Origin of the sequence: Vibrio sp. M260121 (assembly GCF_036533715.1) — a bacterium.
Taxonomy (GTDB): domain Bacteria; phylum Pseudomonadota; class Gammaproteobacteria; order Enterobacterales; family Vibrionaceae; genus Vibrio.
Window position 1 is genome coordinate 1 of the sequence record NZ_JATABF010000043.1, and the last position, 49332, is coordinate 49332.

At 46.8% G+C, this 49332-nt stretch carries 46 protein-coding genes and 3 tRNA genes; 11 read left to right on the top strand and 38 right to left on the bottom strand.

The annotated features are described in order from the left end of the window. The 9 genes from QTO06_RS19800 to fkpA form a co-directional block, all read right to left on the bottom strand. Positions 1 to 150, bottom strand: a 150-nt coding sequence (locus QTO06_RS19800; protein WP_331409495.1) for a GTP-binding protein, incomplete at its 3' end; no start/stop codon positions are given. Between the two features lie 155 nt (positions 151 to 305). After that, positions 306 to 2405 carry an elongation factor G gene (gene fusA / locus QTO06_RS19805; RefSeq protein WP_045370230.1) on the bottom strand — a complete coding sequence of 700 codons (2100 nt, stop codon included), beginning with the start codon at positions 2403 to 2405 and terminating at the stop codon, positions 306 to 308. A 138-nt stretch (positions 2406 to 2543) separates the two neighbouring features. After that, on the bottom strand, positions 2544 to 3014 hold the full coding sequence (gene rpsG / locus QTO06_RS19810) for a 30S ribosomal protein S7 (RefSeq protein ID WP_005438390.1): 471 nt from the start codon (positions 3012 to 3014) through the stop codon (positions 2544 to 2546). A gap of 100 nt (positions 3015 to 3114) precedes the next feature. Then, positions 3115 to 3489 carry a 30S ribosomal protein S12 gene (gene rpsL, locus QTO06_RS19815; RefSeq protein ID WP_004399892.1) on the bottom strand — a complete coding sequence of 125 codons (375 nt, stop codon included), beginning with the start codon at positions 3487 to 3489 and terminating at the stop codon, positions 3115 to 3117. 178 nt (positions 3490 to 3667) lie between these two features. Then, positions 3668 to 3943, bottom strand: coding sequence for a sulfurtransferase complex subunit TusB (tusB, locus tag QTO06_RS19820; protein ID WP_012126451.1), 276 nt, complete (start codon positions 3941 to 3943; stop codon positions 3668 to 3670). 7 nt (positions 3944 to 3950) lie between these two features. After that, positions 3951 to 4307, bottom strand: a complete 357-nt coding sequence (tusC, locus tag QTO06_RS19825; RefSeq protein WP_045370232.1) for a sulfurtransferase complex subunit TusC — start codon at positions 4305 to 4307, stop codon at positions 3951 to 3953. Continuing rightward, a complete protein-coding gene (gene tusD / locus QTO06_RS19830; protein WP_038892615.1) occupies positions 4304 to 4699 on the bottom strand; it encodes a sulfurtransferase complex subunit TusD in 396 nt (131 codons plus the stop codon). Before tusD ends, tusC begins: the two co-directional genes overlap by 4 nt. A gap of 2 nt (positions 4700 to 4701) precedes the next feature. Further along, on the bottom strand, positions 4702 to 5418 hold the full coding sequence (locus QTO06_RS19835; protein WP_005438378.1) for a helix-turn-helix transcriptional regulator: 717 nt from the start codon (positions 5416 to 5418) through the stop codon (positions 4702 to 4704). A 144-nt stretch (positions 5419 to 5562) separates the two neighbouring features. After that, positions 5563 to 6345: an FKBP-type peptidyl-prolyl cis-trans isomerase gene (gene fkpA, locus QTO06_RS19840; RefSeq protein WP_045370234.1), complete on the bottom strand. Its 783-nt coding sequence runs from the start codon at positions 6343 to 6345 to the stop codon at positions 5563 to 5565. A gap of 128 nt (positions 6346 to 6473) precedes the next feature. On the opposite strand from fkpA, the gene QTO06_RS19845 reads away from it, so the two are divergent. After that, positions 6474 to 7460: a WD40 repeat domain-containing protein gene (locus QTO06_RS19845; RefSeq protein ID WP_050903521.1), complete on the top strand. Its 987-nt coding sequence runs from the start codon at positions 6474 to 6476 to the stop codon at positions 7458 to 7460. Continuing rightward, a complete protein-coding gene (locus QTO06_RS19850) occupies positions 7457 to 7684 on the top strand; it encodes a SlyX family protein (RefSeq protein ID WP_005451463.1) in 228 nt (75 codons plus the stop codon). The genes QTO06_RS19845 and QTO06_RS19850 overlap by 4 nt, the downstream gene beginning before the upstream one ends. 94 nt (positions 7685 to 7778) lie before the next feature. Here the strand turns inward: QTO06_RS19850 and QTO06_RS19855 are convergent, their stop codons facing one another. The 5 genes from QTO06_RS19855 to kefG all read right to left on the bottom strand — a co-directional run bounded on the left by QTO06_RS19855 (position 7779) and on the right by kefG (position 12118). Then, positions 7779 to 8720: an isoaspartyl peptidase/L-asparaginase family protein gene (locus QTO06_RS19855; protein WP_009699230.1), complete on the bottom strand. Its 942-nt coding sequence runs from the start codon at positions 8718 to 8720 to the stop codon at positions 7779 to 7781. Between the two features lie 130 nt (positions 8721 to 8850). Further along, entirely contained in the window at positions 8851 to 9426 is a 576-nt protein-coding gene (gene slyD / locus QTO06_RS19860; RefSeq protein WP_005432768.1) for a peptidylprolyl isomerase, read from the bottom strand. Positions 9427 to 9514: 88 nt separating this feature from the next. After that, positions 9515 to 9715, bottom strand: coding sequence for a YheV family putative zinc ribbon protein (locus QTO06_RS19865; protein WP_005432753.1), 201 nt, complete (start codon positions 9713 to 9715; stop codon positions 9515 to 9517). Between the two features lie 35 nt (positions 9716 to 9750). Beyond that, positions 9751 to 11547: a glutathione-regulated potassium-efflux system protein KefB gene (gene kefB, locus QTO06_RS19870; RefSeq protein ID WP_005532194.1), complete on the bottom strand. Its 1797-nt coding sequence runs from the start codon at positions 11545 to 11547 to the stop codon at positions 9751 to 9753. Further along, positions 11531 to 12118: a glutathione-regulated potassium-efflux system ancillary protein KefG gene (gene kefG / locus QTO06_RS19875; protein WP_005432767.1), complete on the bottom strand. Its 588-nt coding sequence runs from the start codon at positions 12116 to 12118 to the stop codon at positions 11531 to 11533. The genes kefB and kefG overlap by 17 nt, the downstream gene beginning before the upstream one ends. Positions 12119 to 12295: 177 nt before the next feature. Between kefG and QTO06_RS19880 the strand changes: the two genes are divergently transcribed. The 6 genes from QTO06_RS19880 to crp all read left to right on the top strand — a co-directional run bounded on the left by QTO06_RS19880 (position 12296) and on the right by crp (position 17943). After that, on the top strand, positions 12296 to 14215 hold the full coding sequence (locus tag QTO06_RS19880; protein WP_009697546.1) for an ABC transporter ATP-binding protein: 1920 nt from the start codon (positions 12296 to 12298) through the stop codon (positions 14213 to 14215). Next, positions 14212 to 14691: a TIGR02444 family protein gene (locus QTO06_RS19885; RefSeq protein WP_017819679.1), complete on the top strand. Its 480-nt coding sequence runs from the start codon at positions 14212 to 14214 to the stop codon at positions 14689 to 14691. The genes QTO06_RS19880 and QTO06_RS19885 overlap by 4 nt, the downstream gene beginning before the upstream one ends. Positions 14692 to 14791: 100 nt before the next feature. Further along, positions 14792 to 15799: a hydrolase gene (locus QTO06_RS19890; protein ID WP_331409476.1), complete on the top strand. Its 1008-nt coding sequence runs from the start codon at positions 14792 to 14794 to the stop codon at positions 15797 to 15799. A gap of 65 nt (positions 15800 to 15864) precedes the next feature. After that, a complete protein-coding gene (locus QTO06_RS19895; RefSeq protein WP_005432763.1) occupies positions 15865 to 16077 on the top strand; it encodes a YheU family protein in 213 nt (70 codons plus the stop codon). Between the two features lie 124 nt (positions 16078 to 16201). Next, complete coding sequence (locus tag QTO06_RS19900) at positions 16202 to 17071, top strand: phosphoribulokinase (RefSeq protein ID WP_005438358.1); 870 nt, start codon at positions 16202 to 16204, stop codon at positions 17069 to 17071. A gap of 239 nt (positions 17072 to 17310) precedes the next feature. Beyond that, positions 17311 to 17943, top strand: coding sequence for a cAMP-activated global transcriptional regulator CRP (gene crp, locus QTO06_RS19905; RefSeq protein ID WP_005381432.1), 633 nt, complete (start codon positions 17311 to 17313; stop codon positions 17941 to 17943). Positions 17944 to 18445: 502 nt separating this feature from the next. Here crp and QTO06_RS19910 read toward each other — a convergent pair. From QTO06_RS19910 to nsrR, 11 genes are all read right to left on the bottom strand, one after another. Next, complete coding sequence (locus QTO06_RS19910) at positions 18446 to 19237, bottom strand: DUF1338 domain-containing protein (protein ID WP_331409477.1); 792 nt, start codon at positions 19235 to 19237, stop codon at positions 18446 to 18448. Positions 19238 to 19501: 264 nt separating this feature from the next. After that, the gene (gene astD / locus QTO06_RS19915) at positions 19502 to 20959 is read right to left on the bottom strand and encodes a succinylglutamate-semialdehyde dehydrogenase (RefSeq protein ID WP_331409478.1); all 1458 of its coding nucleotides are present in this window, start codon (positions 20957 to 20959) and stop codon (positions 19502 to 19504) included. 28 nt (positions 20960 to 20987) lie between these two features. Further along, positions 20988 to 22007, bottom strand: coding sequence for an arginine N-succinyltransferase (gene astA, locus QTO06_RS19920; protein WP_331409479.1), 1020 nt, complete (start codon positions 22005 to 22007; stop codon positions 20988 to 20990). Between the two features lie 108 nt (positions 22008 to 22115). Then, complete coding sequence (locus QTO06_RS19925; RefSeq protein WP_331409480.1) at positions 22116 to 23327, bottom strand: aspartate aminotransferase family protein; 1212 nt, start codon at positions 23325 to 23327, stop codon at positions 22116 to 22118. A gap of 361 nt (positions 23328 to 23688) precedes the next feature. Then, complete coding sequence (locus QTO06_RS19930) at positions 23689 to 24276, bottom strand: aminodeoxychorismate/anthranilate synthase component II (RefSeq protein WP_331409497.1); 588 nt, start codon at positions 24274 to 24276, stop codon at positions 23689 to 23691. Between the two features lie 189 nt (positions 24277 to 24465). Then, on the bottom strand, positions 24466 to 27414 hold the full coding sequence (locus tag QTO06_RS19935; protein ID WP_331409481.1) for an ExeM/NucH family extracellular endonuclease: 2949 nt from the start codon (positions 27412 to 27414) through the stop codon (positions 24466 to 24468). A 463-nt stretch (positions 27415 to 27877) separates the two neighbouring features. Beyond that, on the bottom strand, positions 27878 to 28915 hold the full coding sequence (gene trpS, locus QTO06_RS19940) for a tryptophan--tRNA ligase (RefSeq protein WP_010443985.1): 1038 nt from the start codon (positions 28913 to 28915) through the stop codon (positions 27878 to 27880). 115 nt (positions 28916 to 29030) lie between these two features. Next, a complete protein-coding gene (locus QTO06_RS19945) occupies positions 29031 to 29717 on the bottom strand; it encodes a phosphoglycolate phosphatase (RefSeq protein WP_331409482.1) in 687 nt (228 codons plus the stop codon). Between the two features lie 139 nt (positions 29718 to 29856). Beyond that, on the bottom strand, positions 29857 to 30600 hold the full coding sequence (rlmB, locus tag QTO06_RS19950; protein ID WP_331409483.1) for a 23S rRNA (guanosine(2251)-2'-O)-methyltransferase RlmB: 744 nt from the start codon (positions 30598 to 30600) through the stop codon (positions 29857 to 29859). Between the two features lie 72 nt (positions 30601 to 30672). Next, on the bottom strand, positions 30673 to 33159 hold the full coding sequence (gene rnr / locus QTO06_RS19955; RefSeq protein WP_331409484.1) for a ribonuclease R: 2487 nt from the start codon (positions 33157 to 33159) through the stop codon (positions 30673 to 30675). Between the two features lie 117 nt (positions 33160 to 33276). After that, positions 33277 to 33702, bottom strand: a complete 426-nt coding sequence (gene nsrR / locus QTO06_RS19960; protein WP_005451426.1) for a nitric oxide-sensing transcriptional repressor NsrR — start codon at positions 33700 to 33702, stop codon at positions 33277 to 33279. A 111-nt stretch (positions 33703 to 33813) separates the two neighbouring features. Between nsrR and hmpA the strand changes: the two genes are divergently transcribed. Next, positions 33814 to 34998, top strand: a complete 1185-nt coding sequence (hmpA, locus tag QTO06_RS19965) for an NO-inducible flavohemoprotein (RefSeq protein ID WP_331409485.1) — start codon at positions 33814 to 33816, stop codon at positions 34996 to 34998. A 106-nt stretch (positions 34999 to 35104) separates the two neighbouring features. On the opposite strand, the gene motX is transcribed toward hmpA, so the two are convergent. Together motX and QTO06_RS19975 are read right to left on the bottom strand one after the other, a co-directional pair. After that, on the bottom strand, positions 35105 to 35740 hold the full coding sequence (gene motX, locus QTO06_RS19970; RefSeq protein WP_331409486.1) for a flagellar protein MotX: 636 nt from the start codon (positions 35738 to 35740) through the stop codon (positions 35105 to 35107). A 230-nt stretch (positions 35741 to 35970) separates the two neighbouring features. Further along, positions 35971 to 37287 carry an adenylosuccinate synthase gene (locus QTO06_RS19975; protein WP_005451418.1) on the bottom strand — a complete coding sequence of 439 codons (1317 nt, stop codon included), beginning with the start codon at positions 37285 to 37287 and terminating at the stop codon, positions 35971 to 35973. A 173-nt stretch (positions 37288 to 37460) separates the two neighbouring features. Here QTO06_RS19975 and QTO06_RS19980 point away from each other — a divergent pair, with 173 nt between their 5' ends. Then, positions 37461 to 37646, top strand: a complete 186-nt coding sequence (locus QTO06_RS19980; protein ID WP_005432777.1) for a DUF2065 domain-containing protein — start codon at positions 37461 to 37463, stop codon at positions 37644 to 37646. Between the two features lie 112 nt (positions 37647 to 37758). Here the strand turns inward: QTO06_RS19980 and hflC are convergent, their stop codons facing one another. The 8 genes from hflC to tsaE all read right to left on the bottom strand — a co-directional run bounded on the left by hflC (position 37759) and on the right by tsaE (position 46930). After that, positions 37759 to 38739 carry a protease modulator HflC gene (hflC, locus tag QTO06_RS19985; RefSeq protein ID WP_005438334.1) on the bottom strand — a complete coding sequence of 327 codons (981 nt, stop codon included), beginning with the start codon at positions 38737 to 38739 and terminating at the stop codon, positions 37759 to 37761. 2 nt (positions 38740 to 38741) lie between these two features. Beyond that, positions 38742 to 39944, bottom strand: coding sequence for an FtsH protease activity modulator HflK (gene hflK, locus QTO06_RS19990; protein WP_005451415.1), 1203 nt, complete (start codon positions 39942 to 39944; stop codon positions 38742 to 38744). Positions 39945 to 39989: 45 nt separating this feature from the next. After that, the gene (gene hflX, locus QTO06_RS19995) at positions 39990 to 41279 is read right to left on the bottom strand and encodes a ribosome rescue GTPase HflX (RefSeq protein WP_331409488.1); all 1290 of its coding nucleotides are present in this window, start codon (positions 41277 to 41279) and stop codon (positions 39990 to 39992) included. 38 nt (positions 41280 to 41317) lie between these two features. Continuing rightward, positions 41318 to 41581: an RNA chaperone Hfq gene (gene hfq / locus QTO06_RS20000; RefSeq protein ID WP_005438329.1), complete on the bottom strand. Its 264-nt coding sequence runs from the start codon at positions 41579 to 41581 to the stop codon at positions 41318 to 41320. Positions 41582 to 41775: 194 nt separating this feature from the next. Continuing rightward, a complete protein-coding gene (miaA, locus tag QTO06_RS20005; protein WP_038892651.1) occupies positions 41776 to 42708 on the bottom strand; it encodes a tRNA (adenosine(37)-N6)-dimethylallyltransferase MiaA in 933 nt (310 codons plus the stop codon). Further along, complete coding sequence (gene mutL, locus QTO06_RS20010) at positions 42705 to 44723, bottom strand: DNA mismatch repair endonuclease MutL (RefSeq protein WP_331409490.1); 2019 nt, start codon at positions 44721 to 44723, stop codon at positions 42705 to 42707. The genes miaA and mutL overlap by 4 nt, the downstream gene beginning before the upstream one ends. 18 nt (positions 44724 to 44741) lie before the next feature. Continuing rightward, entirely contained in the window at positions 44742 to 46472 is a 1731-nt protein-coding gene (locus QTO06_RS20015; RefSeq protein WP_331409492.1) for a LysM peptidoglycan-binding domain-containing protein, read from the bottom strand. Continuing rightward, positions 46466 to 46930: a tRNA (adenosine(37)-N6)-threonylcarbamoyltransferase complex ATPase subunit type 1 TsaE gene (tsaE, locus tag QTO06_RS20020; protein WP_005438321.1), complete on the bottom strand. Its 465-nt coding sequence runs from the start codon at positions 46928 to 46930 to the stop codon at positions 46466 to 46468. The genes QTO06_RS20015 and tsaE overlap by 7 nt, the downstream gene beginning before the upstream one ends. 284 nt (positions 46931 to 47214) lie before the next feature. On the opposite strand from tsaE, the gene queG reads away from it, so the two are divergent. Beyond that, positions 47215 to 48342, top strand: a complete 1128-nt coding sequence (gene queG / locus QTO06_RS20025; protein WP_331409494.1) for a tRNA epoxyqueuosine(34) reductase QueG — start codon at positions 47215 to 47217, stop codon at positions 48340 to 48342. Positions 48343 to 48871: 529 nt separating this feature from the next. Here queG and QTO06_RS20030 read toward each other — a convergent pair. The 3 genes from QTO06_RS20030 to QTO06_RS20040 form a co-directional block, all read right to left on the bottom strand. Then, a tRNA-Met gene (locus QTO06_RS20030) sits at positions 48872 to 48948 on the bottom strand. Positions 48949 to 49103: 155 nt separating this feature from the next. Further along, positions 49104 to 49179 (bottom strand) — tRNA-Gly (locus QTO06_RS20035). A gap of 50 nt (positions 49180 to 49229) precedes the next feature. Further along, positions 49230 to 49305 (bottom strand) — tRNA-Gly (locus QTO06_RS20040). Positions 49306 to 49332: the final 27 nt, after the last annotated feature.

Sequence of the window (49332 nt, forward strand, 5' to 3'; positions counted from 1 at the left end):
GATAGATGCGAAGTCACGAGCAGCACCGCCGTATACTTTAGCAAGTGTTGTACAGATAGCTGCAGTTAGAGTAGTTTTACCGTGGTCAACGTGGCCGATAGTACCAACGTTTACGTGCGGTTTTACACGTTCAAATTTTTCTTTAGACACAATCGTGTTCCTTCCTAGTTATGATTCGCCGTGATCATTATTGATCTCGACGCGCCAGAAATTGTTATTTTATGCGCCAACGCCTGTTAGCGCAATATTTGGACGCATTGATCTTTAAAAAAAGCTGGACTTTTTTTCAGCTCAAAGCGTTTTAATTAGTAACCACGGTCTGCAATGATTTTATCTGCGAAGTTTTTCGGTACTTCAGCGTACTCGTTAAACTCCATAGAGTAAGACGCACGGCCTTGAGTTGCAGAACGTAGGTCAGTTGCGTAACCAAACATCTCAGATAGTGGAACTTGAGCACGAATGATCTTAAGACCAGCCACACCTTCATCCATACCTTCGATCATACCGCGGCGGCGGTTTAGGTCACCAACAACGTCACCCATCCAATCTTCCGGCGTAGTTACTTCAACATTCATCATTGGTTCTAGAATCACAGGTTGTGCTTCTAGTGCACCTTTCTTGAATGCCATCGAGCCAGCGATCTTGAACGCCATCTCGCTTGAGTCAACATCGTGGTAAGAACCGTCAAATAGTGTTGCTTTAATATCTAGAACAGGGTAACCCGCTAGAACACCACTATTCATTTGTTCTTCGATACCTTTCGATACCGAGCTGATGTATTCCTTAGGAACCACACCACCCACAATCTCGTCTACGAATACGAAACCTTCACCAGGCTCTGAAGGTTCAAGTGTGATCCATACGTGACCGTATTGACCGCGACCGCCAGATTGACGAACGAACTTGCCTTCAACTTCCGCTTTGCCACGAATGGTTTCACGGTAAGCAACCTGAGGTTTACCAACGTTACAGTCAACGCTGAATTCACGCTTCATACGGTCAACGATGATATCTAGGTGAAGCTCACCCATACCAGAGATCAGAGTCTGACCTGTTTCGTCATCCGTTTCCACGCGGAATGATGGGTCTTCCGCTGCCAGTTTACCTAGCGCGATACCCATTTTCTCTTGGTCTGCTTTAGAACGAGGTTCTACAGCGATCTGAATTACAGGCTCAGGGAACTCCATGCGCTCTAGAATCACTTTGTGGTTCTGGTCACATAGCGTGTCACCTGTTGTAACGTCTTTCAGACCGATAGCAGCTGCGATATCACCAGCGCGAACTTCTTTTACTTCTTCACGCTTGTTCGCATGCATCTGAACGATACGACCGAAACGCTCTTTCTTGTCTTTTACTGAGTTGTAAACAGCATCACCTGAGTTTACAACACCTGAGTAAACGCGCATGAAAGTTAGCGTGCCCACGAATGGGTCAGTCGCGATCTTGAATGCTAGTGCTGAGAACGGTTCGTTATCGTCTGCGTGACGTTCAACTTCGTTCTCTTTTTCGTCGATACCTTTAATTGCAGGAACATCAACTGGCGATGGCAAGAACTCGATCACTGCGTCTAGTACTGCTTGAACACCTTTGTTTTTGAACGCACTACCACAAGTAGCCAGTACGATTTCGTTGTTTAGTGTACGAGTACGTAGAGCTTGTTTGATTTCAGCTTCAGACAGTTCACCTTCTTCAAGGTACTTGTCCATTAGCTCTTCAGTTGCTTCTGCTGCCGCTTCAACTAGGTTGTTGCGCCACTCTTCAGCAAGCTCTTGCATGTCAGCTGGAATTTCGTCGTATGTAAACGACATGCCTTGGTCAGCTTCATTCCAGTTGATCATCTTCATCTTGATAAGGTCGATAACACCCTTGAAGTCATCTTCCGCACCAACGTTCAGCTGGATTGGAACAGGATTCGCACCAAGACGGTTTTTGATTTGGTCCACAACGCGTAGGAAGTCAGCGCCTGCACGGTCCATCTTGTTTACAAATACCATACGTGGAACGTGGTACTTGTCAGCTTGACGCCATACAGTTTCAGACTGAGGTTCAACACCAGATGAACCACAGAACACAACAACTGCACCATCAAGTACGCGTAGAGAACGCTCTACTTCGATAGTAAAGTCAACGTGTCCAGGAGTGTCGATGATGTTAACGCGGTGCTCTTGGAATTGTGCTTCCATACCACGCCAGAAGGTAGTAGTCGCCGCAGACGTGATTGTGATACCACGTTCTTGCTCCTGCTCCATCCAGTCCATGGTTGCTGCGCCATCGTGAACTTCACCGATTTTATGAGATAGACCAGTGTAGAACAGAATACGTTCAGTAGTGGTTGTTTTACCTGCATCTACGTGAGCACAGATACCGATGTTACGGTAGCGCTCAATAGGAGTTTTGCGAGCCACGATTGAATCCTCTTAACTTAGAGATAGGGACTATTGCTATAACTAAAAAATGCTATCCCCTAGATATAGCAATAGTTCCTAGCATAGGCATAGGAACTAAAGAAGTGCTGCAAGGAACCTTGCAGCACTGAAAAGGTATTACCAACGGTAATGAGCGAACGCTTTGTTTGCGTCAGCCATGCGGTGAACGTCTTCACGTTTCTTAACCGCAGTACCTTTGTTCTCAGACGCGTCTAGCATTTCAGCAGCTAGGCGTTGAGCCATAGATTTTTCACCACGCTTACGCGCAGCTTCAACCAACCAACGCATAGCAAGTGCGTTACGGCGAACCGGACGTACTTCTACAGGTACTTGGTAAGTTGAACCACCTACACGGCGAGATTTAACTTCTACCGCTGGGCGAACATTTTCAAGAGCTTCTTCAAAAATAGCTAAGTGGTCTTTACCAGACTTTTCAGCCATAGAATCTAGTGCAGTGTAAACGATTTTTTCTGCAGTAGATTTTTTACCGTCAACCATTAGGATGTTAACGAATTTTGCCAGCAGTTCAGATTTGAACTTTGGATCTGGAAGGATCTTACGCTGACCAATGACGCGACGACGTGGCATGGATTTTCTCCGTTGTCTTCTTCAGGTTTTATCCAAAACTTTTCAGTTTTTTCAAAAAATTAAAAATAATTTAGTGTTTGGCCTTACTTAACGGAATCCATTAAGACTTAGGACGCTTCACACCGTACTTAGAACGACCTTGTTTACGGTCGTTAACGCCAGCACAGTCAAGTGCACCGCGAACAGTGTGGTAACGTACACCCGGAAGGTCTTTTACACGACCGCCACGGATTAGTACAACACTGTGCTCTTGAAGGTTGTGACCTTCACCGCCGATGTACGATGTAACTTCGAAGCCGTTTGTCAGACGTACACGACAAACTTTACGAAGTGCTGAGTTAGGTTTTTTAGGTGTAGTAGTGTAAACACGAGTACATACACCACGTTTTTGTGGGCACGCTTCTAGTGCAGGCACGTTGCTTTTAACAACTTGCTTTGCACGTGGCTTACGTACCAACTGGTTAATAGTTGCCATTAACTAGCTCCTGATTTACTTGAAAGTAAGCTTTGTGAAAAATCTATCCCTAACAGCGGTTGGCAGTTAGGGACGCAAAATTCTATGCAGCAGTGAGAGGTGTGTCAAGAAATATACGGATCTTTTTTGTTCAATTAGGACAATTAATCCGTAAAGCTCAATCGACAGGAAAGAAGGGTTAATCCCAAGTCAGAGATTTGGCTTGTTTTGCTGTTAGTTCAACAAAGCCAGTATAGCCAACCACTTCAATAGATGGGCTGATACGATTGCTCATGCCACGGGCTTCAATATCGCTTTGCAACGCATACACTGATGGACCTTTTACCTTGCTGAACGCCTTATGCTGAGGGTTCGCAGCGTACACGGCATCTTCAATCAACAAGACATCATCTTGCTCACTGTACAGTGCCATTGCATCGTCTAATGCAGCTACGGATTTGATGATATGTAACATGGTTTCCTCAGAATGACAGCAGTTTGCCCGCTTGTTGCAGTTTAGCTTTCAGTTGCTCACTATTTAGAGCCTCTGCATCAATGACTAAATCGGCTTGAGCCAAGCCACGCTCGGCAAGCGAATCGGCACAAACAAATACTTGCTCAATGTCGTACAAGTCGAACAGCTTGAGCATTGGTGCGTAGTCTTTGCTTAAGATGCCATTAGGCTCTTGCCCAAGCAGCAATTGGTAAACACCATCACCAACAAATAGGACAGTGATGTCTTCACAGTACGCAGATGCCGCTAGCAGCGCATCCACACCTTCACGTCCTGCATTGCTACCATGCGGAGCACTACGAAATAGGTAAGTTAGCTGACTCAAAACTGCACCACTCTATCTTGGGTTAACATGGCTTCGGCTAAGCTCCCCAAACCGGCTTGCTCAAACCCTGTAGCTAGGTTGTTCTGCTCAAGACCATGTTGATTCGCTTCATCTTCGCTGACGATGCCGCGACGTAAAGCTGCTGCAACGCAGGTTTCCAAACGAACATCGTGTTGCTGTGCGAGTGATTGCCATGCTTTGGTTAGGTCAAACTCGTCGTTGGCAGGCACGCTCAAAGCCGTACCATTAGTGACGCCATCTTGGTAAAAGAACACACTCACCAGAGTATGCCCTTGTTCAATGACCGCTTGTGCGAATTGATATGCGCTGCGTGCTGATTGGCTGCCGTAAACCGGACCATTCACGACCAGCGTGTAAGTTAATCCACTCACGCTTATTCGTCCTCAGTTTTACGCTGACGAATGTATAGGTAAACGGTGTGCTTAGAGATGTTCAGACGATCTGCTACGCGGTTGATAGCGTCTTTGATATCGAAGATACCTTTGTCGTACAGCTCCATGACGATCTGACGGTTTTTGGTGTTATTCGATACCGATTTGTCAGCGTTGATCTCTTCAATCGTGCGCTCAACCGTTTGGTCTACGAGTTCTTCAACATCACTTGCAAAGTTAACGGATGACGCCGCTTCTTTCGCTTCTTGCGTTGGCATGAACGATTGCAGCACTTGAGAGAAAGGCGCATCAAGGTTAACGTTGATACAAAGCAAACCAATCACGCGGTTTTCGCCGTTACGAATAGCAACGGTGATCGACTTCATTAATACGCCGCCTTTGGCGCGGGTGAAGTACGAACGTGAGAAGTTACGCTCAGAACCTTCGATGTCTTTCAGCATCTTAAGTGCTAAGTCAGTGATAGGAGAGCCTACCTGACGACCGGTGTTCTCACCATTAGCGATTTTGATTGCAGAGGTATTGAGGTCTTCCAGTGAGTGAAGAACGATCTCACAGAACGGACCAATAAGACTGGCAATGCCATCAACGACCGCTTCGTAAGATCTCAAGATGATTTTATCGTGCTCGGTAAATGGCATCACGTTGACAGATTCCATTTCGAGCAACATTTCCGCATTTATTGTTTCTGTAGTTGTCATAAGCCTTCGAGCGAAAAATCAACAAATTGGTGTAAGTTTATCAGAAAATTTGAAAGGCAACCTAGCAAACTCACCAACTAGTGACCTAGAACAAAAAAGGCCCGTAAAACGGACCTTTTTTCATTGAGTTATCGCTAAGGATAATTATTGAGCAGCGTTGTCGCTCTCAATTTTCAGTAGCTCAACTTCGAATACTAGCGTTGAGTTAGCAGGGATGCTTGGTGTGTCTTGGTCACCGTATGCTAGCTCTGGCGGGATAACGAATTTGAACTTAGAACCTACAGGCATTAGCTGAACACCTTCAGTCCAACCTGGGATTACGCGGTTTAGTGGGAACGTTGCTGGTTCACCACGATCGTAAGAACTGTCGAACTGAGTACCATCGATCAGAGTACCTTTGTAGTGTACTTGAACTGTGTCAGTATCTTTTGGCTTCTCACCTTCAGCTGGAGTCTCTACTTGGTATAGAAGACCAGATTCTGTCTTCACTACGCCTTCTTGCTTCTCGAATTCAGCACGGAAATCATCGCCAGCTTTCTTCGCTTCAGCTGCTTTCTCAGCCGCTTGCTTTTGCATAGTTTCTGCAACACGCTTGTCTAGAGATTCTAGAGCTGCACGAGTTTCTTCTTCGTTAAGCGCTGCGTTGCCTTTGAATACGTCTTCAATACCTTTAAGAACCAGGTCTTTGTTTAGGTCGATGCCAATCTCGCTTGGTTTTTCAATGCTAGTGCTTAGGTAGTTAGCAAATGAAACACCGATCGCGTAAGCCGCTTTGTCATCGTCGTTTTTAAAGTGAACTGCTTTACCAGTTTCTGCTTGAACTTGCTCTGCTTGAGGTGCTGCTTCTGGTTTTGTTTCTTCTTTTTGACAACCTACCGCTAGCATTACTGTTGCAGCAAGTAGCGACACTTTTAAAACTGATTTCATTAAATTCTCCCAATAATGGCTTAGCCACTGGTTGTTGTGCACAAATCTTCTATGAGACTAGTGAAGACAATCGTTATACCAATATACTAGCTATATGTCTTAAGACACAAACCGGATTATTAGATGTGATGCAAAGAATTTCTCATTTATTCCTATATTTAATTGTCATCACCACGTTAAATGGATGCTTTTTTACCGATCGCGATGTTCAACGTTGGTCACTCGAACCACAAGGTTCCACCAGCTTTGCGCTCAGCCGAGATGGTCGATTTGCGCTGCTGTACTCCAAAGAGCACCAATTGGTTCTTTGGGATTTAGAGCAAAACAAACAGCTCGCAAAGCTGGGTGAACTCGATCAAGCCGCCAATGTGGTCTCCCATATTCGCATTTCGGACAATGGTCGTTATGCAGTAACAGCGAGCCAAATGAACTTCGCTGTATGGGATCTCGGATGGACTCAAGCCGAAGGACTTTGGTCTATCGATGACGCGCTGATTCGAGACGTTGATATCACCAGTAACGGTGAACAGGTATTACTTGGACTGTCCAACGGTAAAGCGATTCACGTCAACTTAGTCACTGGTCGTCGGCTAGAGTTCCTTGCGCACCAAGAAAAAGTCAATTCTGTCGCTATCTCGCCCAACGGTCGCTTCGCTCTCACAGGTGGCAACGACTACAAAGCGTATCTGTGGGATACCGAAACAGGGCTGGTATTGCGTACCTTTGAGCACGACCAACGCGTAGTCAGAGTCGCTTTACAGAGAGATGGCAAACTGGCCATGACCTCAGACGGTGGCAACCAAGCCATCATCTGGAATTTAGAGACGGGTGAAGAAGTCACGCAACTGAGCAGTTGGTCTCGTCAGTTAATCTTTTCGACGGCGCGCTTCTCCGATGATGGCAGCTTGTTAGTAACTGGCACACCTTCAGGTCGTGTGATGGTGTGGGATACCCAGACCGGCAAACGCGTCGATGGATTTGAAGTTGAGCCGAAAAAAGATACTCGCCCTCCCCGTGCGGTCGTGTATGATGCTGCCTTTGATTCCAAGCAACGTGTAATTACTGCCACTTCTGCGGGCATTGCCCAAGCTTGGCAGCTAGAGAACGGATCATGACAGATAAAATCATTCAGCAATTGGAAGCACGCATCAATGACTTAGAATGTCAGCTTGCGTTCCAAGAACAGACTATTGAAGATCTGAACGGCGCCTTGTCGCAGCAACAACTGCAAATTACCAAGATGCTCGATCAGATGAAATATGTGGTAGGTAAAGTGAAAAATATGGACTCGTCGAATTTAGCCGATCCGTCAGAAGAAACCCCACCACCGCATTATTAAAATGCAGGCTCAAATAGCATAAAGCCCAGAACGTGTTCTGGGCTTTGTTGTATTCGCTACTTAAAAATGTTGCTTAGGAATGAGCGGGACGAAATTATTCGTCTGCGTAGATTTTAACGGTCAGCTCGCCTCGCGTATTGATGCCAGCTCGGTACATGCCAGAACTGTTCATCGCAAAGTGCAGCTCACCTTTAGCATCAATTGCAATCAAACCACCTTCGCCGCCCATTGCTTTTAAATCACCCTGAATAATGTGTTCGCACGCCGTATGAACGTCTTCTTGCAAATAACGCATGCGTGCTGCAACGTCTTCCGCAACACGTTTACGAATAAAGAACTCACCGACACCCGTAGTGGAAACCGCGACGACACCATTCTCTGCCACCGTACCACAACCAATCAGAGCGGAGTCTCCCACTCGACCGTATTTCTTGTTGGTCACGCCACCAGTACTGGTGGCAGCGGCTAAGTTGCCTTGTTGGTCCAATGCCACTGCACCAACCGTACCGTGCTTACGATCATCTGGGTAACGAGATTCCGACAGAGCAAACAGTCCTTTCTCACGCATAGACAGCAACTGCTCATAGCGGCGATCGGTAAAGAAGTAATCCTGCTCGGTGTACTCATGACCTTGTTCAAAAGCAAACTTCTCTGCGCCCTCGCCCACCAACAATACATGGTTGCTGTTTCGCATCACGTCACGAGCGAGTTCAATGGGGTTTCTGATATGACGCACCCCAGCGACTGCCCCTGCGGCTTGATGTCGACCATCCATCACAGAGGCATCCATTTCGACCATCTCGTTATGGGTCAGTACCGAGCCTTTACCCGCATTAAAATTAGGAGAGTCTTCCAGCACTTTCACTGCCGCCACGACCGCATCTATGGCTTCACCACCTGTTGCTAGGATTTGATGCCCCGCTTTTACCGCAGCTTCTAAATCCGCCAAGATGGATTGTTGCAGTTCGTCACTCATCTGTTCACGCAAGATAGTGCCTGCACCGCCATGAATGGCAATCGAGAAAGGTTTCGTCATCGCTTTGTCCAACTGTTATTCCTTGTATGATTGGCACTACACCCCAGATAGACAAAAAGCGCAAGTTGAAACCTCAACTTGCGCTTTTTAAAGCTTTGCTAGATAGCGTTATCTAGTGAAGAGCGTGCGATTAGTGAGAACCGCAACCGCCGCCGCCACAACATTCGTGGTCGTCAGCTTTTTCTTCGCCACCACAGCAGCCGCCTTCGTGATCGTGGTCGTGACCGCCACAACAGCCACCACCTTGGTGGATGTGACCGTGTTCGATCTCTTCAGCTGTCGCTTCACGAGTAGCCATAACTTCTACTTCGAAAGTTAGTGTTTGACCAGCTAGCATGTGGTTGCCGTCTACAACAACTTCGTCGCCGTCTACTTCAGTTACTTCTACAGGGATTGGACCTTGGTCAGTATCTGCTAGAAAACGCATGCCAACTTCGATTTGGTCAACGCCTTGGAATACGTCTGCAGGAACACGTTGCACTAGTGCATCGTTGTGGTCGCCGTACGCATCTTCAGGAGCTACTGTTACTGAGAACTTGTCGCCAGCCACTTTACCTTCTAGTTCTTTCTCAAGACCAGTGATTAGGTTGTTGTGACCGTGAAGGTAATCAAGAGGTGCTTCAGAAGTTGATTGATCAACAACAACACCGTCTTCCAACATTACTTTGTATGCAAGGCTTGCAACAACGTTCTTTTCAATTTTCATACTAACTCCAGGGAGATTAATTGACCTAACCAGAATGGGGTTAAGTACCGAGATGATAGTATTATGGGGATCAATTAACGAAGTTCAATTACTCAGGCTTAAAAATCCCGATCATTTCTTGTTCTGAGTGTTTATTTTTTTCTACAGATTGCGGTTTACGCTGCTCGGTATAATCGCAGTCGACACACTCAACCAGCTCAATGTTGTTATCAATCCACCAGCGTAGAGTATCTTGCTGACTGCATTGCGGGCAGCTTGCACCCGCGATAAAACGTTTCTTGGCTTTCACTTTTGTTCCTTTTCCCGCTTGATGCTGCGCGGGTACTACTTCCAATGATTTGGCGACTGTTGGTCGCTTTCCATTTCACGACCGAAGATTTCTTCTAGTTCTTTACGTGCTTCTTTCGAGCGTTGAGCAAGTTCTTTGTCCTCATTGTGCTGAGGTAACAAGTCTTTGAGCATAGCATTATCTAGCTTGCGAAAATGTGCTTCTGCCCGCTTTGCTTGATACGGGTGCATGCCTAATTCTACGAGCGCTTGGCGACCTAGATCTAAAGCACCCAAAAAGGTTTCACGCGAGTAATTCTGCACGCCGTGGTTCATTAACTGGTAGGCTTCTACGCGGCTGCGAGCACGGGCAAGGATCTTCAACTTCGGAAAGTGCGCACGGCAAATGTCGACAATCGCCATCACCTCATCTGGTGAGTCGGTACAGATCACTAAAGCTTCTGCTTTATCTGCCCCCGCGGCACGTAACAAATCAATCTGAGTCGCATCACCATAAAACACCTTATAACCGTATTTACGCAGCAAGTGGATTTGGCTCGCGTCACTTTCTAGTACTGTTACTTTGATCTTATTGGCGTACATCAAGCGGCCGACAATCTGACCAAAACGACCAAAGCCCGCGATGATCACTCGTGGTCGACGATCCACCACATTGGTCGTCACGCTCTCTTCTTCTTGGTTAAGTGTGTGCGCAAACCACTTCTTCTGCCCCATGAGCAACAGCGGCGTGGTCACCATCGACAAGCTCACCACCACCAACAAGAAAGCAACTTGTTCTTTGGTTAAGATACCTTCTTGGCTTGCCGCAGTGAAAATCACAAACGCAAACTCACCACCTTGGCTCAAAATCGCCGCCATACGACTGCGCGACTTAGCACGAACTCGAGCAGTGCGAGCCAAGACATACAGCACCAAACCTTTGACTACAACAAGGGCAATCACGGCACTAATAATCGCAAACGGTTGAAGTGCTAATAAGCCCAAGTTCACTGCCATACCCACAGCAATAAAGAACAAGCCAAGCAGCAGACCTTTAAACGGTTCAATCGCGATTTCTAGCTCATGACGGTATTCACTTTCTGCCAGCAGCACACCCGCTAAGAAAGTACCGAGCGCCATCGAAAGCCCCAGCTTTTGCATCGCAACAGAAATGCCAAGTACGACTAGGAGGGCGGCAACGGTGAAGAGTTCTCGCACTCCACTCATCACCACAAAACGGAACAGAGGACGTAAGAGGAAATGACCGCCAACTAATAGCGCAGCCACACTGCCTAACACCCAAATAGCATCTAACCAATCACCGCCGCTTTGACCACCAGCGAGTAATGGCAACATGGCGAGCATCGGGATGACGGCAATATCTTGGAATAACAACACTGCAAAACCCGATTGTCCGGTTTCCGTGCCGGCTTGCCCCTGCTCTTCGATCACTTTTAGTGCAATCGCGGTGGACGAGAGTGCCAAGCCCATACCGATCACTAAGCTCACTTGCATGCTCAAACCAAATAGGCTGACGATGCTACCTATCACCGCAGTGGTGACAATAACTTGGGCGCCACCTAGACCGAGGATGGGTCCGCGCATCTGCCATAACTTTTTGGGGTTCAGTTCCAAACCAATTAAGAACAGCAGCAACACCACCCCGAGTTCGGCGAAGTGCAGAATCGCATCCACATCACTGATCAACCCCAGCCCCCAAGGGCCAATTAAAACACCTGCTATCAGGTAGCCAAGTACCGACCCCAGACCCAGCCGCTGGGCAATCGGCACCGCAATAACGGCAGCAGAAAGGAATACCACACTACTTTGAAGAAACTCACTGGTTATCGCCATGTCGACCTCCTTGCTCATCCCACTCTCTCAGGGGGTTGTTCAGCCATTGACGATATTGTTCAGCATGCTGATAACGTTCGATGTCCGATACATTGCGCGACCAGTACAGCACTAAAGGCTCAATCCAATGCATCTGACATAAAGCGGCAGTCAGTTCAAACGGTTGTAGAATTTGCTCAAGTGGGTATTTGTTGTACCCCATCGGGCTGAACGCATCCTCTTTACCACCAGTAGTGATTACACTGCGCCAGTACTTACCCGCTAATGCGCTACCATCACCAAATGCAAAGCCTTTGCCCAACACGCGATCCATCCACTCTTTCAACAGTGCGGGACAGGAATACATATAGAGAGGATGATGAAAAACGATCACATCGTGCGTCATCAGCAGATCGTGTTCGTAGTTCACATCAATAAAGAAATCAGGGTACGCGCCATAAAGATCGTGCACGGTGACATGACCCAGTGATTCGATTTTTTTAATCATCACTTGGTTGGCAATGGAGTTTTGCGGTTCTGGGTGAGCATAAATAACCAGAACCCTCGGAGGAATGGGCGTAGCAACAGCCAAATGGTCGTCCTTGTGTTGATTTCTCAGGGAAAATTATCGTTATCAGTTTGTTATACTTTTTTGTATAGCATAATGCAATTAAAGCGCAGAGATCGACTTTTCCCGCCAATACCCCTACTATTCACCGCGAGATCAACGACCAAGAAACGCGCACTGCGCAAAGTGAATTAAAACTCTATGATTACCTTCTCTGATATTCAGTTACTGCGTGGCGGTAAACCTCTTTTAGACCAAGCATCTGCAACCATTCACCCGGGTGACAAAGTGGGTCTGGTTGGTAAAAACGGCTGTGGTAAATCAACTCTGTTTGCCCTACTAAAAGATGAACTGTCGATTGATGCAGGCTCATTTAGCCAACCTCAACATTGGGAATTGGCTTGGGTTGCACAGGAAACGCCAGCACTCGACCGTAGCGCACTGGAATACGTCATTGATGGTGATCGTGAGTTCCGCGATCTTGAAGCTCAACTGGCTGTCGCCGAAGAGAAAGACAACGGTACCCTAGTTGCGGAGATCCATGGCAAGATTGAAACCATTGGCGGTTACAGCATTCGCGCACGTGCTGCCGAGCTGCTTGATGGTCTGGGCTTTAGCCAGGAGCAAATGAGCTGGAACCTGACTCAGTTCTCGGGTGGTTGGCGTATGCGCCTTAACTTGGCTCAAGCGTTGTTGTGTCGTTCTGATCTACTGTTACTCGACGAACCAACCAACCACTTGGATTTGGACGCAGTAATGTGGCTAGAGCGCTGGCTACAAAACTACCCTGGCACACTGATTCTGATCTCGCACGACCGTGATTTCTTGGATCCGATCGTTGGTCGCATCATTCACATAGAGAACCAGCAGCTGAACGAATACACGGGTAACTACTCGTCATTCGAAAACCAACGCGCACAAAAAATGGTGCTGCAACAAGCGATGTTCGAGAAGCAACAGAAACAGATGTCGCACATGCAAAGCTACATCGACCGCTTCCGTTACAAAGCATCCAAAGCGCGCCAAGCACAAAGCCGCATTAAAGCGCTGGAGCGTATGGAGAAGGTGCTGCCAGCTCAGTTCGATAACCCATTTAGTTTCCAGTTCCGCGATCCTGCAGCGCTGCCAAATCCAATCATGATGATGGATGAAGTATCGGCGGGTTACGGTGATAACCTGATCCTAGAAAAGATCCGCCTTAACCTTGTTCCGGGCAGCCGCATTGGCCTACTTGGTCGTAACGGCGCGGGTAAATCAACCTTGATCAAATTGCTGTCTGGTGAGCTAAAAGCGCAAGGCGGCGATCTAACTTACTCGCAAGGCGTGAAGATCGGTTACTTCGCTCAGCACCAACTAGAAACACTGCACCCAGAAGAAACACCGCTTCAGCACATGATGCAAATCGCGCCGGATCAAACCGAGCAGCAACTACGTGATTACCTAGGTAGCTTTGGTTTCCAAGGTGATAAAGCGCTTGAGAAAGTTGCACCGTTTTCTGGTGGTGAGAAAGCACGTTTGGTATTGGCATTAATTGTGTGGCAGAAACCGAACCTATTGCTACTCGATGAACCGACCAACCACTTGGACTTGGACATGCGCCAAGCACTGACCATGGCACTGCAAACATTCGAAGGTGCGATGGTGATTGTTTCGCACGATCGCTACCTATTGCGTGCAACCACAGATGATTTGTACCTTGTGCACGATCGCCAAGTCGCACCATTCGACGGTGACTTGAACGATTACTACAAGTGGTTGACCGAGCAACAAAAAGCCGAGCGTAAAGAAGCACAAGCGGCTCAGCCAGTTAAAGATAACGCCAACAGTGCAGCGGCGAAAAAAGAGCAAAAGCGACGCGAAGCAGAATTTCGTAAGCAGACCGCACCAATTCGCAAAACGCTGACACAGTTAGAAAACAAAATGGATAAGTTAGGTGAAGCTCTAGCGAAAGCAGAAGAGCAATTAGCGGATAACTCGCTGTATGAAGCCGAAAACAAGGCTAAACTTAACGAAGTGTTGGCGCTTCAAGCTTCTAGCAAAGCAGATCTTGAAGAAGTAGAAATGGAATGGATGTCTGCCCAAGAAACACTCGAGCAGATGGAACTAGAGTTTAATCAATGACAAACGAGCACGCAGAATACACTCTTACCCTAGAACACCTTTGGCAGTTCAGTCTGCAATTTTATGGTGTGCGAGAAGTGAAGGAAGCGTGCTTATCATTGCAAAACAACTACCACGGCAACGTGAACCTATTACTGCTGCTCAGATGGCTCGATGAGCAGCAGGTGATTTTCCAAGAGCAAGACTGGCATTTAGTTCAAGGCTGTCTTGGTCGAAGTGAAACTCTGCTCCACTCTTACCGTGAACTTCGTCGCCACCTCAAATCACAAGTTAATGACGCGCTTTATCGCGAAGCATTGCAGTTCGAATTGCAGCTCGAAAAACAGCAACAGTCCGACCTCGTCGACTGCGTCAACTCACTCAAATTAGTCAAGAATGATGGCGAACCACTGACGCTGAGATACTGTCGCCAGTTAGGTGGAGAGCATCTGCAACAGGCATTCTCCATTCCAGTTCCAAACATTCAATATCCATAAATCAGTCATAAACCAGTAAAATATCTATACTAAAGCTATAAAGGATTATATTAATAAGTTCTTCAGCGAACATTGAAGGACCATATAAGAGCAGTTAGGTATGACACAATTTTTCGCAGCCGCCGGGATTAAGAACCCGCATCTTCAGACGCTATTGCCACGCTTTATCCGCAAGAAAGCGTTGTTTACGCCTATTTGGCAAACACTCGATACACCGGATGGTGACTTCTTAGATTTGGCGTGGTCACAACAGCCAGATTCTGAAGCCGCTCACAACAAACCAATCTTCGTCCTCTTTCATGGCTTAGAAGGATGCTTCTATAGTCCGTATGCGAACGGTTTGATGAACGCCTTCTCTGAATCGGGTTGGCTGTCAGTGATGATGCACTTTCGTGGTTGCAGCGGTAAGCCAAACAAGAAAGCCCGCGCCTATCATTCTGGCGAAGTAACGGATGCTCGTTTCTTTCTTCAGCAACTCAATCAGCAATTCCCTAACAACCCTAAAGTTGCGGTCGGCATTTCCCTTGGCGGTAACATGCTGGCGAACTACTTGGCTGAGTATAAAGACGACCCAATATTAAGTGCCGCAACCATTGTCTCTGCACCACTGAACTTGGCAGCATGTGCCAATCGTATTGAGCAGGGCTTCTCGAAAGTTTACCGACGTTACTTGCTCTCTTCACTCAAACGCAATGCACTGCAAAAGCACGACTTAATCCAAGGTGAACTCGCCTTGTCGTATAACTCGATCAAACGCGTGACTCGTTTGTATGAATTTGATGACTTGATCACTGCTCCTCTGCATGGTTTTAAAGACGCGCAAGATTATTACGATCAATGTTCAGGCTTAAGTAAGTTGCAACAGATCACCTTGCCAACCTTGATCATCCACGCCAAAGACGATCCGTTTATGACCGAAGAGGTTATCCCAAAATTCGTATTGCCAGACAATATCGATTACCGACTTTATGAACATGGTGGACACGTTGGCTTCCTGACGGGCACAGCATTAAAACCTAAATTCTGGTTAGAAGAAGCCCTGCCGGCTTATTACGAAAGTATCGCCGCTGACTACCTTTCTGCTGTATCCGTACCGCGAACACAGTAAACTACTAGGCGTGCCAGACAGAACGCTTCTGCACGTACTAAACATCATAAAAGTTTGAGGTATTTATGATCATTCCATGGCAAGACATTGCGCCAGAGACACTAGAAAACCTGATCCGCGAATTCGTGCTACGTGAAGGCACCGACTACGGCTCAGTGGAAGTTTCATTGCAGAGTAAAATCGATCAGGTCAAATCCCAATTAGAGAAAGGCGAAGCGGTCATCGTATTTTCTGAGCTTCATGAAACGGTTGATATCCAACTAAAAGCAAAGTTTTAGACCCTTCACATTTTACCGTATCCCACTCGATGACAAGGGCTTGTTACATGCTATAGTGGGTTATCGACCGTGCAGCATACGTGTGCTGCACTTTACAGGTAAGTAATTTTCGACAAGGTTTGTCATGTCAGCGAAACACCCAATCATTGCGGTTACTGGTTCGTCCGGTGCCGGCACAACCACCACTTCTGAAGCCTTCCGTAAGATGTTCAATATGATGAACGTCAAACCAGCGTGGGTTGAAGGTGACAGCTTCCACCGCTTTACACGTCCAGAGATGGATGTCGAAATCCGCAAAGCGCGTGAGCAAGGCAAGCACATCAGCTACTTTGGTCCACAAGCCAATGACTTTCCGGGGCTAGAAGAGTTCTTCCGTAAGTTCGGTGAAGATGGTACTGGCAGCGTGCGCCGCTATCTGCACACTTTTGATGAAGCCGTTCCATACAACCAAATGCCGGGCACCTTTACGCCTTGGCAAGATCTGCCAGAAAACAGCGATGTGCTGTTCTACGAAGGTTTACACGGTGGCGTGGTAGATGGTGATGTCAATGTGGCGCGTCACGTCGATTTTCTGATTGGCATGGTGCCGATTGTGAACTTGGAATGGATCCAAAAGTTTGTTCGTGACACGCGCGATCGTGGTCATTCAAGAGAAGCGGTGATGGATTCGATCGTGCGCTCGATGGACGATTACCTAAACTACATTACCCCGCAATTTTCTCGCACACATATCAACTTTCAGCGCGTACCGACCGTCGACACTTCTAACCCACTTAACGCCAAAGGCATCCCAAGTTTGGATGAGAGTTTTGTGGTGATCCGCCTACGCGGTATCAAGAATGTCGACTTCCCGTATTTGCTGGCGATGATTGATGGCTCATTCATGTCTCGCCATAACACCATTGTGGTTCCTGGCGGCAAGATGAGCTTTGCAATGGAGCTCATAGTAAGGCCGATTCTGCAACAGCTCATCGAAACAGGGAAAATTGGCTAAAAACCTCCCTACCGGAGTGTTTACTTTTCATACCGTGATCATGTGCACAGTTTTGCTTACAAAATCTCAATCATGGCACGATTAAAATCAAGAAATCGTTTTCGAAAAAGGATACTATTTCTAACCGAAACACAAGAGAGCTTGCAGCATATAAAAAGTGCTCTTATTCTAGTAGGCCAATTCAGGCTTAGCTAAAATATGGATAGCGCAAGCGTACCCTGCAGAGGAAGTGAGATATTATGGTTCTAGGTAAACCTCAAACCGACCCAACATTAGAGTGGTTTCTTTCACACTGTCATATTCATAAGTACCCATCAAAAAGCACGCTAATTCACGCGGGCGAAAAAGCAGAGACTTTGTACTACATCGTTAAAGGTTCTGTTGCGGTTCTTATCAAAGACGAAGAAGGTAAGGAAATGATCCTTTCTTACCTAAACCAGGGCGACTTCATTGGTGAACTTGGTCTATTCGAAGAAGACCAAGAGCGTACAGCTTGGGTTCGCGCTAAATCTCCTTGTGAAGTGGCAGAGATTTCTTTCAAGAAATTCCGTCAACTTATCCAAGTTAACCCAGACATCCTAATGCGTCTTTCGGCGCAAATGGCTCGTCGTCTACAAGTTACTAGCCAAAAAGTGGGTGACCTAGCGTTCCTAGACGTAACTGGTCGTATCGCTCAGACTCTTCTGAACCTTGCTAAACAACCAGATGCGATGACGCACCCAGACGGCATGCAAATCAAGATCACTCGTCAAGAAATCGGTCAAATTGTTGGCTGTTCTCGTGAGACAGTAGGCCGTATCTTGAAGATGCTAGAAGAGCAGAACCTAATTTCTGCGCACGGTAAAACTATCGTTGTTTACGGGACTCGTTAATCTCGATTAACGTTTAAAAAATTTAAAAGCCACCAAATGCAAGTTTGGTGGCTTTTTTGTTTTTAAGAGACAAGAACGGAAAACAAAGAATCGAGAACTGGGAACGCTGCGCTTCGGGATCGGACTTCGTCCTTTGAAATGAAAAGACAAAGAACCGAGAATCGGGAACACTGCGTTCCGAGAGCGGACTTCGTCCTTCGGGATTAAGCCCTCTCAGATTTCGAGTTTTCAACTCTCCCAAAACGAAGCTTTTCCGACTCCACAGGTCATAGCCCGTTCTGATATCCCAACAAACTCCAACCATAGAAGCAGAAACATTCAGCTTTTCAGAGTGTAAACTCTCTCGAAGCGAAGCATTCCTGCATCCATAGGCTGCAGCCCGTTCTCATGTCCCAACAAACTCCAACCTTCAAAGCTGAAACCTTCAACATTCCAGAGTGCAAACTCTCTCGAAGCGAAGCGTTTCCGCATCTAGAGGGCGTAGCCCGTTCTCGCCTCTTCTTTACCCGTTGGTGCTTTCGAAAATCTTATCTGCTGATGCCGCTACAAATCCTGGGTACAACTCACCGTTATCCATTGGGTAGCGCTTAGCAAACTCGTAGAAGCCTCCAGGAATCACCTCAACGCCTTCAGTAAAGGTCACTGGCACTTTGTCTGCCATGGTCGATGATTGCTCTAGTAACACCTCTGGCGTGCCTTTTACTTCACCGCCATTCTCGTTGATGGTGAACCCTACTGTACGTAGGTGGTCGTTCACTTGCTTTACTTCTTGATGCTGGTTGAGTTGATTCACACTCACTGTGAAGTGGTTCGCTCCGTAACCGTGCGCAGCAAGCCAAGAAGCGTATTCACTCTCTTTCGCCAAAGTTTGGAAGTCAGCGTAGCTGAGGTTCCACAAACGTCCGCCGTATAAGAAATCACTGCCGGTCAGTTTAGAAGCATCAACCTGCTCTACCAGCTTATGAACAATGGCTTGAAGCTCTGGTGAACACTCATCCACTTTCAATTCACTGATGAAGACTTTTGGTTGTTTCGGATCTGGGTGCTCAAAATGTTTTGCCACCAGCTTTTTGCTTTCAAATACGTAGTCACCACAGGCTTTGTAACCCACCGCTAGGAATGGCTTCGCTAACGTTTTAATGCCTAGGGGAGCGACATTAAACGTACGTAGCGCAATATGGTCATTAATCAGAGGCTCATCTTCTTGAAGAAGTTGATGGACTTTAGCAGCGGAAGGGCAAAGACGTTGAATGTAGTCTTGCCATAGCGATTCAAATAACACATCGGGCGTCATAACGACTCCTTGTTATGAAATGTAGAGTTAGGGGTAAGAGGAAGTTGACCGCTCGTTCACAGCCCTAAAGCTGTCCAGAATCACGAACGAGCGGCCATCAACCTGTGACGGTATGTGTGGCATAAGTGCCAGTCAGTCAACACGCTCTGGAGAGTCTTAAGCTCGCCTTTGGCGTTTGCCAGCGCGATTACCAGAATCCTAACTTGGTAAATAGCTCCGGCAGAGAGAAGCGGCGATACTTGGTCACCGCTTCGTATTTCTCTATTACAGGCTTACACCTGGGCTCAATGTTGCAGGCAAGACCGTCTCTTGTCCTTCCATTGATGCCATTGGGTACGCACAGTAGTCTGCTGCGTAGTAAGCACTTGGACGTAGGTTACCTGAGGCACCCGGACCACCAAATGGCGCATCACCACTTGCACCCGTTAACTGGCGGTTGCGGTTCACGATGCCGGCTCGAATGTGGTCCACGAAGTATTCCCACTCTTGGTCGTCGGTTGAAACCAGACCAGCCGATAGACCAAAGCGCGTATCGTTCGCCAGTTCTACTGCTTTCTCTAGCCCTTCGTAGCGTACTACTTGTAGAAGTGGACCGAAGTACTCTTCATCTGGCAATTCGGCAATGTTCGTCACGTCGATGATACCCGGAGAAACAAACGCCGCTTCGCCTGCTTTCGCTTCAATCAAGCTTTCACCACCCAGTGATTGCAGATTCGCTTGTGCATCGAGAATGAACTTGGCTGCCGCAACCGAAATTTGCGGTCCCATGAATGGTGCAGGCTCTGCAAATGGTTGGTCTACGCGAATATTGCGTGTCGCTTCCACCAGCTTAGTAATGACTGCATCACCCTTGTCGCCAAATGGAATGTACAGACGACGAGCACAGGTACAGCGTTGTCCTGCACTGATGAAAGCAGATTGGATAATGGTGTAAACCGTCGCATCTAGGTCGCCGTAGTTATCCGAGATAACCATCGGGTTGTTGCCACCCATTTCAAGCGCCAGCATCTTGCCCGGCTGACCAGCAAATTGACGATGCAGAACATGACCTGTGTTCGCACTACCTGTGAACAGCACGCCATCAATGCCTTTCGCATCCGCCAGCGCAATGCCTGTCTCTTTCGCACCTTGGACTAGGTTAATCACACCTTTTGGTAGACCAACCTCTTCCCAAAGTTTCATGGCTAATTCACCCGTCCATGGTGTTTGCTCAGACGGTTTGAAAACCACGGTATTACCTGCTAGCAGCGCTGGCACAATGTGGCCATTTGGTAAGTGACCAGGGAAATTATAAGGACCAAACACCGCCATCACGCCTAGTGGACGATGACGCAATACAATTTGGTTTCCTGCGGCTTCACGTGTCGCTTCACCAGTACGGTCGTGGTAAGCACGAATAGAAATAGCAATTTTACCTGCCATCGCTGCCGCTTCGGTACGTGTTTCCCAGATTGGCTTGCCCGTTTCTTTGGCAATCACTTCAGCGATTTTTTCGCTGTTCTCTTTTACCTTCTCAGCAAAAGCCAACACGATCGCCTCACGCTCTGAAAATGGGCGCTTCTTCCAATCAACAAACGCTTCACGCGCCGCAGATACCGCTTGGTTAACCTGCTCTGCTGTTGCGCCGTTGCCTTGCCAGATCACTTCTTGGTTGTAAGGCGACAGAGACGTAAATGCTTCACCCTGACCTCGTACCCATTCACCTGCAATCCAATGTGTCATTGTTTCTATCCTTAAATTCTGTCGTCAGTTACTGCGGAAGAAGGCGAACAAAATCCCCTTCCTCAACCAAGAGTGCATCCGCCAATTCTGGGGCTAGCACTACGCTTTGCGTTTCTGCGTCATACGCTGCTTTTGCTGCGGCGGCACGGAAATTCTCAAATGACGAATTACACATCAAGAAGTCTTTTGTGCTGGTGTGCTCCGAGATTTTGACTTGCGCGCGGAATGAGTGGCGTACCGATTCGATATTGCGTAGGTCACACTCCACCGTTGGACCACCATCGAAAATGTCAACGTAGCCACGGTTGGTAAAGCCTTCACGCTCAAGCAGCTTCAATGCTGGACGCGTGTTGTCGTGCACTTTGCCAATCACGGCTTGTGCCTCTGGGCTCAGTAGGTTGATGTAGATTGGCAACTTCGGCATCAAGTCGGCGATAAAGCCTTTCTTGCCGATACCAGTTAGGTAATCCGCAAGCGTAAAATCGATAGAGAAGAAATGCTCTTGAAGCCACTGCCAGAATGGTGAATTACCTTCCTCGTCTGAAACACCACGCATTTCAGCAAAGATGGTTTCCGAGAAACGTTCTGGGTGCTCTGCCATCATTAAGAAACGACACTTGGACATCAGACGCCCGTTCAAGCCACCACGGAATTTCTCGCGTAGGAACAAGGTACAGATTTCGCTGTTACCCGTGTAGTTGTTACCAAACGTCAGCAGCTTAACCACGTTGTTTACGCCAAGCTTTGGTGACGAGTGCACCACTTTACTGATGTGGTAAGAATAAAAAGGCACATCCCAGCCGATCGAAGCTTCAATACCCGTGGTACCTGCCACCTCACCAGTTTCAGATTCGAACCCCACCATTAGGTAGCCTTCATCACCGGCTTCCTTCACGTCAGGTTTGCCAAAACTGTATTCTGAGTGTTTGATTCGATTGGTTAACAGTTCTTCGTTAACCGGAAGAGATGTAAATCCATGACCTGACTCAACCGCACAGGTGTGCAGCGCGTCATAATCCGACATTGCGATAGGGCGAACTACTAGCATCAATACTCCCTCCAGATGCAAGAAGATCCTAACTATATTGTAGGAACAATACCCCCATCAGAGATCCTTGATGGGGGTGTCTAGGTTGACGATAAGCTGAGATCGCACTTAAACCAGCGTTGCGATCGCTTTATCTAGCTTCGCCAAACCTTCTTCGATTTCTTGTTGTGTGATAACGAGTGATGGTGTGAAACGTACGACATTGGCACCCGCAACCAATACCATGAGACCTTGTTTACCCGCAGCAACCAGTACGTCACGCGCACGACCTTGCCACTCATCATTCAGTGCTGCACCAAGCAGTAGACCTTTACCGCGCACTTCAGAGAAGATGTTGTATTTCGCGTTAATCTTCTCCAGACCTTCACGGAACATGGCTTCACGCTCTAGTACGCCAGCCAATACTTCTGGTTTTGTCACTTCATCAACAACTGCTTCTGCAACCGCACACGCTAGTGGGTTACCGCCGTAAGTTGAACCGTGCGTGCCCACTTTCATGTGCTCAGCCAGTTTTGCCGTCGTTAGCATGGCACCGATTGGGAAACCGCCACCCAGTGATTTCGCTGTGCTCAGAATGTCTGGCGTAATGCCTAGACCTTGGTATGCATAGAAGTGGCCTGTACGACCGTTACCAGTTTGCACTTCATCGAAGATAAGCAGTGCGTTGTGCTTGTCACACAGTTCGCGAACTGCTTGAGCGAACTCAGGTGTTGGTGGAATGATGCCGCCCTCACCTTGTAGAGGCTCCATCATTACCGCACAAGTGCGATCCGACATGTGTGCTTGTAGTGCTTCGATATCGTTGTAAGGAAGGTGTGTCACATCGCCCGGCTTAGGACCGAAACCGTCTGAGTAAGCCGCTTGACCACCAACCGTTACCGTGAAGAAAGTACGACCGTGGAAACCTTGTTTGAATGCGATGATTTCAGATTTCTCAGTACCATGAACGTCTGCTGCATAACGACGTGCTAGCTTTAGTGCCGCTTCGTTTGCTTCTGCGCCAGAGTTAGCGAAGAACACGCGCTCAGCAAAGCTGACTTCTGTTAGCTTCTTCGCCAATCGCAGTGCAGGCTCGTTAGTCATAACATTACTTAGGTGCCAAAGCTTGTTACCTTGCTCAGTCAATGCGTTCACCATAACTGGGTGACAATGACCAAGACAGCTCACCGCAATACCACCAGCAAAGTCGATGTATTCATTTCCGTTCTGATCCCAAATGCGTGAACCTTCACCTTTTACAGGGATCATTTCCATCGGGTTATAGCAAGGTACCATTACCTCATCGAATAAACCGCGCTCTACTTTGTTTTCCGTTGTCATTGCACATTCCTTCTTGATACCGCATGCCTAGCAGATAAGCGAATTTAACCGGCACTCTTTGCCAGCAAATAATGTTTTGCATTTAAGCTATTGCGGCATTGTATTTACATTTAATTAACCATTTCAATAGTGATTTATTCTTTTCGCTTTAGAGCGCAACCACCCATACTCACTATCCATGATTATTTATGCACCAAGAAACGCAAATAGAGAAGCGATTTTTTATAAAAGTTATGTATGACAAGGGTTAGAAAGAAAGGAGAAAAATGAATAGCCGCCACCAAATAGACGGAACGCATAGTTTTGCATTCCCATTCTTAGGCGAAAAACATGAAGAATTTGTTAAGAAAGGTGATCGCGATCAGATCGCTTTGCGCGCAAGAAAGTTTGCAAGCAGCTCGTGACCTTGTTCTGTCTTAATCGACTCAGGATGAAACTGTACAGCGTCAATTGGCAGGGTTTTATGCTGGTAGCCCATGATTTCATCCATGGTTCCGTCAGTCAGCTCTGTCCAAGCGGTCAATTCAAACACATCAGGTAACGTGCCGTTTTTCACCACCAGAGAGTGGTAGCGGGTTACCGTCAATGGGTTATTAAGGTTTTTAAACACACTGCGACCGTTGTGACGAATTGGTGATGTCTTGCCGTGCATCACTTGTCGAGCACGTACCACTTCCCCTCCAAACACCTGTGCAATCGCCTGATGACCAAGGCAAACGCCCAAGATAGGTAACTTACCAGCAAAGTGCTCAATGGCTTGTAGAGAGATACCTGCTTCGTTAGGAGTGCATGGCCCTGGAGAGATCACCAAATGAGTTGGGTTGAGCGCCTCAATGCCTTGGATGTCGATTTCATCGTTACGCACCACCTTTACGTCTGCACCAAGTTCGCAGAAGTATTGGTAAAGGTTGTAGGTAAAAGAGTCGTAGTTATCGATGATCAACAACATAAAGGGTCGGTTGCTCCAATCCGTTTTGGCAATGCTTACGTAGTGAATCGTCACGTTCGTGACAATCAAGGGCGGTATTTTGCTATACCAAGCAAGAAAGGCAAGTTTTTGCTGAATAAAAAGGCCAGTATAGGCTGGCCTTTGGTCTTTACAGCTATTTAGGAACTGTTTGTCAGGAAATAAATTCGCTTAGCGGCGACGGCGGAATAAGCCTAGACCTAGCAGCGCAATTAGCGCGCCAAAGCCAAATGAACCACCATCATCATCGTCTGATGGGTTCGTGCTCGACGGCTCTAGCGTAACATCGCGAGAATCGCTGAACTTAACCGTATTACCCGTAGAGTCTGTCACTTTCTCTTCTAGAACGTACTGACCTTCTGTTGGTGCTTTATCGAATTCCACACTGACACTACGAGCATCAATGTCCGCTTGTGTCAGAGTGGCACTCGCTTCGTAACCATCAGCATCAGAGGTTGACGACGCCGCTTGAGTTGCTTCCGTCAGGCTTACTGTCACGATATCACCGACAACTGCGTTTGGTGGTAGACGAACTTCCACTGCTAAGTTTTCACCTGAGCTTGGTAGATCGATATCTGTATCTGGGAAATCAATCGCGATGATCACCGGATCATGGTCAGACGCCGAGAACGCATCTTTGTACTTCGGCATATCACCGGTGTACTTGCTGCTGTATTCGAACAAGTTACTTTCTAGTGAGTTGATGTGCCAATCTTCTATCGCCACCACTTTTTGTGCCAAGCTGTTGCTCGCCAACGCGTGGTCTAGGTTGCCTAGCTCACCAGAGTAGGTGTATGAGAAGGTATCTGCACCGTGAAGTACCGTGTTCAGGTTATGGTAACCGTAACCTTTTTCAATTTTGGTCTTCTCGACTTGAAGCTCACCACCACCAATGGTCGTGTAAGCTGCAGTGTAGATGTCACGGCCATATTTCTCTTTCGAGTAATCAGTCAGTGTAAGCAGAGGATCTTCCATGCCGTAGGCGTTTAGGTCACCCATCACTAGCACGTCACCTTCAATGCCTTTAAGAGCATCACCCACAACGTTAGCAGCAGAAACACGGAAGTTGTTACAGTTACCTTGCAGATCCGCTGGCTCAGAGTCTTCTACGCCTGCAATCCACTCTTCAATACATTCAGAACCTTTCGATTTGAAGTGGTTAACAACAACAGATAGATCTTTACCTGTCTCTTTCACCGTGAAGGTTTGTAGCAAGCTATGACGTTGGTATTTGTCGTAAGCTGGGTTGCCTTCCGCATCGTCACCACGTGTAATGGTGTTTTCTTCGATGTGTTGCTCTGGCGTCACAATCACTTTCGCAGCTTCTTTTGGCGTCACTTCGATTGCACGGTATAGGATCGCCACCATGATCGCATCACTACCAAAGTACTCATCTTGGTATTTGTCTTGATCCGCGATTTCAACGTAAGTGTAATGATCTTCTGTGTCTTCGATTTCAGCATTCAATGCATCCACCAAGTTCTTCACAGCACTGCTATCACCAAAGCCATTGTTCTCGACTTCCATCAGACCAATGATGTCAGCGTCCATCTTGTTCATCGCCGCAACGATTTTCGCTTGTTGGATCAGGAACTCGTCTAGGTTAGTCGCACCACGGTTTTGTCCAGTTGGGTTTTCATGGCCACTGTCAGCCACAGAGTTGAAATAGTTCAGTACGTTGAAGCTGGCGATACGCAAATCTGAATCCGCGATCGCTGGCGCATCTTTACGAGCCACGTCGAAGCCTTCACCTGAAGTGACGAAGTTGGTGTTATCGACTTCATTGGTCGCAATCAGGCGGTACTCGTTGTAGCTGTATGCCACCACGCCTTGTAGACCCTCTACTCGCGAACCAAGACGAATGTGCTGCTCAGAAGAGCCATCTTGGTCTGCATCTTTAGCAAAATCTGGGTAGTAAGGAATTTGGCCGTTTGGTGCTTTGCCATCAGATTCTAGGTATACGCGGTTCGCTGCGTTGTCTTTTGCTAGCTCAACGGCTGCATCGCTCTCTGCTGCGTGTAATTGAGTCGGCTTAAACAATGGCGCTTCATGAGACAACATCATGTTGTTACGGCGAGAGTCGTAGTCGTAAGAGAAGTTACGAGTTACAAACAAGTCACTTGCCGAGGTTAGTTCAACTTGCATACCTTCATGACGCTCTAGCGCCTCACGCAGTGTCTCACCTTCTTTGATAACAAGATCGGTAACTCGAGGAATATCCGATGTGCCTGTTTTCACATAGCTATTAGCATCAGAAGCTAACTGAGTATTGCTGTAGTACTCTTGAACTTTACCTTTAACACAAACAACGTCACCAGCTTTTAGCACGGTGTCTGCCGCATCAGTATGAATGAACAAGCCTTCTGAGGTCTTATCGTTGTTGTCACTTTCTAGTGCTTGTAGGTAGAAACCTTTGGTTAGGCCAGTGGTAACAGCAGTCACGACACCCGTTACGAAATGATCTTCGTCAGTGATGTATGGGTAACCATCAATGAATGGAGACGTATCGCCTTCACCTTGAATATCTTGGATGGTAGTGAAGTTAGGTTGCTGACCGTCGACTTCACAAGCGAATGGTGCTGGTGGCTCAGTCGCATTTAGCTCACCAAGACCGTCAATGTTGTCTTTCTCAAATGCTGTCCACTGAGATGCATCATAAGTAGCAGAAGGGGTTAGTGCATCACTGTTACGAACCAATGTGATATCTTTACCAAAATCTACGTCCCCCATCACACCGATGATGTCATGCACTTCGCCATCTTTAAGCAGTGCGATCGGGTCGTCACCGTTAAAGTTCGCAACGCTTTTATCTGTGATATCCGCGACAGCTTTGATGGCATCGCTCGCGTCACCATGAGCCAGTACATACACTTGGTTAGCTTGTAACGTCACTTGGCTAAGGTCGAGTGTGCTCCCCCAAGTACCGCCACCGTTTGATGATTTCGCTAGCTCGTAACCGGTTAGCGTTACCGCTGCATCGCCCGTGTTCGCGATTTCTACGGCTTTGTTGTATGAGCCACCTTCAACATATTGGGAAAGGATAATTTCTGCGTTAGCATTGGCACTAAGCGCGCTGGCAATCGTCAGTGCAAGTAAAGAGGGTTTGATTAACGTATCCATTGTCGTACCTGATATTTATTTAAATGCAAACTAAGCCCTGAGCAGAGCCCACCATTTGTGCCTACTATCAGGTTTATTTATGAAATAAATAAGAAACACCAGTAAAAGCCGTGAAATATATCACACGTGAATACGCAAAATTATGCCAGGGCTGCCCATTTAAACAGTTTTTGTAACAAATACAGTAACTAAGAATATAAATATCAATAATTAGACTTATTACTCGGTTTTATATCACTCAGCATGCTACGTGAATGGATGAGTATTTAATCTGAATTAATTCAATTCTAGCAATACAATTTAAATATTAAGCAATGCTAATTTAGAATGACGCACTTATTATTTCTTTCCTTTTTCAGTACGGTTAAAAATAACCTTTCTGTTATTTAAGATCTCTGATTTCTAGACATAAAAAAAGCTCCGCCAATGGTGGAGCTTTTCAATTCTGAATGTTCTTTAGCAACTATGGGCGAGCAACAAAACCTACTGCTTCGTACGCTTTCTTCAACGTTTCAGCCGCACGTGCCGATGCTTTCTCAGCGCCTTGCTTCATCACTTCGTTCATGTACGCGCGGTCAGCACGGATACGGTGGTATTCAGCTTGAATAGGCTCAAGCATAGTCACCAACGCTTCACCAACGTCTTTCTTGAATGGACCGTACATTTCAACGCCTTGGTATTTTGCTTCAATCTCTTCAAAGCTCATACCTGTTGCCGCAGAGTACAGACCCATTAGGTTAGAGATACCTGCTTTGCTTTCCCAATCGTGAGCGATACGTGGTGGCGTTTCTGTGTCAGTTTGCGCTTTGTTGATCTTCTTAATGATCGACTTAGGCTCTTCCAATAGCGTGATAACGTTCTTACGGTTGTCATCTGATTTAGACATCTTCTTCGTTGCGTCTTGAAGGCTCATTACACGCGCGTTTACCGTCGGAATGTAAGGCTCTGGCACTTGGAAGATTGGCTGCTCTGGTGAGTAGATGTTGTTAAAGCGGTTAGCAATATCACGCGCTAACTCTAGATGTTGCTTCTGGTCGCTACCTACTGGCACTTGGTGTGCGCCGTACAGCAGGATGTCTGCCGCCATCAGTACTGGGTAGTCAAACAGACCAACATTTACATCACCAAACTGGCTTGAGCTGTCGTTTGAGTAACGTGCAGATTTGTCTTTAAACTGAGTCATACGACCCAGTTCACCCATTTGGGTGTAACAGTTAAGAAGCCAACCAAGTTGAGCATGCTCTGGTACGTGTGACTGAACAAATAGCGTGCTCTTCTTCGGGTCAACACCAACTGCCAGACAGATCGCCAGTGCGTCTAGAGTCGCTTCATGCAGCGCTTTAGGGTCCTGACGAACCGTAATCGCGTGAAGGTCTACCACACAGTATTGGCAATCATAATCGTCTTGCATCTGCTGCCATTGACGTAGAGCACCCAAGTAGTTACCGATACTTAGTTCACCTGAAGGTTGAACACCACTCAATACAATGGGTTTGCTCATTAGAATGATTCCTTTGACTTCTTAATCTAATTAAATGAAAAAACCGTGCAGCGATAGGCGCACGGCTTACTCAGTGTACTCATTAACGAGTATTTTGGAAGCTCTTTTGCAGCCGTTATGCAGAAACCGCTACGACATCCAATAATTCTGCCAAACTGTCAGCGACGAAATCTGGGTTTGACGACGAAATTGGCTCGCCGTGGTTATAACCGTAAGTTAAGCCAAATGAGGTACAACCTGCATTCTTCGCCGCCAAGATATCGTTTTTCGAATCGCCGACCATCAGCATTTCACTTGGCTGAACTTGGTGTTTTTCCATCAACCAGTTCAGTGCGACTGGGTTTGGCTTTTTCTCTGGGAATGCATCACCGCCAAGAACATCAACAAAGTATTTTGCGATGTCGTGCTTTTCCAAAACGTCAGGCACAAACTTTGAAGGTTTGTTAGTCACCAACGCCATAACAAAGCCCGCTTTATGTAGTTCTGCTAGTGTCTCTTTTACCGTTGGGTAAAGGTGACTTAGCTTGTGACCGCTTTGCTCGTAGTAATCATCAAACAACACACGCGCTTTTGCACGAAGCTCTTCACTCAACTCTGGGTTGATGGTCAGGCTTTGGCTTAGTGAGCGTCCAATCAGCACGTCTGCGCCGTTACCAACATAGTCACGAACTTGTTCTTCTGAAACAGATGGAAAGCCAAGTGCTTGAACGGCTTGGTCTGCCGCAACCGCTAGATCCGGAACGCTATCAAGCAAAGTACCGTCTAGGTCAAAGGCAATGAATTTAATGTCTTGTTGAGTCATAACTTCCCTGAAGATTTTTATTTATAAATCGGTGAAAACGACAAAGGATGGCACCCCATCCTTTGTTTTTATCATTTTGTCTGACTTTAGAGTAACTGTTTGTTTATTAGTCTTATTTATTAAAATAATGGTTTATCAATTACTTTGCAGCAATACGCTGACGAACCGCTTCAAACAAACAAATACCTGACGCCACAGATACGTTCAAACTAGAAACGCTGCCAGCCATTGGGATCTTGATCAAGTCGTCACAGGTTTCGCGAGTTAGACGACGCATCCCGTCCCCTTCTGCACCCATTACGATAGCAAGAGGCCCCGTCAGTTTTGCTTGGTAGATGTCGTGCGTTGCTTCGCCCGCCGTACCAACAAACCAGATACCTTGCTCTTGCAGTGTACGCATAGTACGAGCCAAGTTAGTCACTCGGATCAATGGCACGACTTCAGCTGCACCACAAGCCACTTTGCTTACGGTTGCGTTCATCGGTGCAGAACGATCTTTCGGTACGATGATCGCCGCTACGCCAGCTGCGTCTGCATTACGTAGGCAAGCACCTAGGTTGTGTGGATCCGTCACGCCATCCAATACCAAAAGTAGCGGTGTTTCATGCTGCGCTAGGATGCCATCAATGTCATTTTCATTAAGCTGTTTCGCAGCTTTAACACGAGCAATGATGCCTTGGTGGTTAGCACCGTGCGCTTTGTCGTCTAGCGTTTTACGTGTCATTTGTTGAATCGAAACACCACAAACCTGAAGGTCATTCAGGATTGGCATTAGACGATCGTCTTGGCGGCCTTTTAGGACGTATGCTTCGATAAAACGCTCTGGTTCGCGTTCTAATACCGCTTTCACTGCGTGAATGCCATAAATAAATTCGTTACTCATTGTTTAACCTGTTGTTCTGGTCGTCTTGCCTTCACCAATCTACTCCTTTTCGGACTAGATTGGCGCTTCAGCCTACTCAGCGTCGCTCTTAGTACGCTTAGTCTTTCTCGGCTTACTATGTGGCTTTTTCTTGCGTGCTTTCTTCGGCTTTTTCGTACCTTCAGCATCACCGCGTTTCGCGCTACCTTTGCGAGCACTGCCTGCTTCCGCAGGTTCTGGGTGCTTGGTCGGTTCAATCATCGGCTTCGCGCGAGTACCGCCTTGGGTTGCCGCACGTTTTTTCTCTTTTGCTTTGCGTTTGGCATCCGCTGCGCGTTTCTTCGCAGTCTTACCTTTGCCGCGTAGCTTACGGCTTGTTTCGATTAATTCAAAGTCAATTTGCTTGCCATTTAAGTTAACCGCAAGCACTTTTACTTTCACCGCATCGCCTAGGCGATAGATGTTACCGAAGCTTTCACCGATAAGTCTTTGACCAATCGGATCAAATTGGTAGTAGTCGTTCGCTAACGTCGAAATGTGCACCAAACCATCGATGTGTAGTTCCGTCAGACGAACAAAGAAACCAAAGCTGGTCACGTTGGCAATAACACCATCCAACTCGTCGCCAACATGGTCTTGCATGTATTCACACTTCAACCAATCAGCCACTTCACGAGTTGCGTCGTCTGCACGGCGCTCTGTCATCGAACATTGCTCACCATAGAAGTCCATGTCGTCAAACGAGTAGTGGTAACCGCCGGTTGGCGTCCAACGATCCTGGTTACGGCCTTCTTCTTTAGCAATCAGGTACTTGATTGCGCGGTGCAACAGCAGGTCTGGGTAACGACGAATTGGCGACGTGAAGTGCGCGTAACGTTTCAGCGCTAGACCAAAGTGGCCTGCATTGTCTGCGTTGTAGACCGCTTGCTTCATTGAGCGCAGTAACATGGTTTGAATCAGTTCTTTGTCCTGACGCTCTGCAATTTGTTTTACCAAATCGGCATAGTCGGTTGGTGATGGCTCTAGACCACCTTTCAGATCCAGACCTAGCTCACTGAGGAAGTCACGGAAACCCTGCAGACGCAGTTCACCCGGAGATTCGTGAACACGGTACAACGCTGGCTCTTTTGCTTTCTCAACGTAAGACGCTGAAGCGATGTTCGCTAGGATCATACATTCTTCGATGATCTTGTGTGCGTCGTTACGAATGACAGGCTCGATGCTTTCAATCTTACGATCCGCGTTGAAGATAAACTTAGCTTCAACAGTTTCGAATTCGATCGCACCACGGTTATCACGCGCTTCTTTAAGTACTTTGTACATCGCGTGCAGCTCTTCAAGGTGAGGAACGACAGCGTGATAACGCATACGTAGTTCTTCATCCCCTTCTAGAATCGCGCCCACTTTGTTGTATGTCAGACGAGCGTGCGAATTCATCACAGCTTCGTAGTGTTTGTAGCCCGATAGTTTACCCGTCTCTGATATGGTCATTTCACACACCATACACAGACGATCAACTTGTGGGTTAAGTGAACATAAGCCGTTTGATAGTACTTCAGGTAGCATTGGCACTACTTGAGATGGGAAGTACACCGAGTTACCACGGTTGATGGCTTCTTTGTCCAGCGCAGAGTCTGTACGTACGTAGTAACTTACGTCAGCAATCGCGACCCATAGACGCCAACCGCCGCTCTTTTTCTTCTCACAGTAAACCGCATCATCAAAGTCACGAGCGTCTTCGCCATCAATGGTTACTAGCGGCAAGTCACGCAGATCGACACGACCTTCTTTTGCTTCTTCCGGAACTTCTTCGCCCAGATTTTCGATCTGTTTATCGACGGCTGCTGGCCAATCATGTGGAATTTGGTGGGTGCGGATTGCAATTTGCGTTTCCATACCCGGCGCCATGTTCTCGCCAAGAACTTCAACCACTTTACCCATCATGCCACGTGAGCGAGAGCCGCGGTCAGTGATCTCAATAACGACCACGTTGCCCATACGAGCACCGGCTTTGTGCTCATTTGGGATCAGAATATCTTGGCTGATACGAGAGTCATCAGGCACAACGTATGAGTAGCCGTATTCAAGGAAGAAACGACCCACGATCTGTGTGTTACGCTCTTCTAAAACACGCACAAGACGACCTTCACGACGACCACGCTTGCTGTTGTCAGTTGGTTGCACCAGCACGTAGTCACCGTGAATGATGTGCTTCATCTGGTGATGCGGCAGTACAATGTCATTATCCTTGCCGACACTGCCTTCTGGACGAACCCAACCATGGCCATCTTTGTGGCCAATTACGTAACCTTTCACCATCTCGAGTTTTTCTGGTAACGCGTAGCACTGACGGCGCGTAAACACGAGTTGGCCATCACGCTCCATTGCGCGCAGTCGACGACGCAAACCTTCGTACTGCTCTTCACCTTTAAGTTTCAGGGCTTCGAACAAATCATTGCGATTCATCGGTACGCCTGCTTCTTCTAGAAACTCAAGAATGAACTCTCGGCTTGGGATTGGATTTTCGTAATTTTTGGATTCACGATCTGCGAAAGGATCGTTTGGAATATTGTCTGACATAGGCACGCCTATCTAGCAAGGAAGGTATAGAGCTAGTATATCCGAGTCTCTCGATAAGCTACAGAAATTGCTTTAAAAAAGAGTGTCAGTGAGAAGATTTATAGAACGTTAAGAAGGCTAAGGACGGGTAAGTAAGATCAGCAGTTCAGAATTATCACTTAATAGCTCTTCAATCGTGCAGCCATCTAATTCAGCCAAAAACGCCATTTTCGCTTTCGCTAGCTTTTCTTTTAGACGACATGCCGGCGTGATATGGCAAAATTCCACAGAACAATTCACCAAATCTAATGGCTCTAAATCACGCACCACACCACCGACCGTGATTTCTTGCGGTGCTTTCATTAAACGAATGCCACCGTTTTTACCGCGCACTGTATGTACATAACCAAGCTGTCCAAGACGGTTGATCACTTTCACCATATGGTTGCGTGATACACCAAATAAATCAGTAACTTCGGTAATATTTGTCAGCTCATCTTTTGGTAATGATGCCAAGTAGATTAAGGTTCTGAGCGCGTAGTCGGTAAAGCTGGTTAACTGCATATTGCTATCCTCTCTAATAGCAAAATTGTAATTCTTTTCTTGATCAAAAGATACATTTGAGATACAACTTTAAACATGCATTACAAATACAACTTTAAATAGGAATCCATTATGCTCAGCAACCAAACCATTGATATCGTGAAAGCGACCGCCCCACTTCTTGCTGAAACAGGCCCGAAGTTAACCGCTCATTTTTACGATCGCATGTTCACCCATAACCCTGAGTTGAAAGACATTTTCAACATGAGTAACCAGCGTAATGGTGACCAACGTGAAGCTCTATTTAATGCAATCTGTGCTTACGCAGCTAACATCGATAACCTACCAGCACTACTTGGTGCAGTAGAGAAGATTGCCCACAAGCACACCAGTTTTATGATCACTAAAGATCAGTACCAAATCGTTGGCACACACCTACTGGCGACGATCGACGAGCTGTTCTCTCCGGGCCAGGAAGTGATTGATGCATGGGCAGAAGCTTATGGTGTGCTGGCTAACGTGTTTATTCAACGCGAAGAGCAAATCTACCAAGAGAACGCTGCGCTTCAAGGTGGATGGCGTGGTCTGCGTGAATTTGAGCTGGTGGGTAAACAGCTTGAGAGTGAAAACATCTGTAGCTTTGTTTTCAAACCAACCGATGGTGAAGTGGTTTCTGAGTACAAACCGGGTCAATACCTAGGCATCTACATCAACAGTGATAAGTTCGAAAACCAAGAGATTCGCCAATACAGCCTATCCTCTGCGGTTCAAGAGAACACTTACCGTATCTCGGTGAAACGTGAAGAAGGCGGTAAAGTATCGAACTTCCTTCACGATGAGTTGAACATCGGCGATAAGGTGCAACTTGCGGCACCTGCGGGTGACTTCTTTATGGATGTGGACGCGACCACACCGGTTGTTTTGGTGTCAGCGGGCGTTGGTCTAACTCCGACTCTATCGATGCTTGAGAGCCTTTCTGAGCACCAAGCGCCAGTAACCTGGGTGCATGCTGCAGAAAACGGTCAACAACACGCATTCAAACAGCACGTAAACCAGATCGTGAATGCTAAAGAGAACATGAATTCATTGGTTTGGTATAACCAACCAACAGCAGAAGACAAGGTTGGTGAAGACTTCCACTTCACTGGTTTCGTCAACCTAAATGAAATTGAAGCGGCCCTCAAGCAAGATAACGTACAAGTCTACTTCTGTGGTCCAGTTGGTTTTATGCAGCACGTCGCGAAACAATTGCTTGAGCTTGGCGTAGCGCAAGAGCAGTTCCACTACGAGTGCTTCGGTCCACACAAAGTCGTTTAATCGCCTGCGATTACGCTTCGGGAAAAACAACAAAGCCCACATGATGTGGGCTTTGTTGTATCTATTGGCAGAGCTTTATGAAGTTACTGGTATTTTAAGAGTACACCTACCAGAAGGTGTCGCGGCGTTTGGCCCGCGCAATAATGTTTTGTGGCATACGTTGCTCAAGACCGTTTCTCAGCATCGCAATACGTTTGTGCTTTCTTTGGTCGGCAGTCACCGAGTTATATAACCAACGGTAAGCATCTTCGTAGTCCAACGGACTACCGTAATCACGTAGCAATAGCTCAGCAAGATGAATACGCGCATTCAAGTTACCCATTGCAGCTGCCTCGCGCAGGTATGGGATCGCTCGTTCTTTATCTTGTTGGACTAATGTACCACGAGAGTAATAGCGACCTAGCTGCTCTAGTGCAGCAGGCAAACCTTGGTGTGCTGCGTTTTCCATGTAGTAAAGACCAAGTTCGACATCTTGATTAACACAAACGCCCCACGCCAACATATCGCCATAAAGGAATTCATAAGACGGCAAGTTAATGCGCGTAGCACGTGCCACGATATCTTCCACTAGCTGGCAGTTATCAGCGCGCACGCGTTCTAGATGCTTATTCTGCTCAATAAGCTTTATAAGCTCTGCTTCGGTGTAGATGGGGACAGGCGCCCCTACATCGGCAACATCTGCCCAAGCCGATGTCGCACTCAGCATCAATAACAGTGAAGCAGTCACTGTTCGTAACTTCATAAATGTACTCTTTAAGGTATCTAAGAAACCAAAGATCAGCCAAGGATCTCCTCTGCTTGATAACCTTATCGGCAAAGGTCAGTTAAGCTTTAGGCAATTTTTGCCTCCTACTTAAGCTTAACGGCAAATATTTGCCACGGCGAGTCGCATTTTTCGGCAGTGAACCCAACTCACAGATACAAAAAAACCGGCTATAAAAGCCGGTTTTTATAATCTCTAACGAGTATCGATTAAGCTTCGAATGGGTGAACCTTAATGATAGTTTCGTTACGGTCAGGACCTGTAGAGATGATGTCTACTGGCACGCCAGTTAGCTCTTCGATACGCTTGATGTAATCTAGAGCAGCTTGTGGTAGCTCTTCGATTGATTTCGCACCGAATGTGTTCTCAGACCAACCTGGCATTGTTTCGTAGATAGGCGTTGCTTTTTCGAATGCTTCAGCAGCCATCGGAGAAACTTCTAGCGTAGAGCCATCTTCCATCTTGTAACCAGTACAGATTTTTAGCTCTTCTAGACCATCTAGTACGTCTAGTTTAGTTAGACAGAAACCAGATACAGAGTTGATTTGGATTGCACGACGCATAGCAACAGCATCGAACCAACCAGTACGGCGTAAACGACCTGTTGTCGCACCGAACTCGTGACCAACTTCACCTAGGTGTTTACCTACTGGATCTTGCTTGTCTAGACCGTCGTATAGCTCAGTCGGGAATGGACCTGCACCAACGCGAGTACAGTAAGCTTTCGCGATACCAAGGATGTAACCGATGTGACGAGGACCGAAACCAGAACCTGCAGCAACACCACCAGCAGTCGTGTTAGAAGAAGTTACGTACGGGTAAGTACCGTGGTCGATATCAAGTAGAGTACCTTGTGCACCTTCGAACATGATCTTGTCGCCGCGCTTACGTGCTGCGTCTAGTTCGTCAGTTACGTCGATAACCATTGAAGTTAGTAGTTCAGCGTAGCCTTTCGCTTGCTCAAGTACTTCTTCGTAGCTTACTGGCTCAGCTTTGTAGAAGTTAACTAGTTGGAAGTTATGGAATTCCATTACTTCTTTTAGTTTCTCTGCAAAAGTAGCCATATCGAATAGGTCGCCAACGCGTAGACCGCGACGAGCAACTTTATCTTCGTATGCTGGACCGATACCACGACCCGTTGTACCGATAGCTTTTTTACCGCGAGCGATTTCGCGAGCTTGGTCCATTGCAACGTGGTAAGGAAGAATTAGAGGACATGCTTCAGAAATGAAAAGACGTTCGCGTACTGGAATGCCGCGCTCTTCAAGAGGTTTCATTTCTTTAATTAGAGCTTCAGGCGATAGTACAACACCGTTACCGATAACGCATTTTACGTTATCGCGAAGGATACCTGATGGAATTAAGTGAAGAACGGTTTTTTCACCGTCAATTACAAGTGTGTGACCTGCGTTGTGACCGCCTTGGTAGCGTACCACGTATTTTGCATCTTCAGTTAAAAGGTCTACGATTTTACCTTTACCTTCGTCACCCCATTGGGTGCCTAGAACGACTACGTTATTTCCCATCTTTCCAAGTCTGATTGCTAGTTAAAAATGGATTCTAGCACCGAATCGCTCTTCTTGCAGTCATTTTTGTTCACAGAGTTGATACTAGAATGCAAACATCACCGATGTTGTTCATTTCGAAATCACTACATCACTGATAATATTTACCTTTCTTAAATCCACAAGGAATCGCAATGTCTGAGTCAATTTGGCTAGCGATAGGGCTAGTATTGATTGTTGAAGGGATTGGCCCTCTGGTCGCCCCAAATGGCTGGCGCAACATGGTTGCCCAACTGAGCGAGCAACCCGATAACCATCTGCGTCGCATCGGCGGTTGTTTGGTCGTAGCTGGCGCTGTCATCGCTATCATGATGAGTTAATCACTCTACAGCTCCAACTCTGACCTCTCTGGCCGATAGCAATAGGCGCAGCAAGAAATAGATACAAAAAAGGCTCCATAACGGAGCCTTTTCAATTTGCTTGAACGCGGAGCTATTTCGCTTCTGCGCCTTTCGCATTGTTCATGTATTGGAAGAATTCACTCTTCGGATCCAGAACAAGGATGTCACTCTTAGAGCTGAACGATTTCTCGTAAGCTTTTAGAGAACGTAGGAAGCTGAAGAACTCAGGATCTTTGTTGTACGCATCTGCGTAGATCTTCGCTGCTTCTGCATCCGCTTCACCTCGTGTTACACGAGCTGTTTTGTCTGCTTCTGCAAGAATTGTTGCCACTTCAAGCTCAGCTTGTGCACGGATAACTTCTGCTTTCTCACGACCTTGAGAACGGTGCTTACGCGCTACCGACTCACGCTCTGCGCGCATACGACGGTAGATAGATTCACTGATCTCATCTGGTAGGTTGATCTTCTTCATACGGAAGTCGACGATACGAACACCCAAGTCTTTCATTGCGCTGTCACGCGTGTCTTTCAACACTTCAGACATGATTAGGTCACGTTCGCCATCGATTTCTAATGCTTCACGAGCCGCCTCAGTGCTCACTTCATCACTGCTTGCGTCTTCTGGAAGTACGTCGTTATTACGTGGACCAGATACGATTTGCTTGATTTCACGAGAACCGATTTCTGCACGTAGAACGTCTGTTACTTTACGCTCAAGAAGCGCTTCAGCAGTCAGCGTGTTACCACCGCCAGTTGCTAGGTAGTAACGACCGAAATCCTCAATACGCCACTTCACGTAGGTATCGATGATTACGTCTTTTTTCTCAGACGTTACAAAACGGTCAGCACGACCATCCATTGTTTGGATACGCGCATCTAGTGTTTTCACGCGGTCAAACAAAGGCATTTTGAAATGCAGACCCGGCTCGTAAATACGAGTAATGTCGTTGTTGTCTTTCAAGACACGACCAAATCGAACCACAATACCGCGGTCGCCTTCAGGAATCACAAACAGTGACATCAGCATCAATGCCAGTGCGATGACCAGTACAGGGATCATTAACTTACGCATTCTTAGTATCTCCCTTGACGTGTACCAGTTGAACGAGACTGCGTGTTCGAAGTGTCTTCTTGCGAACGCTCAGATTCCAATTGGATGTGATCGTACGTTGAAGTCGATTTCGATTTACGTTTAGTGTCTGTTTGACCATCTTGACCAGCCAGTTTATCGATTGGAAGGTAAAGAAGGTTGCCGCTAGATTCAGAGTCAATCAACACTTTCGATGTGCTTGAGTAAACCTCTTCCATCGCATCTAGGTACAGACGGTCACGAGTTACACCGGGTGCCGCTTGGTATTCAGGCAGCAGTTTTTCAAACTGAGCTACTTGACCAAGAGCTTCGTTAGTTACACGCTCGTTGTAACCTTGCGCTTCTTTCTTCAAACGCTCTGCACGACCTGTTGCTTTCGGCAAGATTTCGTTCTTGTAAGCTTCTGCTTCACGGATGAAACGCTCTTCATCCTCACGCGCAGCGATTGCATCATCAAACGCATCTTTAACTTGCTCTGGCGGACGCGCAGACTGGAAGTTCACATCAACAATCACGATACCCATATCATAGCTATCGATGATTTGATTTAGCGTTTCTTGTGTCGTTTGACGGATTTGCTGACGACCACTTGTTAGGATGCTATCCATCAGTGAGTCACCAATTACCGCACGTAGCGCCGAATCTGTTGCTTGACGCAAGCTGTCGTCTGCATTGGTTACGCGGTATAGATATTTGTATGGGTCAGCAACACGGTATTGAACGTCCATTGCTACTGTTACTACGTTTTCATCTTTTGTCAGCATTAGACCAGATGCACGTAGCGAACGAATCGCTTGCACGTTAACCGCTTCGTATTCGTCGATAAAACGAGGACGCCAGTTCAGACCTGGGTCTACGATACGGTCGTATTTACCTAAACGCAGCACAACACCACGTTCTGCTTCACCGATGGTGTAAAAACCAGCGAAGAACCACACCGCAATCGCAATAACCGCAATTACGCCGAAGCCAATTGCACCACCGCCACCGCCGATAGAAGAACCACCGCCGCCTTTTTTACCAAACTTGCCACCCAGCTTTTGACTCAGTTTGCTGAACACTTCATCTAAATCTGGCGGACCTTGATCTCGGCCACCAGGACGCTGGCCACCACGATTATTATTACCCCAAGGGTCATTATCGCGGCCATTGTTGCCGTTGTTATTTCCAGGCTCATTCCACGCCATTAGAAAGCTCCATCATTTGATATGACGTTATACTGTAGCAGTCCTTTAAGTGACTATAAAGTCGACTAAAACTGCCCCTTCTCTTTTTTCAAGTCTAGACCAATCTACCTGTTGCATTCGAATATCGATCAACAAGTTACCTTCCTGGTCATATTCCTCACGTTGAATACACTTCATTTGGAAGAATGTACTACGGAATCGTCCTTGATACTGTGGAGGAATTCGCAACTGATGCTCAACCATTTGCGACGCTAAACGCTCGGTCAGCGCGTCAAACAGAAGATCAATGCCTAATCCATCCATTGCAGAAACCCAGACCGCGCGAGGCACGCCTTCCTCATCTCGTTCTATACGTGGTTTCTGCTCTTCTAGATTGTCAATCTTGTTCATTACTACGAGCGTCGGCACTTCATGTGCATCGATCTCTTCTAAGACTTCATGAACAGCTTGAATATTCTCACGAAAACGCTCGTCACTGGCATCAACAACATGTAACAAAATGTCAGCTTCTTGCGTTTCCTGCAAGGTTGCTTTGAAGGCAGCAACCAAATCGTGAGGCAGGTGTCGGATAAAACCAACAGTATCTGCAAGTATTGCAGGTCCTACATCTGCTAACTCTATCTTACGTAAAGTTGGGTCAAGAGTAGCAAACAGTTGATCTGCCGCGTAAACGCCAGCTTCTGTAATACGGTTGAAGAGTGTCGACTTACCCGCGTTGGTGTAGCCCACGAGAGAAATGGTTGGTATTTCAGCTCGGTTTCGGGCACGGCGTCCTTGTTCACGCTGCTTGGCCACTTTTTCAAGTCGACGCAAGATAGCTTTGATTCTGTCACGCAATAAACGACGGTCAGTTTCTAACTGGGTTTCACCTGGACCACGTAGACCGATACCGCCTTTCTGCCTTTCAAGGTGCGTCCAACCGCGAATCAAACGAGTAGAAATATGACGAAGTTGGGCTAGCTCTACTTGCAGCTTACCTTCGTGTGTTCGTGCTCGTTGAGCAAAGATATCGAGGATGAGACCGGTGCGGTCGAGGACTCGACATTTGCACAGCGCTTCGAGGTTACGTTCTTGGGCAGGAGAGAGGGAGTGATTAAAAATCACAATTTCAGCACCAGTTAATTGTACCGCAGTAGCAATTTCTTGTGCCTTACCCTCTCCGACATAGTATTTCGGGTGTGGGGATTGACGACTGCCAGTCACAACTTGCAGCGCCTCTACCCCAGCGGAAGAAACCAGCATTTCAAATTCAGCCAGATCTTCCCATTCACCTTCTTGCGTGAAGTTGATATGAACAAGTACGGCTCGCTCACCGGATTCATAACGGTCAAACAAGCAATCAACTCCTTATTTTTGCAATACTAAATGAAGAATTAATCTTCAGATTTCTCTTGTGGACGATCACCTTGAGGACGATCACCACTGTGGTGGCTCACTGGACGAGCCGGAACAACGGTAGAGATTGCGTGCTTGTACACCATTTGGTTAACAGTGTTCTTCAATAGGATCACGAATTGATCGAAAGATTCGATCTGACCTTGCAGTTTGATACCGTTCACAAGGTAGATAGATACCGGGATACGCTCACGACGTAGCGCATTTAGGAATGGGTCTTGTAGAGATTGCCCCTTAGCCATTTTATTTTCCTTATTTAATTTGTAGTTGTAATTATTTAGCTAGTGGTGCAATGCAAAAGGTACTGCTTTTTGCATCTGAGCTAAACGAATCAAAAATGCACCCTAAGTAATTAGCAGCATAGTATAAAAACCGCCAATAACAGATCCTTTGAGAGTGCGTTCACGCAAAAACGATCACATTATACACAGCTATCTCAATCAGATGCTATTGCTTCTGACATGGTTTCAAGTGCCTGTTCAATGTTATCGCTATCCAACCAAGTTAAATCATTCCAGCTGCGTAACCAGGTGATTTGACGCTTGGCCAATTGACGAGTTGCACAAATGCCACGAAAAACGGCTTCGTCGCGTGTGCAGTCCCCATCTAAGTACTCCCACATCTGTCTGTAGCCAACGCAACGGATAGAAGGAAGATCAGGGTGAAGATCCTTGCGCGCATACAACGCTTTCATTTCCTCTTCAAAACCCGCTTCCATCATCTTATCGAAACGTAGTTCAATTCGACGGTGAAGTTCTGCCCTGTCCTTGGGAGCTATTGCAAACTGTTTGACTCGGTAAGGCAAGCTGTCGCCTTTAGTTTGAGTCAACTCAGTAAGAGTTTTACCTGAAATACGGAAGACTTCCAACGCTCTCGATAAACGTTGAGGATCGTTTGGATGAATTCTCGCAGCTGATACAGGATCAATCTCTTTCAGCTCATCGTGCAACACCGACCAACCTTTAGTCAATGCCTCTTGCTCAATTTGCTGACGAATTTCAGGATTTGCAGCAGGAAGAGGTGATAAGCCTTCAAGTAACGCTTTGTAATACAGCATTGTACCGCCAACTAAGAGCGGAATTTTTCCTTCTGCAACAATGTCATCCATTGCCTGTAGTGCATCACGACGGAAGTCCGCCGCAGAGTATGATTCACTTGGATCAAGAATATCGATAAGACGATGTGGCGCTAGGCTCAGTTCGCGTTCATCAGGTTTCGCCGTTCCAATGTTCATGTCTTTGTAGATCAACGCCGAATCCACGCTGATGATCTCAACCGGAAACTTTTGACGAAGGCGAATCGCTAGTTCTGTTTTACCTGATGCGGTTGGCCCCATTAGGAATAGCGCCAAAGGTAGTTTGTCTGTCATGGTCTTAATTTGGCAATCGTGGCAGAGAAATCAACAGCAGACACAAATTTTGTGTCTTCTAATGGCAATTGACCATGTCTTAACTGTTCAAGTTCCGCAATAATTTGAATGGCTTCGGAAAGAGTATAGTGGCTCTTAACAGTGGTGACCTGCAAAGCAAGCCAATCTATCAGCTCTGATAACAGCTGAGCCGTTGCTCCCTCTCCCCTCACGCGAGTTTGCGCGTAAGATAACAGATCTGGTATCAAATTTTGTAAGTTTTGTTGACGCAGTGGTGATGGCACGCCCATAACCATCAGAGCTTTATCATTTCTCGCTTTAAGCTGGATGCCCAACTGAGCAAAGTCTTGCTGATAATCCTGCGCGAGCTGAACCATCTCCGGCTCTAGCTTCACCGATAATGGCACCAGTAACGGTTGAGCTTTTAACGCTCCATCGCTCGGTGTGAGCTGACCTTTGGTTCGATAGAACTCTGCTCTTGGCAGTGCAACCAAAGCTACACCACTATCGCTGCTCATCAAGACAAACTGCTCGTCCACCACAGCCAGCGCTTTACTTAATGCCGTAACTGGCGGTAAAGCAGCTTCTGCCGATGTGCTAACTGACGCTTTTGGCGCTTCTTTTTGAGGCTCAAAATCTGGCGTTTGAAGCAATTCATGATAAGCGCGCACTTCTTGTTTACTTGGCGCAGCCTCAGCATGACGTTGTTCTCTGTTAGAACTTGGTTTAGGCGCAGGTTTTGATTCAACCCAATCTGTTCGTCTGAAAGAATCTGCCGGACGTGCTTCTCGCACAGAAGCATCACTTGACGCCCTATCGCGAGGTTTCGATTCATAGTCTGAACGCCCCGGATAAGCTGGAGTGTTATCAATCGCTTGATAGACTTGCTCTGGCACAGGAGAGGTCACAGGCTCTGGTGCGCTGACTGGTTCTTGATTTGCCGTGCTCGCCTCAAAAGATTCAACAGGATCGGCATGGTGGAACGCGGATTCGTTGACGTGGGGTTTATCAATCACTGAGCTTTGTGCAAGCGCATCTGCCAAAGCTTGATAGATAAAGTCATGCACTAAGCGGGCTTGATGGAAACGCACTTCATGCTTGGCTGGATGCACGTTAACATCCACTTGGTGCGGGTCGAGCTCAATAAACAATACATACGCGGCGAACTGATCCGGCTTTAAGCTGGTTTCGTAACTTTGGCGAATCGCGTGGTTAATCAACTTGTCACGCATCATGCGACCATTCACGTAGCAGTATTGTAAGTCACTCTGCTGTCTCGCCCCTTCTGGCGTGGTAATCCAGCCATGCAGCTTGAGACCTTGATGCTCCAATTCGATACGTAGCATATTACGCACAAAGGCATTACCACATACTGCAGCAATACGCTTTTCGGTCTGAAGCTGATTCTTTGCCGCACGGTATTGGCGAATCATTTTGCCGTTATGACGCACGTTGATAGTGACATCAAAGCGGCTCAATGCAATACGCTTCAATAATTCATCGATATGAGCAAATTCAGTTTTCTCGGTACGGAGGAATTTACGGCGAGCGGGGGTGTTAAAAAACAAATCGAGCACTTCAACCGACGTACCAATTGGGTGTGCCGTCGGCTGGAGTTTAACCTTCATCTCACGCCCTTCCGAGTAGGCACTCCACGCTTGTTCTTGCGCTGCCGGGCGAGAAGTCATGGTTAAGCGCGATACCGAACTGATACTCGCTAGCGCCTCACCACGGAAACCCAAACTCATGATGGCTTCAAGATCGTCCAATGTGTGGATCTTAGAAGTAGCATGACGACTCAACGCCAGACCTAACTCATCTTTCACAATCCCTTTGCCGTTATCGCGCACGCGAATCAGCTTGGCGCCACCTTTCTCGATATCAATATCAATACGAGTCGCGCCAGAGTCGAGACTGTTTTCTACCAGTTCTTTCACGACAGAGGCGGGTCTTTCAACCACTTCCCCTGCCGCGATTTGGTTTGCCAGTCGAGCTGGCAAAATCTTGATGGTCATGATGAGTTATCAGCTCACTTATTTGTTTGGAATGATCAGCACCTGCCCAACCGCTAGTTCATCAGAACGTAAGTTGTTCGCCTTACGAATACTTGACACGCTAACGCCATACTTCGATGCAATCTTACCTAGGTATTCACCGCGAGCAACCTTGTGCTTGCGGATCGGTTTGTCTTTCACTGCGACAGTGATCTTCAACTTCTGGCCAACCCAAAGCGTATCTGATTTCAGGTTGTTCTCACGGCGAATATCCGCAATTTTCACTTTGTAGTGACTGGCTATCTTGCCAAGAAACTCTCCGGATTTAACCGTGTGTGTGATCGTCTCAGTTTCAACGGTATTTGGCTTGTTCGGAATAGAAACCGACGCCGCACCAGAACCAGGAATTTTCAGTTTTTGACCAACCGCCAAACCACTCGATTTAAGCTTGTTCGCGCTCATGATGGCTTTGGTCGACGTACCGTATTTCTGAGCAATCACAGACAGCGATTCACCACGTTTCACAGTATGAATCGATGGCTTAGCAGAAGACGAGAACACTGTGCCTTCTGGCGGGTTATCTTTCAGATATTGTACAACCGCTTTAGTGATAGCACGTGCTAGCTTGTCTTGGTGCGCACGTTGGAACAATAACTTCTCTTCCGTTGGGTTCGAGATAAAACCTGTTTCAACCAGAACTGAAGGGATTTGCGGGGAACGCAGAACCGCCAAGCTGGTATTGATCGGCTTCGAGTTATGCAAACGAGCAACTTTACCCATCTCGCCAAGAATGTTGGTAGCTAGCTTATAGCCTTCTTTCTGCGAATGGCTAAACTGAAGATCCAACAATGTTTGGTTCACGTTACGATCATTGGTGTTGCTAACAAACGCCGTACCCGATCCGCCGAGCAACTCAGATTGTCTCTCGTGGTTTTCAACCCAACGTGAAATTTCTGTGTTTGCACGACGAGTATTCAATACAAATACCGAACCACCACGAGGTTTTGGAGACGTGAACGCATCAGCGTGAATCGAAATTAGCAGGTGCGCATTGTTCTCACGCGCAATCGCCACACGACGGTTGAGGTTAACAAAGTAGTCACCGTTACGAGTCATACGAGTTTTGATACCTGGAACCGCATCTAACTGAGCCGAGATCTTACGAGAAATGCTCAGCACCGCATCCTTTTCATATTTACGACGCGATGGACCGATTGAACCAGGGTCTTCACCACCATGACCAGGGTCGATGACAATAAGAATCTCTTGTGCGCGCTTCACCGAGCTCATGTCTTTACTTGGTATTGCTGGAGTACTTGGTTTCGGTGTACTGGTTGCTGCTGTCGATGTCTTCGCGCCATGTGGCAAGTCAATAACCAAACGGTGGCCATATTGCCCAGCCGGCGTTGGCTTTAGCGTGAAGAGTTCAGCTTTAACGTTCTTTTTGAGCTCAAATACCAGACGGTATGTACCTTTGCTCGGAGGAGAACTCTTGCGAACCCGCTTTAGAACCGGACTGTCAGTTACGGTCACTGGTAATTTGGCTTGCATCGTGGTGTTTTTAATATCCACGACTAAGCGGTCTGGTCCAGACAGAGAAAAATAGGAATAATCTGCTTCCGAGCTCAAATCGATGACGACACGAGTCTCATCTGGTGAAGGCCAAACTCGGAAACTTTTTACGACGTTAGCAAATGCTAAATTGGGGATGATAAGGAGAAAAGTGGCGACAAACGCCGCCACTACTCTAAATTTAGGAAGACTCAACATAGCTCCAATCGACTGAGTAACTGCACACCATATTCATTGTTCGCCGTTAGTTCGGCTACACGCTGCTCGCCTTGGTAACGAATGTCCACATCAAGATCTGGTTGTGGCAGCATTCCTTGCCCTTTCTCTGGCCATTCCACCAAACAAATCGCATCATCCGTGAAGTAGTCTCGAATCCCCATGAATTCCAACTCTTCCGGATCCGCCAATCGGTAAAGATCAAAATGGTAAACTTGCCACTTATCTAGCTGATAAGGTTCAACCAAAGTATAGGTCGGGCTTTTTACATTACCTTGATGGCCAAGAGCACGGACAAAACCACGACTGAAGGTTGTTTTACCCGCACCCAGATCACCGTGCAGATAAATGGTGGTTTGTTGAGAACAAAGCTGAGCCAATGCGGTACCTAGAGCTACCGTTTCATGCTCATCTTTAAGATTAAATTGTTTCGTGCTCATTGATGTTTCTCTAACTAATGATCGTTGACTATATAAAAATCAAAAGAACAGGAATAGTAAACTGTGTTGGTTTTGAGAGACAAGCTCTCAAATGTCATATATGCGAAAAAATGACCAAAAAAGACAAATCCTAATTACCTGATTCTATTGAATGCATAAGGAAAATTGCTCATGCCCACGTCAACTTTTGCTGACTTTGTTTCAAAATACTTATCTAGACTTTCTGGTGGCGCCCATTCATAAGATCCGGTAAGATCCGCCCCCCTTTATCTCGGTGATAAAACATGAACTTCGAACAACTCGCTCAACAAATCAAAATTTGGGGTAAAGAGCTCGGCTTTCAGAAAGTCGGTATCTGCGATGTTGATCTTAGTGAACATGAAGCGGCTCTGCAAAAATGGCTTGATGCTGGCTATCATGGCTCTATGGACTGGATGGCTCGTCACGGCATGATGCGCGCCAGGCCAAATGAACTTCTACCGGGAACAGTACGCGTCATCAGCGTGCGCATGGATTACCTACCACCAGAAGCCAAGTTTGCTTCCAATTTGGCAAATAAGAACCACGCATACATCAGTCGCTATGCGCTTGGCCGTGATTATCACAAGTTGGTCAGAAAGCAGCTTAATAAACTTGGCAAACTTATTGAGCAAGAAGTCGGCCAATATGGCTATCGCCCCTTTGTCGACTCAGCCCCGATCCTTGAACGCCCACTGGCTCAAAAAGCCGGGTTAGGCTGGACGGGCAAGCACTCTCTGATCTTGGATAAGGACTGTGGCTCTTGGTTTTTCCTTGGCGAGTTACTTATCGACTTACCATTACCAGCAGACGAACCAAGTGTTGACCAATGTGACAAGTGTAAAGCGTGCATCACATCATGCCCGACACAAGCAATCGTCGATGAAAAAGTCGTGGATGCTAGACGATGTATCTCATATCTCACTATCGAATTTGATGGTGTTATTCCTGAAGAGTTCCGCAAGCCGATGGGAAATCGCATCTACGGATGCGACGATTGTCAGTTAGTTTGTCCATGGAACCGATACGCAGAAGTCACAGTTCAAGAAGACTTTCACCGCCGTGATAGTTTTGAAGACCCAGATCTCATTACTATGTTCAATTGGGATGAGGCAACCTTCCTAAAACAAATGGAAGGGTCTGCTATCCGCCGAATTGGCCACTTACAATGGTTGCGTAATATTTCTGTCGCACTTGGTAATGCAGAATACAGCCAAAAGGCCATTGACGCCTTAGAGAGTCGTCGTGGTGAAAGTGAATTACTAGATGAACATATCAATTGGGCTCTAGAACAGCAATTCAGCCAATTTCCTACCAATGAATCGGACTCTATCGAGACGAAGAAGAAACGCTTAATCAGAATTGTCGAAAAAGGCCTTCCAAGAGACGCCTAACGCGTAGCTCATATGCAAGAGATTGAAAACACTTTTTACATGTTCAATTCATGACCTTGTTCTCAATTCTGGAATGTGGAAAAAAAGTCAAGACTCGAAAGATTTCAGGGAAGAGAAAAAAGTTAAACACAACCTGAAGAAATGATTAGGATCAAAAAAATACAAATTAATGATCCTGATTTAACGCACCCGATCCGCAATAAAAGCAACTTTCCCGATAAATAACATACACTTACGCAGTAAAGAGAAAATTTTATTGTTGTCGAATAAAGAAAAGATCTTTCTTTGCAGCCCTTTAAACCCAAGCTGAAAACACTTTATCAACCAACTTATCCACAGAATGATGTATGTGGATAACTCTGTTAATTAAAGAGCAGAAAGCACCCCGAACACCAGATAATTCGTTGCTCAGACAAGTCATCTCATGTTTAAAACACAAACGAAATCGTCCGGTATCGACTGATGCGGATTAAAATATGATTTTCAGGGGGTTCATGCTTCGCAGCATTATGAAAAGAGCGATGTGAATTGGTTGCGGGAGCCGGATTTGAACCGACGACCTTCGGGTTATGAGCCCGACGAGCTACCAAGCTGCTCCATCCCGCGTCCATGTATCACTGCTATAAGCAGTAATAAGAATTGGAACGACACACAAAGTTCCCTATCCATAACAGAAAGGCGTAACCTCAACCTTGGTAAGTTTGCTCTGTAAACGAGCGAGTGTCGCAATTCACTGTTAAGCACAATGAAAGCTATAAAATTGGAGCGACACACGAGGTTCGAACTCGTGACCTCAACCTTGGCAAGGTTGCGCTCTACCAACTGAGCTAGTGTCGCATGTCACTGTTAAGCACAATGAGGGCTATCGCTTTCTACATTGAGAAAATTGGAGCGACACACGAGGTTCGAACTCGTGACCTCAACCTTGGCAAGGTTGCGCTCTACCAACTGAGCTAGTGTCGCATATTCTCGAAAGAGAATTGGTTGCGG

Coding starts and splice junctions, on each gene's coding strand:
- astD (WP_331409478.1), bottom strand. CDS start 20,959: ATGACACATTGGATTGCAGGTGAATGGGTACGAGGTCAGGGTGAAGCA.
- QTO06_RS19850 (WP_005451463.1), top strand. CDS start 7,457: ATGACAGATAAAATCATTCAGCAATTGGAAGCACGCATCAATGACTTA.
- QTO06_RS19835 (WP_005438378.1), bottom strand. CDS start 5,418: ATGACAACTACAGAAACAATAAATGCGGAAATGTTGCTCGAAATGGAA.
- slyD (WP_005432768.1), bottom strand. CDS start 9,426: ATGAAAATTGAAAAGAACGTTGTTGCAAGCCTTGCATACAAAGTAATG.
- QTO06_RS19900 (WP_005438358.1), top strand. CDS start 16,202: ATGTCAGCGAAACACCCAATCATTGCGGTTACTGGTTCGTCCGGTGCC.
- QTO06_RS19895 (WP_005432763.1), top strand. CDS start 15,865: ATGATCATTCCATGGCAAGACATTGCGCCAGAGACACTAGAAAACCTG.
- QTO06_RS19855 (WP_009699230.1), bottom strand. CDS start 8,720: ATGACGAAACCTTTCTCGATTGCCATTCATGGCGGTGCAGGCACTATC.
- QTO06_RS19930 (WP_331409497.1), bottom strand. CDS start 24,276: ATGTTGTTGATCATCGATAACTACGACTCTTTTACCTACAACCTTTAC.
- rnr (WP_331409484.1), bottom strand. CDS start 33,159: ATGTCAGACAATATTCCAAACGATCCTTTCGCAGATCGTGAATCCAAA.
- QTO06_RS20015 (WP_331409492.1), bottom strand. CDS start 46,472: ATGTTGAGTCTTCCTAAATTTAGAGTAGTGGCGGCGTTTGTCGCCACT.
- motX (WP_331409486.1), bottom strand. CDS start 35,740: ATGAAGTTACGAACAGTGACTGCTTCACTGTTATTGATGCTGAGTGCG.
- QTO06_RS19980 (WP_005432777.1), top strand. CDS start 37,461: ATGTCTGAGTCAATTTGGCTAGCGATAGGGCTAGTATTGATTGTTGAA.
- crp (WP_005381432.1), top strand. CDS start 17,311: ATGGTTCTAGGTAAACCTCAAACCGACCCAACATTAGAGTGGTTTCTT.
- tsaE (WP_005438321.1), bottom strand. CDS start 46,930: ATGAGCACGAAACAATTTAATCTTAAAGATGAGCATGAAACGGTAGCT.
- queG (WP_331409494.1), top strand. CDS start 47,215: ATGAACTTCGAACAACTCGCTCAACAAATCAAAATTTGGGGTAAAGAG.
- QTO06_RS19935 (WP_331409481.1), bottom strand. CDS start 27,414: ATGGATACGTTAATCAAACCCTCTTTACTTGCACTGACGATTGCCAGC.
- hmpA (WP_331409485.1), top strand. CDS start 33,814: ATGCTCAGCAACCAAACCATTGATATCGTGAAAGCGACCGCCCCACTT.
- trpS (WP_010443985.1), bottom strand. CDS start 28,915: ATGAGCAAACCCATTGTATTGAGTGGTGTTCAACCTTCAGGTGAACTA.
- QTO06_RS19890 (WP_331409476.1), top strand. CDS start 14,792: ATGACACAATTTTTCGCAGCCGCCGGGATTAAGAACCCGCATCTTCAG.
- fkpA (WP_045370234.1), bottom strand. CDS start 6,345: ATGAAATCAGTTTTAAAAGTGTCGCTACTTGCTGCAACAGTAATGCTA.
- nsrR (WP_005451426.1), bottom strand. CDS start 33,702: ATGCAGTTAACCAGCTTTACCGACTACGCGCTCAGAACCTTAATCTAC.
- QTO06_RS19975 (WP_005451418.1), bottom strand. CDS start 37,287: ATGGGAAATAACGTAGTCGTTCTAGGCACCCAATGGGGTGACGAAGGT.
- hfq (WP_005438329.1), bottom strand. CDS start 41,581: ATGGCTAAGGGGCAATCTCTACAAGACCCATTCCTAAATGCGCTACGT.
- QTO06_RS19880 (WP_009697546.1), top strand. CDS start 12,296: ATGATTACCTTCTCTGATATTCAGTTACTGCGTGGCGGTAAACCTCTT.
- QTO06_RS19845 (WP_050903521.1), top strand. CDS start 6,474: ATGCAAAGAATTTCTCATTTATTCCTATATTTAATTGTCATCACCACG.
- rpsG (WP_005438390.1), bottom strand. CDS start 3,014: ATGCCACGTCGTCGCGTCATTGGTCAGCGTAAGATCCTTCCAGATCCA.
- QTO06_RS19885 (WP_017819679.1), top strand. CDS start 14,212: ATGACAAACGAGCACGCAGAATACACTCTTACCCTAGAACACCTTTGG.
- miaA (WP_038892651.1), bottom strand. CDS start 42,708: ATGACAGACAAACTACCTTTGGCGCTATTCCTAATGGGGCCAACCGCA.
- kefB (WP_005532194.1), bottom strand. CDS start 11,547: ATGGCGATAACCAGTGAGTTTCTTCAAAGTAGTGTGGTATTCCTTTCT.
- astA (WP_331409479.1), bottom strand. CDS start 22,007: ATGCTAGTAGTTCGCCCTATCGCAATGTCGGATTATGACGCGCTGCAC.
- QTO06_RS19910 (WP_331409477.1), bottom strand. CDS start 19,237: ATGACGCCCGATGTGTTATTTGAATCGCTATGGCAAGACTACATTCAA.
- hflC (WP_005438334.1), bottom strand. CDS start 38,739: ATGCGTAAGTTAATGATCCCTGTACTGGTCATCGCACTGGCATTGATG.
- QTO06_RS19945 (WP_331409482.1), bottom strand. CDS start 29,717: ATGACTCAACAAGACATTAAATTCATTGCCTTTGACCTAGACGGTACT.
- mutL (WP_331409490.1), bottom strand. CDS start 44,723: ATGACCATCAAGATTTTGCCAGCTCGACTGGCAAACCAAATCGCGGCA.
- QTO06_RS19925 (WP_331409480.1), bottom strand. CDS start 23,327: ATGACAACGGAAAACAAAGTAGAGCGCGGTTTATTCGATGAGGTAATG.
- rlmB (WP_331409483.1), bottom strand. CDS start 30,600: ATGAGTAACGAATTTATTTATGGCATTCACGCAGTGAAAGCGGTATTA.
- hflK (WP_005451415.1), bottom strand. CDS start 39,944: ATGGCGTGGAATGAGCCTGGAAATAACAACGGCAACAATGGCCGCGAT.
- tusB (WP_012126451.1), bottom strand. CDS start 3,943: ATGTTACATATCATCAAATCCGTAGCTGCATTAGACGATGCAATGGCA.
- rpsL (WP_004399892.1), bottom strand. CDS start 3,489: ATGGCAACTATTAACCAGTTGGTACGTAAGCCACGTGCAAAGCAAGTT.